Source organism: Arthrobacter sp. Soil_N43 (assembly GCF_057655195.1).
In genome coordinates, this window is sequence record NZ_JBDGML010000090.1 from 1 (window position 1) to 56,207 (window position 56,207).

The window sequence follows — 56,207 nt, forward strand, 5'->3', positions numbered from 1 at the left end:
GGAATGGAAAGCTATCTACAATCATGAACGGCCCCACGGATCCCTGGACGGCATGACGCCGAAACGCTACTGGGAAAACTGGACGCAAGAAAACCAATTAGCTATCGCATAGACGCTGGACTGCTAACGGGGGCCCAACCACTTACAGAATGAAGGTCTTGGTCATCATCTTGGAGATATTGGGCGGTTTAGCTGCGATTTTCGCCCTAATAGCTGGAATTCAGTGGGCAAAGCAGGATCACGCTGACACGACGCAACGTGAGAGCAGCATGGACTCGCTTCGGACGGACATCTCAAATCTGGAAACGCAGGCTAAAGAAGCGGAGGACTGGCTCCGCACGCCGACAACGGATGTGACCACGGTCAAGGACGAGAAGCGGGCCGAGATGTACTCACACAGAGAAAGCCTGGCAGCGGCTCGTACCAAGCTCAAAGCCATGGAGGGCAGCGTCCAGGGTGTTCCCGTGGCGCTAAGCCAGACGGCATTCGAGCGGGCAAAGAGGGCAGGCATCCTCGGCATGGCGGCAATTGTCTTTGGCGCGGCCGCCGGCGTCCTTGGCGTTTTCGTGTCTTAACTAAATAGACAAGGCCGTGGCAGCTCCGGCCGCTCAGCTGTCACGAAGGTGGCTTTCGTGCGGAGCGGGCAGCCCGAGTTCGTCTCGCTGACGCACCACAAGCGATCTCACCAATGGCAGGATCTCCTCCAGCTCCGCAGAGAGCGTGTTGCTTTCAAATATTTGGTTGACGCAAAGCAGGGCCTCAAGCAAATGAACGACGCAAAAGCCCGCCTGATCGACAGGTGAGCTCGGGGCGCCAAGTGGAACCGGTTTGCCCGAACTGACGTCGAGGTAGGGAGATGCGGATTGCCAGCACGGGTGGGATTGCGCTGTCTCAGCGAGGTAGAGAGCCATGTCGTCTGGCGTTCCGAACCTGTCGCACCTAGCTTTGAAAGCCAAGAGGTGGTCGTGCTGGCGGTCGATGCCCTCGCTGTCCTGGATCACAGCATCGAAAAGGTCTAAGTCCGCAGATGTCCAGTTTGCATTTTGCACTGCCTCCTTGCGCTTCTTGGCATCGTTGCTGGCGCCGCGACGCAATATCCCGGCGACCACGCTTCCCTGTACGGCGAGCCATTTGAGGGCCACGACATGCTCGAGAACTGAACGGCGGATGGGGGCTGCTTCCACCTGGAAGCCCTCTTCTTCCAGCATGAGGATAGCCTGGACGCCTCGTTGGCAGCGCTTGAACCATCCGTAGGCCACGTGTGCAACCTCCCGGTAGGGTTCGCGCACTCCTACTTCAGAATCGGCTCCACTGCTGACGGGGTAAAGCGACAGGAGCCTCGGAAGAAGAGCCCGGTACTCCTGTTCAACAGATAAGAAGCTCATGACCAGACTCTAGTCCGGTAGCCACCAGTGGTTGATGATAGAGATAGATTCCAGGAGTGAGTTGAGGCCGGGAGCCCGCTTTAGAGTGGCGGCTGTTTACCTGCTTAAGCTGGTGGGCTATTGCACCTCTCAAGGACTGGGCGAGGGCATTCACCTACGCCACCCCACCCATGCATCCTTGCCCTTGGTGCCCGTCCTTCACCGTCTTGGCTTCCCTTTTGCCAGATAGGTATCCATTATCTTCGCGGCTGTCTCATCCACCTGCGCGATACTTTCCTGTAGGGGTTGTGCCCGCTGGTCTCGGCGAACCGGCTCAGTGCTGGAAGGGCAGGTTTTGTGAGATAGCGCTTCACGCAGTGAACGGGAAGTAGTTGGGCTGCCCTAGATATAAACTGCCGAGTGTGGCGGACGGAGCAAGAAACTACAGTGCCGGGACGAAGGCAGCCCTTTTCGCCCTGTGTAGAGGGACGTGCTACTTCCGGGGCTGCACGAAGCCAGTCGTTGAAGAGACTGAGGGGGAGCAGTTGGTGGCCGTGCAAATTGCACACATAAGGGGCGCCAACGAAGGTTCAGCTCGATACGACCCGACGATGACGGATGCTGAGCGCGCAGCGTTCAGCAACCTGATGCTCATGTGCACGACCCATCACAAGCTCATCGATGGACCCAAAAGCGGGGACTACCCCGTTGACCTCCTGCAGGAGTGGAAAGCAGGCCACGAACCAGGGGTTGGCACACTTCCAGATGGTGAGCTCACAGCTGACAATTTGGAGCAACTACTTGAAAGCTTTGTATCGCGACTCACCCCAGTACGACACATCGCCGTAGATCTTGAGGCCTCGCTGTGGATCCCGGGCAACACGGCCAGAATGCCGTTTAAAGATCTGGAAACCATTTTGGAGGGGAACCCGCACCTTAGAGAGTGTGAGAGGGGCGTTGTTACGACTGTCAGAAACACTGGAACAGCTGACGTCACGGTCGACGACATTTCTCTGATGCACGTTCTTGGAGGGGCAGAATTGGAAACCGCGGCGGCAGAGTTCACCCTGATGGGGCGCAATGACTATTTGCACCTTCAGAATATGCCTCACAGGCTGTTAAGCGGGGCCTCTTTGCACTGGCTCACGAAGTCTGCGACGATCGCAGCGGTGGAAGCTGCTGCAGTAGCTCAGGGCAAGCAGTATTCCGCACTCTACGCGAGGGTACGTCTCGCTTCCGGAGAGCAGTTCGAGTCTCCACGGATTCCTTGGCCGGAGGTAACTGTTATTCTCGACGGCAGCCATTAACACTCCGACAGTGGCTGCCTAGCCGCAGAGACCCGTGGCCGGCAATTGAATCCGCCTGCTTCGGGGCACGCAGGCTTCGGGGTCGAGGCTGCCTTGGTTGCCCGGGCTCGATACTCCGTGGTCAGCTGCGGCGCAACGTCAGCCGGAATAATTATCGAGTTCTGCGGCCAAGACCATGGAGAGAAGACCAGTCCGGCCTGCATACGGGTACGTTTGAGACCATGCATGTCATTCTCGACTCCACTGCCCTGATCTCGGATTTCCACCTAATCACTGTGGCCACCCGTGGACTGCTTGAGGGCGGTAAGGCAGGAGTTATTCGCCTCGGGGTGCCGGAACTAGTGCTGCTGGAAGTAATCCACAAATGGGGCCAAAAAGTGGAGGAGCAGGTTACCAAAGCCAAATCCGCGGTTAAAGCTGCAAAGCGGTTGGGCCTAGATGGCTTGGAAGTGACGATCCCCGCGTTGGACGACGAAGTGCGCCGTTTTGGAGTCTCCCTGCGCCAGAAGCTCGAGGACGCTTCCGTCACCGTCTACGCCATCCCGGGCGTCTCGCACGAGTTTCTCGTAAACAAAGCGATTCAGCGAAAGCCACCGTTCGCTGACAAAGGCACTGGGTACAGAGATGCGCTCATCTGGGAGACGATAAAGGAAATTCTTCGTACAGGCGATGAAGCGGTCACGTTTGTCACCAATAACACTTCTGACTTCGGGAGCAGCTCAGGGACGATTCCAGAAAGCTTGCTGGGAGAACTCACTGTCGACGGCATCGAGCACGGCCGGCTGACTATCCTGACGTCGCTGGCCGAGGCGGCAGCGGCCACATTGGAGCATGCCAAATCAGTGCTTGACCTGTTCGAGCAGAAGCTGGAGCTGGACAAAACTTTCACTGATCGGTTTTTTCAGGAGCTACTCGAGTCCGCCGATCACGACCTTCGTTACGTGGAAAGACTCGGATACTCGTCGGATGGCAGAGCAAGATTCGTTTCCGCTGAGATGCTGTACGACATTGGTTACTTCAAGACAACGAAATCCTGGCTCCTTTCCAAAGGGAAGATTGGCATCGAATTCGAGGCTGAGGCGGAAGTTGACGTTGAACTTGAATTTGACGCCGAGAACGTTCTTCCTCATCACTTCGACCCCCAACGTGACCACTGGTACGACATGACGCTCGAACGTTTTGGCTCCGCCACAGTTACGGCGTCCCTGTCTGGCCAGTTTGAGTTCGATGAAATCAGCGGAAAAGCTTCGTCTCTGAGCATGTCGATTTGGGCTCTCTCCGATCCGCCCTCTCGTCGATAAGGCCCAGAGCGGATGTCCAGAAAGAACCGACACGACAGTATTTTTGCTGTCGTCGGCAGCTCCGAATCCGGCGATGTAGTGGTTGCTCCCAGCGACAAGGACGAAGCCAGGCGCATGAGATCCGAAGCCCAGGCAAGCGGCACACAATTCTTCTGCTCCCTGGCGGCTGGTGGATGCGGCAGCAATCTGAAGCTCGCGGCGGGGGACATTCGCGTCCCTTACTTCAGTCACGCACCCCAATCAGTTTGCGGCTTGAGTGACGCGGCCGCCCGGGACGGTTACACACATCTGGCCATTCAGGAGGCGCTGAAGCGATGGGTTGAGGGGACTACTTCACTCCTTTGTGATCTAGAGGTGACCACATCCGACAGAAAGGGACGCAGCGATCTCGTGATTCGGGACGCTGAAGGCAGCCACCGTCTCGGCCTGGAGATACAGCTATCGCCGCTTACGTACGACGAGATGCAGCGGCGAACGAACGTCTATCTCCAGGGTATGAATCACGTTCAGTGGCTTTACGGGCACCAGGAAAATCAGGCCTGCTGGGGCCAGGTCGAGCGAGGCGGGTACGCACTCCTGGTCCGCATCGACATGAGGACCAAAGAGTGCGACATCGGATACCACGGGTTTCGCGGGTTTCGTGACGCCCGCAGCATCCGCCCCCTCCAGACCAGGTGGCGTCCGCTGAAGGACTGGACCGTGCTCCGGAACGGGCTGTACTCGCCCAGCATCAAAACCGTTCTCGAGAATGCGAAGGCCAACGCTGAGAGCGAGCAGCCGTCCAAGCCCATACTGCCGCCAGAGACATATCAAACCATCTACACCGGGCTTTCTGAGGAGTATGCGAGCGTCCTTACCGCCGAGTACGCCGAGGTTCGGGAGCGGGTCATTTCCGCAATTTACCGCAGTGCACGAAAAGGCCAGCTTGACGAGTCCACAGCGGTAGACCTCCTCGTGTGGCTGAGGGATCTCGACAAACATTCAGCCTGGTGGCGACGACAGTTGCTGGGACCGGGCAGAAGGGGCCCGGCAATCGTGCTCCGTGTACTGGAGGTCTACCGCAGTCGCCGCTGATGCGTCACGAGCGCCTGCAGAGGCTCTGACAAACATTTTTGGCATCTGTAAAAGTGATGCCTCGGCTTTCCTGACTATCTTGGAGCCATCGAAGTGATGACCTCAGAGCACGGCGCCCGAACGCTAGTTTCTTGACCCAGGGGCTAGCTGGTCGTAGCCAAGCCCATCAGTTGTTTCGAGCGGGTCTTCTGGTGAGAGACAAGACTCGGATGAGTATCGGCGGCAAGGGGACCGAATCGAAACCGAGGAATGATAGCTCTAGGTTTATCTTGCTGCCCTCAATCCCGCGGTTTACTCATCTTCGAAGTCGTCCTCGATGAAGACAAGTGGTCAGTTCGGCCTTGGGCAAGGAGGCTTCCGATTGTGGGCATCAGGCGGGGTGAGGTGCCACGATGGGTGAGTCGCATCCCGTTACGCTGTGCAGACGTAGTGCTTGGTAACCTTCTGTCGTGCGCATCCATGCGCCAGATAAGGGGCAGTATGGACGCGTCTCAACCAGCAGGCTGGTATCCCGTTCCAGGGTACGAACAGCTGGTCAATCTTTTGCAGTGGTGGGACGGTAGCAATTGGGGGCGTCTCGGAAACGTGGTCGATGACAGCGAGCGGGACGCCCGAAAGGCTGAACTTGTCTTGCTGAAATCCGAGATCGACGCTGCCAAGGAGGTTTTACGGCACTTAGAGGAAGCGGCTTCGGCTGTGCCGACGGATAACCTTCCGGCGGCCCTCGGCTTCCGCGACTACAAGACGATTGCGGACAATTCTGCGTCTGTCATGAGTGAAATTGAATCGCTCCGGTCCGCCGCTAAGGCACTTATTCGCAGCAGGTCTGCCGTATCGGTGAACCAGCCTTTATGGATGACCTCCACCAACGGCTCGATGGTAGACATGCCCAAGAAATTTGCGGCGAGCATCGGGCCACTTCTTCTGAACATCTTGAATATTCAGATGGAAATTGAAGCAACCCGAAAGACTGGCAGCTTCTGGGAGGGCCAGCGGCGACTCAGCAAGACCTGGGACAAGCTAAACAAGATAGGCGTCGAGTTCGGAGCCTACGTGGACGCCAAATACTATCTGCTGCGCGAGGACGAACTCAGGCTCCTGGAGGTCCATCGCAATAGTGTGCTGAGGGAGAAAGAGGAAGAGCGTGAGCGCCGAGCAGAACTACGGGAAGAAGCCCAAGCTCAGCGGGAGCTCGAGGCAGAACGGGTAAAGCTGCAGAAAGAGCTAGACCATTACTACAACGTGATGGTGGCGCTTGAAGCCCAGGGTGACAAGACTGGAATTGCTCGGGTGGAGGAGCAGATACTGGCTCTCGAGGACGAGCTGAAGGAAATCGACTTTCGTGCTGCCAACATCAGGGCTGGCTACGTGTATGTGATCTCCAACGTCGGTGCTTTCGGACCGGACATCGTCAAGATCGGTCTCACCAGACGCTTGGATCCCCTCGACCGCATCCGGGAGCTGAGCAGCGCCTCAGTGCCGTATAGGTACGACGTGCACGCGTTGTTTTTCTCTGCCGACGCCGTGGGTATCGAGACCATGCTGCACAACCACTTCGATGACCGTCGAGTGAACAGGGTAAACCGCCGCAAGGAATTCTTCCGAGTCCGCCCCGACGAGGTTTTGACCGCGCTGCGTAAACATGACGTAGAACTTATCGACTGGGTCGACGAGGCAGAGGCCGAGGAATACCGACTTGGGCTCACATTAAATGCCGGTGCCTGACTTGACCGCCTTGCCTGGCCGACGTCTAGCGATTGACCGACTAGTGGCCGCGGATAATGAGCGGTTCGATACGCAGCGGTGCGGTTCCTGGCCAGAGGACCACGCCGTTCCCTGCGTGGCTGCCTTCCATGTTCAGCACATCGACCCGCGTGGGCGGGCGCCCATCGGCGTAGGGTATTTCATGTATGAGGCGTTGATGCCAATGCCCAGCAAAGACATTGGCCACGCCTGTCCTGTCCACAACTTCTCGCAATAGCGTCCTCGTACGCTCCGCCTCTTCGACAAGGTCCGCCGGTAGGTCGAACGAGCTGCGCACGGGTACTCCCTTGGGAACGTCATGACAGATGAGGATGTCCAGGTCACCGCCGGAGATCAGGTTCTCGGCCTGTGCGAGGGTTGGCTCTTCGTCAGACCACCAATCCTTCCCTTCGCGCCGTTGGGATTTGTCAACGGAAAGCGCCCCGCCCAGGCCACCGATCCGCAACCCTTCAATGACCGTCCGGCCGCCTTTTGGCAGCACCTTGATGTGGCTGCGCCAACTGATTAGCCCATCCTCATGAATGTCCAAGAGATTGATGTTTGAGAGGTTGTCATGGTTTCCGGGTGAGGCCACAAGGATGACTCCGTGCTCGGCTAGGGCGCGATTGAGCCGCTGTTCGAAACGGCCGCGCTTGGCGCCAGGCCAATCCAGTCCAAGATCCCCTACGTGAATGAGTGTTCTTACGCCTTCGCGTGCCGCTGACCTGACAGTATCGATCGCCCATCCGACGTCCCCGTGCCAGTCCCCGGCGACTGCCAGTTTCGGCTCACTCATGCGTCGGCACTGACAGGTTGCGGATCCGGACCTCAGACGAGGTCGTCCTTAGGGTGGGAATGCTGTCCTCGAGTATCTGCAGCCAGTAACAGGTGCAAGCACCGACCTGACAGGTCTCGAGCAGCAGCAGATCGACCGTCTCCCCGTCGCGGAGCAGCCGTGAGAACTCGGCTTCCAGAAAGTCGACCATCGGTGGGGCTGCCGCCATCGTCCGGCTTACTGTTCGGGCGCCCAGGTCGAGAACGTGTTGACTGCCCGTCGCAGTCGCCACCAGGTACTTGCAACAATCATCATTGCCCAGGTGATGCCTCATGCGGGGAGTCTATCCGTGCGGTCTGACTCCCGCCCCCAAACGGATGCCGTGGACCGGCACTCCACTTATTTCTCCCCGACAGACTGCTGGCAGGGCACAGACACCCCACAAGCGTCAAGCTAAAGTGCACCTGTGACCACACATGGAAGCCAGCGGAAGGCGTCGCATCGCGCCTCCTCGTACGATCGCGGAGTGCAGATCCTCGCCGCTCGTCTGCGCCTTGTCACGGACCGGCGTCTAGGGTTGGAGACGCCGCGCTGGGTCGTTGAGCTTGCCGCAGAAAATCAAGAAAATCCGACTGACAGCGCGAAGCAGGTTGCAGGCGAACACCGCTAGATCGGCAAGTGAACGAGGAGTCGCCGGACAGCAGATCTACCGATGAGGCCCGCGTTCGCGTGCCATGGAACAAAGCTGCAGTTCTTCCGAGCCAGCGGGATCTCCCGCTGTTTTGCGCTGCCTTCGTCGCCTGGAAGGAAATAGCGCTTCCGGGGCGACGGCCCGACCTCGCTGGATACGTCCTGACAATGGTCCCCCTGGCTCCGCGCCTGCCTAACAACTTCGGTTTCTGTGCAAGCGAGTTCATCACGGATCCGGCGGACGGCTGCTATCTATGACGCCCCAGGCTGCGAGGAAAGCTCGGCGATCAACCGATGCAATTTTCAGCAATGCTGCCGGGGCGTTCCGGGCTGTCTGACTCGGTTATGACTGTGCCGCTACCTTGAAGCCGGCAGTGACAACTGCCGATGCACTGGTGCCGGCTCGGCTGCTAAGGACCACGTCGATGAAGGTGCCAGGTGTGGTGAACCGAGCCAGTTCCTTGATGTCCTCGGGGGAGAGTTGGATCATGTGTGGCGCCATGTCAGCCCCGTCCTGCGCCGTGTAGGTGCATTCAGGTGCCGGGCCCGCGATGAAAATCGGTGAGATCGGCTGTCCGCGGTACGTAGCGGTGGTCTCGGACTGGGAGGTCAACTTGATGGGTGCGGGTCCGCAGTCGGAGACACTGATGCCTGGAGCGATGTAGGTCGGACCAAGAGGCACCTCTGCACCAGCGGTCGCGGGGAAGCTGGCAGTCACTTCATCACCCGTCAGCGTCATGACATCGAGCCGCTGCTCGACCTTGCTGAGTCGAAGCCGGACGTTGGCCTTCTCGATGGTCACGTCGGCCTCCTTGACCCAGCCGGCGCTGCCGTTCACGGTAGCGCGTATGGGTACTTCGCCAGGGAGTCCGCGCCTGGACGGGAGCATCACGCGGAACCAGCCTTCGGAGCGGCCGACGACGGGGACCGCCTCCGCGGATGTCATCTGTGCCATCCGCTTGCCCGACGCCCTGTCGAAAACGGTGATGGAAGCAGCCGAGGGGCGCGCAACCTCGCCGGCGGATACAGCATGGGCATCCATGAGTGGGGCTTCAACGACAGTGAAGTAGCTGGACAACGGGAGGTCTGCGGCGCCGGTGTCTTGTTTCGGCGCCGTGGATTCGCTCACAGCCGGAGTCGGCCCCTTGCCGTAAGTCATCTCGGCGGCCGGGGACTGTGTGCAGCCACCAAGGATAAAGACTGCGGCAATGGCCAGGATCGGTGTGCGGACGGCCGTGCGGCGGGGGAGTGGCATCAGTGCGTCTCTTTCCATGTTGGTCGGGCCTTCTGCATCTCTGTGCGGCCAACTGTCCGGTGGGAGTCCCTTGCTGGTGCGCGAATCAGGTTCCCTTTTCAACGGTCTTCACGGAGCCACCTGCAGCCGTATCGGAAAGGACGGTGTAGTTCGGTGCTCCTTCATTGGTTGCACTGATACTGAAGTCGCGGCTGTTGGAGTGCACGCGGACGTTCAGGACAGTTCCCCCGGAGACCACGCAGTCCGCCACAGCCGTCGAAGCTGAACTCTGCGTGTGGATGCCTCCGGTGAAGGCAGCGTCCGCGGTCAATTCCAGCTGGCAGTTCTGGATGTCCTGGGTCATGTTGATGGTGTGGGCGGCCTCGATGCCCCGGTCGGCTTCCTGCTGCGACATGGTGACTGTGTAGCCAGCCATCGCGGTGGCCAGGACTGCTCCCGCGACACCCACGGATATGAGTGTGGAAGACAAATTATTCCCCTTCCCGGGACACCTTGTGACCCTTCGACTTCGTGACTTGTCAACTCAAGCCGACATTATACGAATCGCGATCATAATGCAACACTTCTGTTGCATAGGCTGGCGCGGACCAGAAGGGATGGCGAAAGCACTCGCTCCGCCGTCTGACCTTCTCGGTCAAGCTGCTGCCTCTGCGGGTGGACGGCCCATCGACAGTGCCGAATGCCGGACTGTTTTCGCCTCCTCGAGCTTTTCCCGCGCCGTCTCCAGTCGGGCCTCCGCCGCGGTCAGGTCCGCCACAGCCTCACTGTGCTCAGGAGCCTTGTCCGCGACACCCTTCATGTAGGCCTCGATCCGGGTCGACGACTCGAGGTCCTTCTCCGCCGAGAGGTACGCGAGCTTCCTCCGGGTGGGCGTCCCGGTCTTCGGATCCAGCTTGTCGTCGATCGGCTTCAGCTTTGCCCATGCCTGGTCACGGGTATCCCTGGCGATTTCGAGGTCGATCACTGCCATCTGGAGCTCCCACCGGGCAAGCTCTGCCGGGCTCATGAAGCCATCCATGTGCCGCGTCCTGATCTCCATCGTGCGCGCGTCCCGGTGGGCGCCTTCCGCGGACTCGAACTCCAGCTGGGCGGCCTCGGCCTCTTTGATTGCTTCCTCTGCCGCGGCACGTTTCTCGGCGTTCGTCACCGCAGCCAGTTTCTTGGCGTAGTGCTCGGCGCGCACGGTTGCCAGCGCCGCACGCTTCGCAATCAACCGCTGCTTGGTCCGGTCCAAGGCCCGCATGAGGCTGTTCAGGAGCATCCAGAAGCGGGAGAGGATCGGCTCGGACTCTTCCTGGGTCTTCGCATTGCTGAGCTCTGTGTGGCGCTGCTCCGCCGCCTCGTACCAGGCAACGAAGTCGTGCTTCAGCTTGCCGCAGGCACGGCTTTCCGCGCGCCCCTCGGGGCTGTGGACCAGGCAGCGCCGCCCCGACTCGCTGATAGCTCTGCACATGCTGTTATCCAATCTCTTGCATTCACTCCGGTCGCGAGGATTCGTCAACCGGTTATTCTGTCTGGCTCGTTGCCCGGTTCCCCGGGACCCCCGGAACCGGCCGGATGGTTGATCAGTCGAAGCTGAAGTCGGCGACCTTGTCCACCGCCCGCAGCTTACTGACGGGTTCCCTCGCGAACGGGTCGTCAGCGGGGTCTAGGGTGAGGGCGGACGTCTTCTTCGGTGTGGGAGAGCCGAAGGGATCGTCGTCATCCGCCGCTTGCACACGCACTTTGTCCGGCGCGGTGTGGCCCGACTCGAACGGATCGCCATCCTCGGCGGGCACGGACGCCACCAGGGAAACGGTTGCCTCGGCCTCCTCTGATTCCGGTCCCTCCAGGTCTTCCCACAACAGTCCCAGGTCGTCCAAGCCCAGTTCGATCTCACCCAGATCCTTCACAACGGGAGCGGAGTGGCCGGGACGGCTAAATGCCGGCTTCATGTCGTCGTCCTCGTTTTCGAGTGCGGACTCGACAATCCATGGTTCCGGCAGCGGGACGCCCATCGCTTCGAGAAGCGCCGGGATTTCATCGGCTGCGGTAAACCCGACCCGGAAGCCGTCGACCTCGCCGCCATCTGCGCTCATGACCCCCAGACCGCGGGTCCTGCCATCATCAAGTTCGGACAGGGTTTCCGTGACGGACACCAGCTCGTCTCCGGCGAAGACCATGTTCAGCGCGTCACGTGAGGGCTGCTTTCCGGGTTTCACCAGCTGGATGGCGGAGGTCAGGTTGGACCGGAACTCGCCGCCGCCCATCAGTCCGGCGTCGGGACGTTGCATGGCCACGGCCAGATGGATCCCGACGAAGCGGGACTCGCGTGCGATTTTCCCGGAGTAGAGAAGGATGAGGGCCTTCAGTTCGTTAGTGCGGGTCGCCTCCTTGACGACCGGGTTCTCCTTAGGCACGGTCTTCGGGATGTTCTCCTGTAGGACCAGGGAGACAAATTCGTCCACGATCAGCAGCACTGGCTTGACGTTCTCGCGCCGCCGGACATCCTCGGGAAGGTCCTCCCAGAAGCCAACCTGGTGTTGCTTCAGGAGGGCCTTCCGTCGAACGCCCTCCTTGTAGGCAGACACGATGACGTCAGCCGCCTCTTGGATGGTTTCGCCCCAGGCGGAGCACCATGGCTTGACGGTCATGAAGTCGGCGCCTTCCTTGATGGCATCGACCAACAGGACTTCGTGCCCGCGGCTTAAGGCCGCTGCCGTCATTTGCAGCAGAGCCACCGTCTTTCCTGAGCCCGTGGGGCCAACCAACAAAGAGTGCGGTCCCAGACGCAGATCGATGTACGTGACCTCCCCCTCCGGGTTCAGGCCCAGCGGCAGTTCGGACCAGCCGCCTGTATTGAGGGAAGCCGGCAGCAGATCGGCCATGGGGACCCTCTGCGGTAGTGCACGGATGGCGCCGGCAATGAATGCAACCCGTCCCGTCTTGTCGTCCACGTCGACGTACCAGCCGCGGTGGCCGACCACGTTCTGTGCCTTGTCCAGCCAGAAGGCGATGCGCCTGTCACGATCGCCGTTGATCTTTGTGTCGTGGCGCAGGATCGTCACGGACTTCAGTTCCCCGCCGGCATAGCGCGGCGCCAGTTCCACCTGCCAGGGCTCTTTTCCCAGTTCGCGGGCTAGGCGCTCCCGCAGTTCGACCGTTGAAGGGAGGAGATTGGCGGCGATCGCCAGGTCCTCTTCCGGGTCCCAGGCAACCATGGTCAGGCCTTCGGTCTTCAAAATGTTCTTGGCCACGCGACCGCCGTCTGACAGCTTCAGGTCTGCGCCGAGGTAGAACTCCTTTGAAGACGGGCGTGGATCCGGTGTGCCGCGGACGACAACCGCTTCGGCACCGCGGATCTCCTGGATGCTCCAGCCCTTGCCCAGCTGTGCGTCCAGGGCCCCGGACAGGGCAGCATGGTTCTCGACGGTGTCCACGTAGCCGTCCGGCAGGTCCACCGTGTCCTGCTCGACGTCTGCTGCCTGGCTCATACCGGCGATCAGCCCGCCGGAGGCGGCCAGGGTTGCCCGGCTCTGTTCGATCTCGAAGGAGGCCGATGCAAGCACCACTTTCGCGTGGGTTGACTTAGCAACGACGTACTCCCACTCGGGAGCCACCTGGCGCAGTTTCGCTTCGATGTCACCCCGCTTGAAAGCGGCCTGGGGCGGGAGAGGAAATACAGTGAGCTCCCCGTCCTTCTTGTCGAACTGCAGCCCCGTGCCGTTGACGAGTGCCTCGGAGACGCCCAAGATGGCGGCCAGCTTGTTGTCGTATAGGAAGTGCAACCGGTCCTGGTTGAACCTGTAGCGGGTGAAGCCGATGCCGACCCAGAACGCCGCGCCCATGATGGCCATGTAGCTCAGGAGCCGGGTCAGATCCGCGAAGGGCGCGCGGAAACCGAGGCCGTCAGCCAGGAGCACCGCAGCGGCGAGCCCCACGAGCGCCATGCCGGGCTTGGCCAGACGCACCACCAACTGCTTCCACATGGCGGGAACCTGCCAGCCGTAGCCCCTGGAGGCCGCGATCCGACGCATCACCACGAAGTCGGCGAACAGGACCGCGGGCAGCCCCCAGAACGGGTTGCTGAGGACGAGCAGGAAGGACAGCACCAGCCAGAAACCGGCGCCGGCCCACTGTGACATCCGCTCCTGCAACGGCTCGGCTTTAGGGTTGGCATTGACCGCGATCGGCCGGTCCGAGTAGAAGCCGAAAGCCATGGTGACAGCCGTCGTGACGAGGAGCAGGGGGAGCTTGAGCAGCCTACGCATCACGTGCGCTCCGCCGCGCTTGGCGGCACGACCAACGAAACCCATAGTTAGACCTCATCGTCGTCGGTCGTGGGCAGCTCAAGCTTGATTCGCCCGGGAGCACCGGTGCTGACCAAGGTCCTAGTCTCCGTGGCCTCAGCCCCCAGAGTGCTCGCCGACTCCGACTCGGCATCGGCGTCCTGCTCGTCGCCGGCGTTTGGAACCCGTGAACTACGCGCTGCACCCCGGCTGCGTCCCAGGGCCGACAACGGCATGCCGGACATCAACGGGGCAGCGATTGCAGCTGCGAGGGCAACGGCGATGACAGCCAGCGCGCCCGATGCGGAGACCGGGCGGCCTGCGGTGGTGGCCGCGATGAACACCGCGGCGCCGGCGGCAGCCGCAACAGCAAGGGCCATCGGCTTTTGTAGAGCAGAGAACCCACGGCCCCGGCCGACAGCAATGAACACTGCCACGGCGGCGATTGCCGCTACGGCCAGGAGGGCCAGTTCCGCCCATTCTGGTGCGGAAGCAGGGACGACTAGAGCCGCTCCTACAGCAAGTGCCCCTGATGCGGCGCCCGCGATCTGTCCTACCAGGCGCTTGCCGGCACGGGAAGCGGCCAGCAGGGCGAAGAAGGCAAAGATCCCGGCACCAATGAGCTGGGGGAGTTCCAGAGCGGTTGTCACAGCCGACTTCTTGCCGGTGAAAAAGTCTTTCGCCTTCTGCCAGAATCCAGCAGTCTCAGCGGCATCTGCTACAGCGGGCTGGTCCGTGCCGGGCTCCGTGGGAGCTGCCGTCGAGTCACCGTTCCACAGCTCATTGATCTTGTCTTTCAGCCCTGCTTTAGGGGACGCCGAGATAGACGCGGATGCGACCACCTCGATGTCAGCGTCCTTGACGTAATAGGTCGTGGAATCAAAGTCCACCACTCGCCACTGCGTTCCGTCTGCACCGAACGCAGCCGTGGCCGGGACCTCCACAGTCGTTAGGTTGTCCGTGAACCTACCATCTGAGGCGGGCCGGTCCATCAGCTTGACGTCCTTTTTGATGGACACTGTCTCCGTGAAATCAGTCGGAACATCTTCCGCCGCCGAGGCAGATGAAGACGCGGATGCGGCAGGCTGCTCGCCCGGCTTCAGCGGCTGGGCAACCTTGGCCCGGACGTAGCCGATCGTCCCGTCTTTCATCTTGATACCCCGCCAGGGGGATTCGGTGAACATGACGTCCGGACCATTGACCGTTGCATCGGCAGCGTCAAAAACCTCGCCGACGAGGGAGTCGCGAATCGTGTCTGCCGTGCTGGCCGGTGCCTTCTTGATGCCGTGCATGTTGACGGTGCCGATTCCGCCGATCATGCCGCCGCTGGCCTTCAGCTCAATGATCTGGATCAGTGAGCTGTACGTGGTCGCGTCTTTCGGTAGCAGTACGACGGTCCCTGCGGACGTCAGAACTCCTTCTGTACCGTCGGCGCCCCGCACGGCCCTCCACCCGGTGTATTCGGGATTCTGGATGGGCGAAACAGTGACTACATCGCCTATGTACATCTGGCCCAGGGACTTGGAAATTCCCGAATTCCCGTCCTTGATGGGCACATTGGCGACCGAGATGGCCGGGAGGGTCACCTGGTCCTTGAGGATGTCGAACTCGGGCGAGTCCGCGTAAGCTCCCGTGGCGGGGGCCAGGACGAGCATCGTGGTGGCGAGCATCATGGCGGCAATCCGCTTGGTGTGCTGGAGCGTCATTAGTGCTTTCCCTTCTTCTTCATCTGGATGGCGACGATGGCGACTACGGCCAGCGCTAGGACGATGACGGCCAGCCAGAGTATGGGTGGGAACGATTGGGACTTGTCGTGGCCGGCGGTGGGCGCGGGCGCCGCTGACTCGCCGGACGGTGTGGCTTGGGAGCCGGGCGACTCGATAGAGCTGGCTGCAGGTGAGGAGATGGCAGCGGCCTTGTCGCCACTCGCCTTCCTGGACTGTGAGGCGGACGCTGAAGCGGACGCTGTCTGGGCAGTCCCGCGGGCCGATTCAGCAAGCATGTAGGCGTTTGGGTTTCCCTCCGCCGGCACGACCTCCGCAACAGATGAGTTGAGGATGAAGAAGAACCCCGGCGAACTGTCGCGGGGGTCCTTCCGGACGGCGCGCCACTCGACACCGCTGGCGGTGAACGGCTTGCTGGCGGGCTGCGCACCGATCGTTCGCTTGCCATCGGGGTAGGTAACCCAGTTGGAAGTAAGGACCTCCGCAATTCCTTGGGCGTACTTACTTGAGGTGTCCGGTTGGGCGTAGGCAGGGTGGAATCCGTCTGTCAGGGTGATGAGCTCAGTCAGGTGGTCCTGGGTCACGTGCCGGTAATCACGGGGAACTTCCGGGTCCGCAGCCGACGCCGGCACAGCCGAGAAGAGAACAATGCCCGTGCCCATGAGGGCTGCGAGGGCTGTCGCGAGAAGCTTGATGGCCGTGCCTTTCAGTGGTCTTGAACATGGGCAGAATTGGATTCCAACTATCAGAATGCAGCGGAAGGGTTGCACTGATATTCTGTTAGTACATGTACATTCGGGATACTAAACCGACTTTAACAGATGTTTGGCATAAGTGGTACCCCCTCTGTGGCGTAGTGATCCGAATCCTGCCCATCGGATCCGCTTGCAGCCACAAGCAGCGGGACGTGCCCCTTGGGCGCTTAAGGGATGAGCGAATGCCAAGCCGCCAACGGCGGCTCTGAGGGCGGGCGAAAGTCGCCGTTGGCGGCCCGAAAGACGACGTGGCCTTGAAGCTGTTGATGCCTCGTCGCAGCTCGCCGAGCAGTCCGAGCCGCTACATCACGTCGATGAAACCCAAGGCCTTACTCGGCGGCGCGCGGGCCCGGTTTCGGGGCGTCTGCTGACCCGGGCTCATCCGGGACCAGATAACGCACGATCTGGTTGCCGTTGGCGGTGGTGAAGGTGACCGTTTCGATCTCGCCCCGTACCGCACGCTGCTTCACCGTGCGCCGGTCGATTCCGAGCCTCCGGCCGGCTTCCATTGCAGACAGCCCGGGCATCGGCTCTTTTGGGGCGGCAGTCCTTAGATTTGCGATCCTCTGTCGCTGTGCGGCCAACTTCACCCCCCGGCTCTCCGGTACGTTCATGCCGGCGCGACGGCCGTACAAGTAATGCGCCGAGCTGGCGTTCTTCAAACCGAGTGCGTGTGCGACCTCTGTCCAGGTTGCACCCTGGGCAATAGCTCGTTCCACGAGGGCCACAATGATGTCCTTGGTTTCGGAAACCACCTCCGCCGCAACTTGGAGGGCACTCGTAGCCGTCCGATGCGGACTGGGGGACAGGTCAGAAGGGTCCGAGAAGCGGTCATTCTCAATCGACTCGATTAGCTCGACTACTCGCTTACCGACACTGTCCTTATTGTGTACCATACGCAAAGTGTACGGGAGTGAGCACGACGAAAACCTGAAGTGATACCTCCTCCGGCCGCGGTGCACTCTACTTCGGGAGGCATCTCCATCACACATCACGCAACTGCACATACGATGAGGGAATGACTGATGAACCCCGCCGGCCCCTGCGGTTCCTGACCATTGAGCAGGCCGCCGAGGAACTGAACGTGGGTGAACCGCTCATTCGTGCAATGCTGAAATCCGGGGAGCTCCGGGGCATCCAGGTCGGCGGCCGCGGCGCCTGGCGAATCGGAATCGCGGACCTCGACGCCTACGTCGAGGAGGCGTACCGCCGGACTGCCGAGAAGATCGCCCGCGGTGACTTCGGCGAAGCCGATACCGAGGCGCCGGAGACCTGATGGCCCGGGACACCCGCTCCGCCGAGTGGGTCATGTTTCGCCCGGGACTGCCCCTGGCCACGATCGCGGCGCTCTGCGAGGCAAGGAGGTAGTAAGTGAACCGGGCCATCGCCGAGCGAAGGGCAGCGCGCCGTATGTCGGGCCGGAGCACCCAGGGAACGTCCCGTTCCTGGCGGTAGCTTCGCTGGACTGAGGGAAATCAGAACTGTCGTCGGCTGAACTCCTCAAGCAATTGCAGTAGCTCGTCTTTGCGCTCCAGCACTTCAGCGGGATGCGATCGGTTCAGCTGCCACAAGGGAGTGATCATCCAGGCAGCGAACACATTGTGCGGCACCCTAAGCTCCAAGGCCCGGTCGAACAAGGCCAGGACACGTTCGTCAAGCATTCCGTCAGGAAGCTGGAACCCGGGGCAATAGACCTCATCGTCGATGAAGACCCGTACCACCCGTTGCATGTAGGGCTCAAAATCATCGAAGAGAGTCTCGAAGTGTCGCTCCATGTCGTCTTCAGGGAGCAGCCCGTATAGTTTCCGCATGCGATCCCAGACGTGGTCCGGGACGGCAGGCCAGAACTTGGGTTCAGCCTTCACAGTCGGTGCAGTAGGCGTGGCCGTTCTTCTGCCGTGCGATTTGGGACTTATGCCGGACCAGGAAGCAAGACCAGCAGGTGAATTCGTCGTCGGCTTGTGGGATCACTTGGACGATCAGCTCTTCTGCGACGAATTCTCCTCCGGGCACGACCCCCTCATCCATGACGTCAGCCTCGTCCAGTTCGCGGACGACGCTGCGTGCGTCCGCGGCGTTGGCTGACTGGAGGGCTTCCAGAGAGCTGTCCTGCGATTCCTTGACGTCGGAGCGGACTTCGTCGTAATCGGTTGCCACTGGGGTGCTTCTCTTTTCTCGCGTTCTTGAATACCGGGACTGAAACATATATCAAGTCGCCGCTATTCCACAGTCACCGGGCAGAATGAATCTATGTGCGGACGATACGTGATGTCTCGGGCTCCCGGGGACCTGCTGAGTTTCTTCGACGCGGAGAAAGCGGAGGGCCATATGCCGCCGCCGAGCTGACCGGCATCGAGAACCTGAAGCTCATCGCCCTGGCAGGGGGGAGCAGTACCGGTACGCGGTTTACAGAGGCCCGTGGGAGTACGAGGTGCCCATGCAGGGCATGGGAATCGGACAGCAGCTGGCTGGCTGACCGGGAAACTCGCCGCGGCTTGATGGTGAGTCCGGGATATGAGAGCTGACATACTGCTTGGTGAATCAATCCAGGGGACTTTTTGAAGATCGTGCTGTAAATGCCGGCACCTGCACACCGCTGAGGGTGCCACGCTTCGGCTCTGATGCCGAGAGTGCGGTCTCTTCCCGGTTATGGCCCTGCTGAGTACCATCGCGACTAGGGTTCTTGCGCTCTTCTTGGAGAGAAGACACGGATGTATAGGGTCCATTCGGGACTTGGCTGGCTCGGCATCATCGGCGCTGTAGCCTGGATTTCACTTATGGTCGTGATGGCGGCAGGCTGGGGGCCGCCCGGATCAGCGGAATATGAACGGTACGAGACCAACTCGCAGCTTTGGGTGTTCGCTTTCGCCCTCATGGCCTGCGGGTTCATCGGCCTGTTCCTGCGTTACAGAACCGGAGCAGAACCGGCTCTGGGATTCACCACGGCCTTAATAGTTCTCGGGTTTGCGCTCATGATGGCTGGCAACGTGGCCGAGTTCAGATTCTTCAGCCATCTGCCCTATGAGGCGGACAATGCCCGCATGTGGTCCTGGGTGATATTCCTGCTCGGCTTTCTGACAGTCCTAGTGGGATCGCTGCTCCTGGGAGTGTGGACCCGGAGCCAGGAGCATCTTCCCCGATGGGCCGGGTGGTTGTTCCTGCTGGCATTTCCCGCCACATTTGTGGCTGGCGCTGCGGCACTGTACCCCGTTCCGTTATGCCTGGCGACAATCACCGCCGGCATACTGACGGTGCGGCCGAGATCCAGGCCGCACGATGTCTCTGACCCCGCTATAGTGACCGGGCGACCATGACGGCATTCAACGTGCTGGCATCCGCGTTGCCATTTTGCCGGCTCGGCCTGGGTGTGGCCGTCAACCTGGTGTGCCGGCTCGGAGCCTGAGAGAATCCCAGCCGTGACGTATCTCGTCGGCGCAAAGGCTCTGCGGCCAGCCCAAAGTTCAACCAGCCGGAATTCGGTCCAGAGCGGGTAGTGGTCGGAGATGCGCCAGGAGACTTCGTTCCTGGTCAGCCCGGTCATGATGTGCGGGAAAGTCGAAGGAACCGGCGCGCAAGTTGTAGGTCATGCCATCCAGCAGCGGGCTGCCGTCGGGTTCGGAGAACCAGGCGATCTGGTCATAGAAGTTGTTGGCGCCGCTGTCGTCAAAGATGGTCCGCGGCACGGTGTTCAGCTCGGTTGGCGGCCACAAGCCGGTGGCGACGAAGGCTTCGTAGAGCGGGTCACCGATGCGGTCAAGGTTGAAGTCGCCCAGGACCATCAGATTGTGGTTCCAGTCGTTGGGGCGGTCCGCCCACGCCCTCATCCACTGGGCGAAGGCGGTGACCTCGGGGAGGCGCTCGGCGGCGTTCTTGCCCCAGAGGACGTGCACCGAGGCCAAGGTGAATTCTGTGCCGGCTCTGCTGAACCCGGCGAAGTAGGGTGTACGGGCAAACTGCCGGGTCGGGTCGTCCCCGATTGGCGGCAGCACGATCTCTCCGACCAAGCCCGAGGGCTGGACTCGATCCGAGTCGTAGAGGAAGGCGAGCCGTTCCCCGTTGCCGGCGGAACCCTCGGCGACGTCGGAGGCGATCACCCGCCAGTTCGGCCCGAGCCGCTCGAGCAGGAACCGCAGCGCCTTGGTGCTGCGCCGGGCCTCCTGGAGGGCGATGACGTCGAAGCGGGAGATGACCTCGGCGATGCACGCCACCGCATGCCAGTCCCGTTTGGGCGAATCCCTTGGCCCAGACGCCCACTTGGCCGTCAGGTCCCCAAAGGCCCGTACGTTCCAGGTGGCCACCAGCAGATTAGTGTCGCTCCTGGCCGGAATGGTCGTATTAAGGGCGTTGGAGATTCTGTCCAGATCCTGGGTGACGGCAGCTGGCGGAGCGGTAGTCATGGCTCCATCGAATCACCCTGGCTCGCGCCAGCTCCGGTAGGCAGGCCGAAAGCCCCCTTATCTTCGCTTCGAGGTCGCCGAAAGCTATATCCCCGTTCATGGTCCCATCATCCATCGCCGGACCAGAAAGACTAGCCAGACGGTGCAGGCTATCGGTAGCAGCGGGAAGACGAGTTGGCCCGTGCTTATCGCGATGCCAAATGTGATCCAGAGAACGCCCGCAATGACCGCCGCGGAGATCAGCGATTTGCGGGTGACCGGACATGAGGGCAGTTCAATCCCTTCGGCGCGCAGCTGGCGTGTTTCGAGGACGGCCGCCCGGATAAGAGGCACGAAGACGGCGGCCAGCACAGCGGCCACGAGCAGTGAGCGCCACGGCTGTGCAACGCCCACTGCCTCAAAGGCAGGCCCGAGCAGCCCGCCAAGGAGAAGGAACCAGAAGATCACCGCCCAGCCCGCCAGGCGTCTGCGTTTCGGCGGCATGCCCTCGAGCGAATCCGGCGGCCAGGACTGCCACTCGTACTTGTTGGCGTCTTTGCCTGCCCCCGTGGCCATAGCCATAGAGTAGCTCTGTTCCGACTGCTACAGTCTGGCCATGGTCAGGTGGTTTAGACGCAAGGCCCTCAGCAAGGAAGACTTCAGCTTCGCCCGCACCTGGCTGATCGTCTTTGCCATCCTCTACCTCGGCAACGCGGCTCTGACCATCTCCGAGCATCAGTCCGAAAACCGCGTCCCGCTCAGCGCCTGGGGATCCATGGCTATTTCTGTCTTCAGCATCCTGGCCGCGACCTACTACCAGAGGCGTCTGGACCAGGTCCGGGCCATAACAGGGGTCATGCGCGACCCATAGCCTCGGAATACAGCTACGCTACTTCTCATGATCCCGAACCATCAGCAGCTGATCGGACTCCTCGCCCACGCCGATCCGGGATTTGTCGCCGGGGACTTTGCCACCAGGTTCAGGAGCGACTCGGGAGTGGAGGGCGAGACGGGCTCGTTCCGTCACTTCCCTGGGGGATTCTGGGAGATCACCCTCGACGGTGGAGGCCGGTTCCTTCAGGCGCCGTGGGGAATGCGGTTTGAGGAGGACTCCGGTTATTTCGAGGAAGCCCCTGACAGGGGTGGCCTGCCGCCCCGTCGTCCTCCATGGTCACTGGTGTTGCCGCGGTACTCGACCTTCCTGGGCCGGGAGCATGATGACTGGCAGATAGACGCCAGCCGGCCACTGGTGGAGGAGCCCGGATCGCTGATCGCGGCGCTCACAAACTTGGAAGATCCCCGGTTCACGGGAACACTAACGGTCAGCGTTTACACGAACACGATCACGTCGGTCGATCTGGGGCACATGGTGCAGTCGCTCGCCATTGTCCGCAGCGAACCGAACACTGACGACCTGGAAGCTCTGGAGTACATCAAGGCCAGCATCAAAGGCGGCGGAGAATCACCATGGGCTCAGGGATAACCGCAGTCAGACCATAGGGCACAAGGATTGGAGGAGCGCCGTGCCATCAATTGACTTCGAGGCTTTCGAAGTGGACCTGAAGAACGGGCTAGCCGATGTAGGCTCAGTTTCCGTCGAAAAGGATGGCACCGTGGCCATCATCAGTCCTGCCGATAGCGAGGACCAAGAACCTCGATCGTTCACCTTTGCCGACTCCCTGGACCAGATACGGGTCCGTATCATCATCGATGACGCGGCGTGGCGCTCGATGTGGCCCGGTTGGAACCTGGAAAAGGCGTCCATCGCTATGTTTTCGGTCCACGTTGAAGAAGCCATCAACACCGCCCCAAGTTCGGCTACCAGTCTCCGGCTGGTCGAAGGTGGCGTCATCGCCGAATAGCGGCGAGCACGGGCATGAAGGACCATGCAGGTAGATCGGAGTCGTATAGGGTCGGAGCTGATGGCGGAGATAGAGGTGCGTGATGCGTACGCGGGCCGGGCTTCCGAATACAGCTCTCTGTTCGGATCGGTGGACAATGCACACGAGGAGGACCAACGGTTTGTTGCAGGCTGGGCGCGGTCGCTAGTCGGTCCGGTCGTTGATGCAGGCTGCGGCCCCGGTCACTGGAGCGCGTTCCTGAGAAGCCACGGCGCCGACGTCGAAGGCGTCGATCTCGTTCCCTCGTTCATTGAGCAGGCCAGGCTGCGTTTCCCGGAGACGACGTTCCGTGTCGGATCGTTCTCTGAATTGGGTGCCGATGACGGACAGCTCGGCGGGATCCTGGCCTGGTACTCCCTCATCCACCTCCGTCCTGGAGAGGTCCAGCCCGCTTTGGGCGAGTTCGGGCGCTGCATCAGCTTGGGTGGAAGCGTCCTCGTGGGGTTCTTTGAGGGGGCCGACGGTGAGGCGTTCCCCCATGCAGTGACCAAAGCCTACTCTTGGTCCGTTGACGGCATGGCAGCCATGCTTGGCCGCGCCGGATTCGACGTCCTGGAGGTGCACACGCGCACAGATCCTGGCCGTCGTCCTCATGCGGCTATGATCGCCCGCCGAACCAGTGGCGCCGGGAGGTTCGATGACGATTGAGGTTATTGGGCCTCCGGCCGTCGGCAAGACTACGTTTCTTGCCGCACTGGATTCTTCAGTCGCTACAGTTTCAGAACCGCTCCTGGAGCTAAACGAAACGGGCAGGCTCCCTGCTCCAGGCCTGCGACGGCAGAAGGCCGTCCTGCATCACGTCCTTGCACAGCTTCCTCCGCGAGGCCACGGGAGGGTTCTCGTCGATTCCGGTGTCATCTACCTTCTGGCATTTGCCCGGCTGCGCTTCCTTGCTGATCCTGGAATCGTTGACCTTTTTGACGACGCAGCGGCATCGGCCCGTTCGCGTGATCTCGGGTTCTTTGGCGTCGTGGAGCTGAATGCCCCGATGAATGTGTTGGAGAAACACAAAGACTCGGACCAAAGTCGCGCACGAGGTCATTTTCACGAGAATGTGCTTGCCCACGCAGAAATTTCGACCTTGGTAAGGAAGGTCGTCGACGCCATCGATCCGGCATTATTCTTCGCCGTCTCGAACACTAGCGTGCCTGACGAGATGCACGCGGCCTGCTCGTGGGTGCTAAGCCGCTCACGCCAGATTCGCCTCGACGAGGTAATCGCCGCCGCCAAACAGCTGTGGATAGAAGACCCCAAGACAAGAATTGACCGGTCATCCCCCCTCTGTCATGGCTGAGACTAACCGCCCGGCGTCCGGCCGCGCTGCCTGCCTGTTCGCCACCCGGGGACGGCGGTGTCCAGGGCTTCAGCCTTTTGGGTGTCGAGCTCCCCGCGGCGGGCCTTGTACCGCTGGGTGTGCAGCCAGACGCCCAGCTCATGCTCTTCGCCGGTGATGAATGCCTTATGCCGTGGCCAGTCATTGCCTGCTGCCCGGTATGTGGTCAATGCCGTAAGCCGCCCCTGCCACCTGTCCTCGTCGGCCTCTGCACGCGGCTTGCTTTCCCAGCCCGGCAGGACTGCCAGACCATCGCGGAAGGCTGGCGCCAGTGTTCCTGCCCGCGCATCCCCCCGCCTTCGCTGAAGCCAGTCCGCCAGGGTGCGTTCAGAGGTGCTCTCAGCGTTCCGGGACGGGTATCGCCCCGTCTCCTGCACCAGGGCCACCAGCTGCTGCATGCGCTCCAGGCCCTGGGCCGTCACCATGGTTTTCCTGGCGACAGCCGCTTCATGCTCCTGGCGCAGTCCGGGATCCGCAGCGGCCGCGACCCGAAGGTGGTAGCCCACCGTCGAGGCAGGGGCTCGCACGAGTTCTGCGATCCGTGCCTTCGTGAGGCCAGCCCGATACATCAGCACCCACTCCGCATTCGGAGCCGCGTCCCGCCTCGTCTTCGCCACGGGACCCATCCTGCCATCCGTCCCAGCATCCCCTTAGGATGCGCAGGGGCCAGGGTTTAGAGTGGCGCCATATACAGGAAGGTCAGGCATTATCCGTGATCGAACAGAACCTGGAGCCGACGCCCAGAGGCTGGATTGAGAAGGCCTACGACGCAAATGTTTTCACCATGCTGACCGTGGGCCTGCTCGTACTGGTGTTATATCCCTTGAACGACAGAGTGGGGTACTGGCTCTCACTGGTCATTATCGCTTTGGCCGTCGCTGCCATTTCGGTCTTGGTCGCACTGCCTCTCATCCCCATCAAGAAGCGGCGTGCGGCACGGGACGCACAACTCGGGCTGTTTGCATGCGCCCATCGTGAGCTCGGGTCTTCGCTCAAGGGAAGATGGGCGCTTGGATATGCGAAAGCAGAACCACAACGTCTCATGTTCCAAGCGAAGACTGGTGTGATTGGTAATTTGGCCGGCCCTGTCGAAATCTACTCAGAGCCGCGGCCGGTGGGTGAGCTTGTGAAGGCCCCGTGGTCAGCTTTTCCCCGAGGGAAAGTCATCACGCTTGCTACCGATAGGGGGATTGTGGAGTTGGCGGCTTCTCCCGCGAGCCTGGACCTGCTCGCCGAGCGGTGCCTGCGCGATGGCTAGAGCCGGCGAGCAGCTTGAAGGAGATGCACCCCGCGAGTTTCCTCGGCCGGCAGCTCCTGTCACCTTGCGCTCAAGAAGAAGGAGCTGATCTCTCCCCAGACAGCCGGTTCGGAACCGTCCTCCCGCTGGCCAACCTCGGGCGCAACCGTCGACGGCGCGGGCTCGGGGCCCTCAAATGCCGGCCTGGGCCCGACGGACGGCACCCGCTTTCGACTGATCGACGCCGCCTGCCGACACATCTCCAGAGTCTCGTCCGGCGCAGGTGCCGCCCAGGAAGGAGCGCCCTGAAGTGACGATTCCAAGTCGAGCTGAGCCGTCTTGGGATCTTTCAAGTCGCTCCAGATCAGGAGGCCACAGTGCTGCCCTGTCCTCGGGCCCTGCCAGCCAAATGCGAAGCCCCAGATCCAGGGAGTGCACGGCGGTCTTTGGCTGCTTGTGCAGGATGGCCGAGGCCGCATACAGGAGCCACGTGTCGGGAAGCGACCCGCCACCGCCCCAGCCGACCCAACTCCTGGTCCAGTCGTAAATCTCCCGCCAATCCTGATTGCCGACGCCACGAAGTGATTGACGCGGCATTCCTCACCCCAACGGCCTACGTCGCCCCCGGGCACTTTCGCTGCGTCAAACGTCATGGAGAGCAGTCTGCCAGACGACAGACAGGCATCGGTGGGGCATGGCGGACGTGTGGTGCAGAGACCCAGGAATTTCACTGCAGATCATGGCGCTGGCGCTTGAGGCTTGTCCTCGAGCTCGGCAATGAGTCCATTGATCCCGGCGCGCCGGCGCCGTACCCAGATCGGGTACCAGACGGCTGCTCCCAAGAAGCCGGCCGAGATAAACACGCCGAACCACGGATGTGCCGGATCATCGAAGATGAGGAAGATCCCCATGGCAGTGAACAGGCCGAAGAAGAGCGGTCCGCCCCAGGCCCAGTGCCTCTCCTGCCGGACGATCTTCTGCAACTCGGGGACCCACTGTTCGGCAGTGGCATGTTCCGGGAGCTGGCCACTGGAAATGGCCTGCTGAATCCGGGGCGTGCTGACCGTCCCTTCGGGCTTCCTACTATCTCTGGCCTGCCGCCAGCGGTTGATCCAGATGGCGAAGCAGCCGAGGCCCACTCCGATGATGGCCGTGAGGGCGGCCTTCTCGGGCACGATCTCCTCGCCCTTGAGGAGATCCATGCCCAGAATCAGGGCGGTGTACACGACGGCGATCGCAACGACGATCAGCCAGTTAGGCGAACGCCGCACCAGCGCCCGCCAGCCATCTTCCTTATTGACGCTCATGATCCTGGTCCCCAGGGGAGAGTGCTGAACATCAGGGCAGCCCCAGCCAGGCTGAACACCGCCGCGGACAGCATCGCGAACCGGAACCTGGCCGCGGCCAACGGGGCTTCCCCCGTGGACTGGCCGCCTTGCGTCCGCCGTATGGCCACCCCGACAAAGGAGCACGCAGCAGCCAGGACGAAGCAGGCAACGGCCGCCAGATAGACATTGGGTCCCATATTGCCAGCCCGCCCGTCCCCAAATAGTCCCAGTCTCTTGTTGTACCTGAGGATCCAGCAATCAGCCGTCGCTGTCCATCCTCGCCCTGAGGGCCGGTAGAGTCGGCATCAACGACTGGGGACCAGGGGAGTAGATGCCGAAGCGCTTCAGCGGCTGGTTCGTTTTGACCCGAAGCGAACGAGAGTTCTCGTGAACGGCACGACTGATTTGTCCCAGGCCGCTATCTGCATGAGACTCGGTGCGGTTCCGCTGCCTCCAGGCGAGAAGATGAAGGTCGGGATCTCCCGCAACGCACACGGGGGGGGGCGCTTCCCGTGCACGGACTCCGCCACACGCCTGTCGGCGACACGACGGGCTGGTACATCTGGGCACTTTGTTAAACGCAGGCACGGGTATCTAGGCATACCCGTCCGACCGATTTTCCTCATCGGCGTCCCAAGTAAGGTCTGCCCCCTCGCGGATCCGGAAGGCTTCGATTCTTGCGTCGGCTACGAGCAACGCGAAATGCTCGATCGGTTTCCGCCGTATCCGCTACTGTTCACACATGAACCCGACGCCGAAGAATAGGGTGCGGACCGTTTGGATCGTCATCCTTCTGACGGTCTCAGTAGCGGCCGTCGGACTTGCCGCAATCGTCATCGCGCAACCGGCCTGGAAGGGAACTGACCCAAGAGCCCCCGCACCGACGGCGACAGCCTTCGCTTCCACGCCCAGTCCAACAATCACACCATCGACGACGTTGCCGGTTGCGACTGTCACCGTCACCGCCCCCGCGCCGCCTCCGGTATCGGTGGCTCCCGTCGCTGCACCTGGACTCTTGGCGGACATCCAAGCGGCCCAAAGGGTCACAGACAAATTCTGGGCCAGGCACTGGAGCGAATACTTTCCCGGCCGTTACACGCCGCCCCACGTTATCGGCACATACGACGGGACGTCGCCGGATGCCCCTTACTGCGACGCGGAGCAACTGCCGGCTGAAAACGCCTCCTACTGCCGCCCTGACGATTCCATTGCATGGGATGTAAGCCTGATGAGCGACGGCTACGCAAAGGGGGACTCGTGGCCCTATCTCGTGATTGCGCATGAATGGGGCCACGCGGTACAAGCCCGACTTGGCAGATTCGTTACTGCAGTCGCTGAGGAATTGCAGGCCGATTGCTTGGCTGGAGCCGTGCTCTTCGGCGCAGCCGCAGACGGAGACCTCATTCTTGAAACCGGAGATCAGAAGGAACTCGCCAGCGCACTAAGCACGTTGGCAGACGAAACCTCGTGGACACGAAGCGCCGATCATGGTGACCCCTTTGAGCGGATTGGTGCTTTTGATCTGGGCAGGCTTCACGGTGTCCTCGCCTGCTTTCCCGACCTCAAGCCAGCACAGTTCGGTGGTTCCACGCGCTACCAAAGCGGGGTTTCCGTGTCAGTTACCAGGGCAGGATTTAGGGAGCTCACGCCCAATCCTGAGACAACGGGCCAAGGTGCGGTTTTTCAAATCACGGTGTACAACGGGAGCCCAGCCCCACTGAATGCTTCACATATGTCCAAGCCCGTAATCAAGTTCGGCGAAACTGGGATCGTGGGGCAGCTCGTTCCCGACCCAGATGGCCTCCTGGGGCCTAGTAACTTGGGCACGATTGGTCCAAGTGAGACGCGAAGCATTTATGTAGGGGCTGCTGTCCCGAAGGGTCAGGACGGTCAACAAGTCCGGATCACTATTCCTGGCCCGAACCCGGAAACGGATTTTTCTGCGGCGTTCGAGGGCCAATGGTAGATCCCTGCACTTGTGCGAAACCGAGGAAGGCTTGGACTCCGCACTCGATCAACGGGAAGACTGGGTGCTGGTGCCGATGGATCAGGACTCGCTGGACGGCTTGTTCGCAGGCCGTCGAGCGGTGCCGTTGCAGCTCGACGCAATTGTGCCAGCCCAAGGCAGGCACCACTAGTAGCAGCCGGTGCGACATCAGTGGGCCCAGTAATATAGCTCGCTGACCGTCGTAGGGATGGGCGTGCTGACACTTCGAGTCGGGAAAAGAGACTGCTCCGGATAAGTCAAACTGCTTCCAGCAACGAAAAGAGAAGTGCTTATCTCTATCGATTCACGAAGCGGCGCGGTCGGAGCCATGGCATGAAAGACGCAGGCAGGCTGCCGCGGGAGACCGTGGCAAGGCTGGCATCCGCCGTTGATGCCGGGATGCCAGGGACGGTGAACGTCCTGGCAGGGCTGGTCGCGGTGCCCGGCATCGCCTGGCCCGACTTCGACCCGAGTGCCCTGGAGCAAAGTGCGGGAAACGTCCGGAAGCTGCTCCAAGAGTCAGGTTTTGCTGACGCGGAAATCATCCGCGCCACCGACCCGGCAGGTGTACCGGGGGCACCCGGGGTCTTCGCCGCCAGGCCTGCCGCACCCGGCATGCCCACGGTGCTGCTCTACGCCCACCACGACGTCCAGCCGCCTGGCCCGGCCGGGGAATGGGAGAGAGACCCGTTTGTGGCTGTGGTGAGGGATGGACGCCTGTGGGGGCGGGGCTCGGCCGATGACAAAGCCGGAATCCTCATGCATGTTGCTGCTGTACGGGCCTTGGACGCAGTCCTGGGACCGGGCCACGGCATGGGCCTTACCTTCTTCATCGGAGGAGAGGAGGAATCGGGGTCGCCCACGCTGCCTGCCCTCCTTGCACAGCACAAGCCGCGCTTCCAGACAGAGGCAGCCATCGTTGCTGACGCGGGCAGCTGGAAAATCGGAACTCCTGCGCTCACTACCAGCCTGAGAGGACTGGTCGACGGGACCATCGAGGTGCGAACCCTGGATCATGCGCTGCATTCCGGGAGCTTCGGCGGCCCCGCCCTCGATGCCCCCACCGTCCTTGCCCGCCTGATGGCCACGTTCCACCACGAAGACGGTTCGGTCGCGGTGGAAGGCCTCGTCACGGCAAGCACCGAAGGTCCGGATTTCTCCGAGGAGGATTTCCGGCGTGATGCCGGTGTCCCGGATCACATTCAGCTGGCCGGCACAGGAAAGATCAGCTCCCGGCTGTGGAGCAAGCCCGCGTTGTCCTTCGTCGGAGTCGATGCCCCGCCCATAGCAACAGCCCCGAACACCCTGATTCCAACGGCTGCCGCTAAATTCAGCCTCCGGATTCCGCCAGGTAATGACCCGGACGAGGCCATGGAAGCGGTCCGCCGGCACACCCTGAAGCACGCCCCCTTTGGCGCCGAAGTGACATTTACTCCGGGCACAAAGACCAAGCCCTTCGCGGTGGCGCCGCGCGACCGAATGGCGCAGACAGCCCTGTGGGCACTCGGGGCGGCCTGGGGAGCAGAGGCGGTGACCAGAGGCACTGGCGGGTCGGTCCCGTTCGTGGCCGAACTGAGCCGGCACCATCCCCGCTCCTCCATCCTGCTGACGGGACCCAGAGACCCCGATTCGCGTGCGCATGGAGCCAACGAATCCGTTCACTTGGGCGAACTGCGAAACGCGATCCTTGCCGAAGCCCTGTTTCTCGCCGCCCTCTGCCAGAGTCCCCGGATGGCGCAGGCTCACCGTCCCGTCCACACCTACGGGCAGACTTGAAGCAACCTTCTCCATTTCCTTGCGAGCTCGATCGATGATCCGACCCGCGGCGTGCTTCGGGACAAGTCCCGCTCCTAGGTGCTCGGCTTACGACAGCTTCCCTAAAGCCGTCCACCCTCGGCCTGTACGATGGCTGACGGGGTTGCCCTTCGGAGTGGTGTGCTGGACAGTGCACTGCTGGAAAGAAGGGTGGCCCTTCCTGTTGGGCAGCAGTTGGACGACCTGGAGAGTGGATGATGACCGACGACGGCTTGAACGGGATCCTGCCGGCTGTGAAGTACCGGGTGCCGACCAAGCACATCAGCACCATCGGCTCGACCGCCGTGTTCGTCCTGCCGTCACAGTTCGCCGGCTACATGAAGCTGGCCGGTGTCGGCCAGCGCTCGGCGCTTCGTGATGCAGGCTTGAATGAGGTAGGTAAGGCCACCAGTCTCCAAGTCATCCAGGATGTAACGACCATCTACGTGGACCTCGCACCGGGATGCTCGGTTCCCGATGGGCATCTTCAGACCAGCTTCAAGATCAGTAGGGGGCGGTCCGCGTCCGCCTACTACGTGCTCAGAGCATCTACCCGGAAATGCGACAGCGCCGATAGCAGTCAGCCCGAGCCGGGGGCCCGTGACGGTGTTCCTCGGAGGCAGGGTACTCCCACGGCCGTAAGCTTGACGGGATCCGGGAGGCAAATGACTGAAACGAAGGCAGGGCATGAATAACGGCAACTCGGGCGAACTGAGCCTCGGAGACCTCTTCCGGGCTTCTGGGCTGGCGCCAGATGACCTGCAGGTCATCCGGCACACGCTCAAACCTGATGGGTTGAAAACGCGGGCGGATGCGATGGGACGTAACCTGCTGCCGTACGTGCGGGAACAGGGCATCCGCAACAGTAAGCTACCTGCGACTCCTCCGAGGATCTGGCTGAACTTCCTCGCCACGACCGGCCGGCGCGCACGGTTCATCACCGCGCACGAGAACCACGGCGAAGTCCTGGCAGAGCGCACCGACATTCGACGCTTCTTCGATCTGCGGCCCACCCTCGTGTTCGCAGCTCTGGCGGACCGGCTGGTGATCGAGTGGACGAAGGACACGGTGAACTGGGCCAAGACGGGTGACCAGGCAACCGCCATGACGGTTGTCGAGATCTCCGACCCGTCCAGCGTTCCGTTCCCGGGATTCGACTCGCTCCTTGTCAGCTTCGACGAACTCCAGGCCGTCATCACCGACGACCGCTACGGGCAGTGGCGGACGGCCCTCAGCTCCGTACAGGGCATCTACCTCATCGCCGACATCAGCAACGGCAGGCTGTACGTGGGAAAGGCCGATGGCGCCGAGCGCTTCCTGGGCCGCTGGAGCGAGTACGCCAGGAATGGCCACGGCGGCAACGTCGCGCTCCGGGAACTGGCTGCCGCCGACGCCCGGCACCGGCAGCATTTCCAGTTCAGTATCCTGCAGGTCTTCTCGCCGAGCGCACCGACCGCGCAGGTCGATGCAGCCGAGGCCCATTTCAAGAGGGCACTCCTCACCCGGCAGTTCGGCATGAACCTGAACTAGCGGCTCAGCCCGTCACCCGAAGACGCTGTCCCCATGCCGGTGGGCCACGTCCTAGTCGCCGTCTTCGCGGATTGTCTCGGGTTGGGGGTGTTGATTCTGCAGAAGTGTGGCCGGTGCCGGTCCCAACAATCCCAGCTCATATGCCCTTTGGACGGCCATTAGACGGTCGCAGACGTCCAGCTTGCGGTATATGTGTTCCAAGTGCTTTTCTACGGTGCGAGGGGATATGCTGAGCCGCCTCGCCAGGCTCTCTGCGGTTAGCCCCTTGCTAAGCAGAGCCAAAATTGCCGTCTCCCGAAGCGTCAAACGGTATTCAGAAGTTTGCACGGAAGCTTCCGCACTGGTCGGGGCAAGCTCAAGGTGCAGTGCGAGGCCGGTCAGGATTGGTTGCAGCAGTCTGGCCACGTCAAGCTCTTGCTCGGTGAAGTCACGGTCAGGGCGGGAGATTACGTATGCGTGTTGGCCGCTTCCGCCTATCTGTATCGGTATGGACAACTCGTTAGTCGCGCCCCAGGGCCGGACGACCTCATCCCATGCCCCCTTTAGCCTGCTGTTGGCTACTGCATTAGGAATACGTCCAAGGGACTGCGGTTCTGTCTGCCCTGTCACTGCATACCAGCGCAGTAGCGGTTGCCGCGTCGCATCGGGGGTAAAGTCCCCGGGCGGTACATCGGGAAGATAATCCCGGGGCCAACTAGACACCATGTGATCCACCCATTCAGTGCTCACATAGTTGCGCGTAGAGCACGCGCCGTTGAATGATTGCAGAAGGAGATCCAGGAGCTGCCCGTCGCACGGTCTGCACATACCAGGCGCTTGTTGAAGGATTTCTCCAACCAGCTCCAGCCACATGCGGTACTGCGCGTCATTACCGGCCACGCCTGAATTTTAGATCTGGATGGGCTAGGGCGACACAAGAAAATGCTTTCCTGCGGCTGACAACCACTCCGTGTACGTATAAGTACGTATGGGGCCTGCTGCCCTTCTTAAATAATCTGGTTATAGCAGGGGTAGGCCACAAGAGAAGGTCGTACGGATCCTGCAAACATGTTCAATAGGAGCCGACTCTCCAAGCAGAGCGTGCTCCTTCGGCTGCCCCGCTCTAGCAGAGTGGGGCACGAATCGCTCAACTAGCCGAACTCTCCCGACTTCAGGAGGCACTCCATCATGAAGACCACCAAACGCGTCCTTCTCGCCGCCCTGGCAGCAGTCGGACTCGCGGCCGCCGCCGCAGCACCCGCCTTGGCGGGGATCCAGGCAAACCACGCTGAACCAGCCAGCTGAATGGCCACAAACAGATCCAGTCACGGTAATCCACCATGACTAGCGCCATAGTATTCCCCGTTAGAAGACAGACCATGAAAAGCATCAAACGCACAGTTCTCGCCGCCCTGGCAGCACTCGGAGTCGCAGCGTCCGTCGCAGGACCCGCTGTGTCTGGAATACCTATGAACCATGCAGAGCCACTCAGCCGCTAGTGTTTTGGGAGTCAATACAGTTAGGGCCAAGCGGTTGAACCGCCTGGCCCTTCGCGCTCTTGCGGCAGGAGATCTGGCCACCGCATCCAGAACCGCCGAGCGTTCGTTGGTACTGCTGCCGGAACAGCCCAAGAGCTTCCGTGGCTCTGCCGACCGGGCTAACACACTGATGACCCTCGCCTCCATCGCAGGCGAGGCAAGCGGTCACAACCAGTCCGCCGAGTACCTGCAGGGCGCTGTGGACCTCATGCAGCGGGGTCCCGTGTCGTCGGCAAGGGACACTTGGTTGGCTGAACTGCTTACCAGACTCGGGACGAGCCTTCGGCTGGCCGGAAGGTTCGCTGAGGCGTCGTCGGCTCTGAAGTCTGCACGTGCCCTAGACCATTGGGACAGGATGGAGCCTCTAAGACAAGCGGGAACGCTCAACGCCTTGGGCATTCTCGCCAAGGACACCGGTCGGTATAGCGATGCCGCTGACTTTTACGGCCAGGCGCAAGGGCTTCTTGAGGCCGATCCGGAAACCGATCCCCGGCAGTTGGCGGCGCTCCACCACAACATTGCTGGCCTTTTCCACGCCCAAGGCCTTTATGTTGAGGCGGAGCCAGAAATACGAGAGGCCTTGACCATCCGTGGGCGCACAGAGCCGGCGAGCTCACTCGCCGTCGCGGCGGACATGTCTGTTCTGGGTGCAGTGCTGAACGGGCAGGGCCGTCTCGACGAAGCAGAAGAAGCCCTTATGGCAGCACGTGCAATCTGGGAGGCCCGTTACGGTCCGGAGCACTATGAGGTGGCCGTGCAGCTGAACAACCTGGGGTCCGTCCTGCAAAAGCGAAGCGACTTCGACGCCGCAGCAGCCAGCTATCATCAGGCGCTGCAGATTAAGGAGCGGGTACTGGGCGGGCAACACCCGGAGATTGCCGCGCTGCTAAACAACATCGCCTCTCTCGAGTCGGATCAGGGCCGGGTGAGCGAAGCAGGTGCCCACTATGCCCATGCGCTTGCGATCTTTTATCAGACCCTCGGGCCGAACCACCCGAACTCGAGAACCTGCGCCGCCAGTTTGAGCCGCCTAGACCAACGCAGTGTCGTCAGAGCGACCATCGCAGCCGCAGCTGCACAAACTGGAACGCTATTAAGCCATACCCCTCCACTGGAAATTCTGTAGGCGCTGGCCTACACGCACCGAAGGAAACTCAAAATGACTACCATGACACGCAAGTTCTTGACGACAGCGGCAGTCCTAGGACTAACAGCCTTTTCTGTAGTACCGGCCGTGGCTTCCACGGAGCAGACGCAGGAACTAAAGCTGAGCGGTGATCCTCATGTATCTGGGACCAACTCGCTCACGTTGAAGGGCAAGAAGATAGACCGCGGCACGCTTGAACGTGTCTGTTGGACTTTCACCTTCACGGACGATCTATTGGACCCCGGCGAGGGGCTAACTATCACTCCGGGCAGCGATACAGACTCGGGGCCCGGCTTCCAGAACGGGGGCACCAAACCAACCTCGTCACGCACCCTGTGTATGGACGACCCGACCTTCCTAGGGGAAATCGCGGACGGCAACCGATCAGAGAAATTCTTTGTGAGGGCCAACCCTGGCAGCAGCAGCTTCACGGTGTCGTCAGTGACCATGACGCTGACGTACGCCTAGGCAGCGCATAGGTGCGGACTTCTGTTGGCCCCAGTTTGCGGGATCGGCGGTGGTCACGGGGCCACCGCCGATTACTTCGTTCCGAGATGGCATCTCGCTAGCTATCTTTCAGGGCTTGTCTGGCTTCCTGGAACGCCTCGTACCGGCGCGCCTCCCGTGCTTTGCGTACTTCCGGATCGGGATGGCGCAACGCCGTGCGGCCCGGGTGGTAGGTTTCCACGACCGCATACCTGCCAGCCAGCCGGGGCTCCTTCCTGGCGAAGCGTTTCCAGAGGGTCTGGGCTTCGCCACCCTGGAGCAGGACGACTTCAAGGGCAGGCATAAGGTCCACGATGCGCCGCAGCGGGGACAGACCCTCGGTGATCTGTGGACTGCTCAACCCCGAGCTCTGGTCATAGCGGAACCAGGGGTAGGCGTTCCAGGGTGTCAGGTCCCTTGGGGTGAGGTCCGCGGAGGCGAGCAGGTCGCACTGCAGGGCGGCGGAGTCGTCATCATTCTCTACGCACAGCATCCCGGAGCCGGTGTCCTTGTGGGTTTTGGGACCCGGGTCGCGCAGGATGCTAAGGATCCGCGCCTCGGTTCCGCCATGGATTGGGGCTACATACGGGGCCCACCCGCGTCCGGCCGGGGGTTCGGCTTCCCGCAGCTCGTCCACCAGCCTGTTCACCGGTTCGACGTGCGGCTGGTACTTGCCGGACAGTTGCTCTGCTTTGAACCGGGGGTCCTTCATTCTCCGCACCATGCCAACCAGCCTACGGGTGCACGACATCCAGCGCGCCGGGCTACTTGTACCAGGCCTCGAACGAGACGCTGTCCGATGACTTGTTTCGGCAGATGACGTCGGCCTGACCTTCCCGGCTTTCCCCATAGCTTGCGTAGAAGCAAAGATAGTCACTGGTTTCGAGGTTCCTCGCGCCCTGCCCTGTGCCTGTCTTTTGCACTCGGTCCAGTACGGCTATCGCCTCATCACAGCTGAGCCCGGCAAGTTTCTCGTACCGGAATCTAGCCCCGAGGCACTCTGTCTGGGGGACTTCCGTCATATCGGACGGTGCCTGGGGGACTTCTTCAGCCGTATTTGGGCCTTCAGGCGGGGTGAGCCCCTGGAGGCGAAGCAGACCGGTTTGAACTTTGTCCAACTCAGAGGAGCCGGCTGTGGCAAATTGTATGGATTGGGACAGGGCTCCCTGGTCGTTCTTTTCGAAAAACTTGGCGCACTTGTCAGCGGCAATGTGGGTGCCGGTTCTGCCGTCATCGAAGGCCTGGACAAGATCGGAACCGACGGCGGGATCCGGGTCAGGAAGAGTCATGAGGCTCTGCGGCGACCATGTGGATGCGTAGGCCTGCAACCGCGAGCAGTACAACTGCGCGCCTGCCAAATCGCCAGCCTGGGCTGCTGCTACAAATCGATCCAGCACGCTGATTGTGGAATTTATCTGGTTCCCGCCCCGATCGAACCACCAGTCGTTGGAAGCTTCGCTGGCGTTCATTGTGGGGGTAGGAGTAGGTGTGGGCGGCGTGGTGGCCGTTGAGGTCGCTATGCGCCGCGTCGGTGTGAGGGTGGGCCGGTCCTGCGCCAGCGGTGTTGTCGTCGGAGCCGCAGTCACGGGTGTCGGCAGAGTTGTTGGGGAAGCCGTTCCTGTCGGATCGGGGCGGTCCGGTAGCAGGCTGCCGATGACGGCGAGTATGACCACAGCGCCAGCAACGATGAGCCATGCTTTACGGTTGAGCCGGCGCTTAGGCTCTCGGGGCGGTCGTTGGGGCATCGGCGGCAGATGGCCGCCTTGTTTCGGACCGTTAGCCTGACCCCACTCGGAAGGACCCGGATTTTTGCCCATTTTCTCCCCCTCTGTGCCGCGCCCGGTATCGAACGCTTCCACCTCATAAGAGACCAAGCCCAGCCTACAACCGGTGTGAGCCTGGTTTGGAGAGCGAGTGTCGTCAGGTGGGGACGCTCCATTGAGCGGTAAGGCGAGTCCCGAATCATAGAGGACGGGTTCACGCTTTATGCTGATCGAGCGAACCGCGAACTGCGCGGTGGGAACCATTGGTGCGAGTCCCATTAGACGTAGGCACTTTAGATAAGGGTTGGGGAGCCGCATGTCGGACGACATCAAGTACGAATACAAATCTGTTCAGGCTGCGCGGGGTTTGGAGAACCGCTCTATTGCTAAGGCACAGCAGGAAGGCGGCTGGGAACTTTACGACCAGACCCAAGGCACGCTACGGACCACACTGAAGTTCCGGCGCGTGAAGCCCGAGACATTCCTATCGAAAGCGTGGGGCGCGTTCCGGGGACTCGAACCCGCGAGGCAACGAATTGTCGCGGCAGGTCTGGCGATTCTCCTCCTACTCGCTGCTGTCGGCATCGGAACCGCCGCAGCACTGGACAAGGGCTCCACTAATGAGGAGAACAGCGCCACCAAGCCGACCCAGGCGGTGGCCGTGAACGAGAAGCCGACCCCGTCGCCTACTCCAACCGCGTCTGAAACTGATCGGGTGACCAGTAGGGAGAACAGTGCCCCTGCTTCGGACGAGGGGGCGGCCGTCAACGAGAAACCGGCCCCAACCTCGTCTAAAGACACCGATCAGGTGATCAACGTCAAGAACAACGAAGACTTCGCGGCGCTCTTGCTGGCCACCGACTACTGTGCCCCCTCGATGGCGCAGTTCGCGGACAAGTACCAGGGCAGGAAAATTGAGTTCGACGGCTCCATCGTCAACATGAAGCATCATGAGAACTACAAGACCCGATACGACATCCTCATCGGGCCCGGCAACGCAGGACCGAAGACCACAGCGGGCCCTGCGTTCAAGTACGAAGACGTGAACATGTTCGACCTCAAATTCGCCGGAACGAGCGTCCCGTCCTATGTGGCCGAAGGCGACAACTTCCGGTTCACTGCCGAGATCGGCGAGTACAACGCCAACCAGGGCTGCCTGTTCTTCCTCACCCCGGTCTCCACCACAGTTCGGTAGAGGCGCGAGCACCCAGCTGGAGACCTCTCTGGAGGACCCGGACCGCTTCGACGCGATGACCCCTGCGGACGACCACCCGGACGAGGTACGTAACCGCGCCTCTAACTGCTCGGCCACAGCTTCTCTTCAGGCGGGGAACCGCCTCCCCAGCGGCGGTTCCGGCCTTTCTGGCACCAGTCGCACCAGTCCCTCGGCGTCGCGTGGAGGCCGCACTGCAAGGGCCGGACAGGACCCGAAGCGATAACGGCACGGATGGGTGGGGTCGGAGCCGGAACAGGGGCCGTGGTTCGAACTGGTGTCGAGGTTGGCGTCAGTACCGGGGCCGGCGCCGTTGACTTTCCGCCGGGGTTGCTAAGGATGGACCATTTCTCGGTGCGGATTTTCGAGACGAAGAACTGCCCCATCGTGCTGTCGCAGGAGGGCAGGCGAAGGCGCTGTAGAGCCGGCCGCTGGCTTTGGTGCGCCGTGGTTTGATGCCTGCCTTGCGGATGTCAGGCCGGGCAGCCTTGATCCAGCTGTCGACTGCGCGGAGCACTTCGGGGTGGTTCTCGAACCGCTTTACGCCGACCGCGGCCATGCTTCTCGCCGCTTATGTCCTAAAGTAGCAGGCATGGACGTGGCCGAGTGGGCGCCCGAGCTGGCTTATTCCCTTGCCGTTGGGCCAGGGACACCGTCCTTGCTGACCGTCGCTACGTGCTCCGGACCTGCTGCTTGCAGGGCAGTCATAGAAACGGCTAAACGAGTAGTCGGCGAAGCGGGTTGGCCCGTCTATGAGCTTGTCGCCCGCGAGGTGGCCCCTGATCCGTCCCTTCTGCGTGAGAGCGGCTTCCTGATTCTTCGGGACGTTCGCCAACCGTTGTCCCCGTCGGTGCCAGTTCTCATCGGCGCCCACCAACTGCATATCACCCGGAACCTCCCAGTCGGTCTGCTCATCGTTGGGTCTCCCGCCGGAATCAAAGCCCTGCGTAGACATCCCGGCCTAGGCTTTCTAAGCCGCGCTGAGTGGGTCGTGCAGAACTAGCTGGAACTGGCCTCCGGTTCAGCCGAGCCACCTGTCCTCGCATTATGGACCACCCGGCATCAGATCCAGGCACGGTATCCGCGTCGCCGGTGAGGCCCCGGATCCTCGTGACGACCGCCACCGGTAGCCACCATATACTCCGATCTGATGGTCAGAACCGTAACGCGGCGGATGGCCACCAGAGCGCCAGTCGTCGACAATTTGGACGCGGGGTTTTCGTGGAGATCCCTTAACGCCTCCGCCAGTAGCGATTGAATCCCGCGAAGATCTTGATCCAAACCTGCGTTCAATATCGGCTCTACTGCGGCATCGTCGCTGTACTCTATTGGAACCTGCGGGTCTGCCTGTCACGCCTTTACTGGCACTCTCCCGCTCGAATGATTTGGGGGGAAAATGCAAGAGGGTTGGTACACGCACATTCAGGACACGACGTCAGTCGCCTACTTCGACGGCACCGCCTGGGAGCCTTTGACGGACCGTTCGGCACTTCCGCAGAGTATACAGCGAACCATTACCCCATTAGATCCGGGGCACCCGGGACCGCGCGCTCCGTTCGAGACCGTAGCGGCTGCCGGGCACCGTACACCCGTTGAGACAATGACGGTTACCGGGCCTCGCAAGAACACTGCGGGACTGGGATGGCTCGTGGGCATAATCGCCGGCGTACTCATGATCTTATGGGGGATCATGCACGGATTCGTAGATGCAGGGCGCAACTGCGGCGCGCCGTTCAAGGAGAACAGCGTCGCCGAATACATGGACGCCCTCGCCCAGGACAACGGGCTCGGAAGGACCACCTTCGCCGCCGACTGTAAGGAAAGCATTGCCTCCGCGACCGTATGGGTGTGGGTCCTCATCCTTATCGGCGTCCTCGTGATCCTTAGCAGTGCCATCATTATGGCAATACTCAGGTCAGCGCATGCTTCCCGTGCCGCCATCCCTGCGGCTAATACGGCGCCGACGGTCGCCAGCCAAATCGTAGAGCTAGCCGGTCTGAGGGAAAGTGGCCTGATCACGCCCGACGAGTTCGAATGGAAGAAGCAGGACCTGCTGCGGCGTTCCATGTAGACCCAAGGTTACTTGAGGCCCCGGCTTGCGAAGCGGTGGATGGGTGACATGGGGCAGAAGAAGGACCAACGGTCAGTAACAGTTCGGAACAGAAGCAAGAGCATAAGTTTTCTGGCCCTGCCCTGCCTCCGCTGCGCGAGGAGTTCTCGTTATGGTGTCTTCCCACGTGCTCATGCACTACCGTGAGCATCATCAGTTCAACGGGGGAGGAAAGCATGACCGAGGCTAGGACTCATAAACACTGGTGCTCTGACCACAAGAGCGACTACGAGGACTCCTGCTTTACCCAGGTTGTCCTATATGACAACGGCGAAGAGGAAGCGGCTCAACCGGCAGAAGGATCACTTGCCGCTCAGTTCCAGGCATTGGGTGGCCCGAAGGACATCGCTTGGGTCAGTTTGTCGCAAGCCAGGACGTAGAGGAAGACGAACAACCTTTGATGGACCTTCAATTCTTCAAGGCTGGAGATTACGAAGCTGTGGGCAATCTCCACTTGGACATTGACGGGTTGAGGGAGCTTCATTCGAACCTCGGTGATGTGCTGAAACGGATCTCCTAGCTCCTCCTGGCCCTGACGAGATAAGCGGTTTGGATCCTCCGAGACCTGTTGTCGGTGGTGGTTTTCCCGGATCCGTTGCTGCCTAGGAACCCGAAGGTCTCCCCTGCGTGAACATCCGCTCAATCATCTTCGCGAATATAGGTGACTCCGAAAGCGCGAACCTGGCGGAACTCCTGGCGACTCGTGCCGAAGTCGAACCAGCCGCCATCTGACTTCTGGAAGATGTCGAGGCCGCGGCCGAGGTTGATGCGCCAGCCGGTGTCGGTTCGGATCCAGCGGTCGTGGCCGCCGGGATCCTTCGCCACGTTGACCTTGATGCCTTGCTGAGCGGCTCCCTGAACGATGTCGTTGAGCATGTGGAGTTGCTTCGTCTGATGCTCGGGGTCTTGGTCGAGCACTGTGAAGAGGTTGACGGTGACCTCGTCTGCCGGGTCCTTTGCCGCGGCGATGAGTGCGAGCAGCTCGACGAGATTGCGGCCTTGGTGTCCCATGCGGATGTACGGGTCGTGCAGCTCGATCTCTGTTGCGTCTCGCATGTACGGCATGAGCAGCTTCTCGTAGGAGACACCCCGCTGGTTGTCTAGGAAGTCCCGTTGTCCTCGGAACAGTTCCGCCTGAACTGAGGCGGCCGCGGGTGCGGGAACCGATGATGATGCCCCGGTGGAGACTACCGGCACGTCCGACTCGGCCAATGCCCCACCAGCCGGATGGGTCGAGTGGCGTCGATGGTAGTGCGTCGGGTATTCGTCTTCCTCAAGCGTCGTTACCGCTGACCAGTCACCGCCGAGTGACTCATAGCCGAAGTTCACTTCCGTCATGGTGGCGTCGATCCGGAGGATCTGGTCCTTGACGCGCTTGCGCCCTTCGATTGCGAAGCGCAGTACCTCTTCGACCTCTGCGGTGGTCGCCTGGTCATGCGGGTATAGCAGCTTCATCAGCCCAGAGAAGGTCTTGTGGATGCCGTCGCGATCACGTGTCGAGATGTCGGATCCGAGCGTGAAGTGCTTGTGGTAGCGGTCGGAGTAGTCGAGATTGCGCATCGACCTGAGGACCTCGGCGATGTAGTCAACGACGAACCCATATCCAGTCGAGAACATCTCGCTCCGGATCGTGTCGACTTCCCACCCGGGGATGTAGAAGTGCAGCCGGTCGAGGTACGCGGGGTCGTGGTAGCTCTCGGGCAGCTCGTCAAACAGGTCGGAGTGCTTGAGCATGTACGGCACGGTGTGCGAGGTGTTGCCGACGAAAACCATCGATGCCTCGGCGCCAAGCGTCTCCACACCGCGGGAAAACGACTTGTTCGCCATGTAGTTCTTCATGATGTCGACCAGCGCCTTATCCGTACGCTTCTTCTTGCCCGCAAACTCATCGAAAGCGACGACGTCCCAGTACCCGACGAGGCCGAGGCGACCGTTTGCGTTGTTCACGAACAGCTTCGGCACGGTCACCTCTCCACCCGAGATGAGCATGCCGTGCGGCGAGAACTCCGAGTAGATGTGCGACTTGCCGGTGCCCTTGGGGCCCAGCTCAACGAGGTTGTAGTTGCGCTCCACGAATGGGATCAGGCGCACCAACTGCAGCAGTTTGCCGCGGCGCCCGAACTTGTCAGGGTCAAATCCGATCGACTGAATCAGCAGGTCGATCCACTCATCGGTGGTGAACTTCGCGCGTGCATCGAGATACCCGTCGTAATCGAAGTTCGACATCTGAATCGGTTTGAGGGACCCAAGAATCCAGGGCGACACACGGTTGTCTTCGGTGTGGAAGTACTCGACGTCGCATAGGCACCACACGCCTCCAACAAGCAGCTTCTGGTGGGCATTGACGGTAGCGGAATCCACGATCACGCTGCTGATCCCAAGGTTCGCGAACGAGGCGTGGTAGACGTCGTCCTTTTCGTTGAGAGTGACGCTGACCTTGTCGATGATCCGGTACCGCCCGCGCTCTTTGATCTTCGACTTCACCAGCTCGGACTCGTTGCGGTGCACGTAATGCTGGGCGAGGATGTCACGCACCTTGTCGATACCCGCCTGGATAGTGGCCTCGTCGTCGGATGCCGCGTACTGGCCGAGCAGATACTCCAGCACGTATGAGGGCACGATCGCATTGCCCTTAACCGCCTTGACGAGGTCTTTCCGGACCACGGCCCCTGCGAAGTGTTCGTTAATCTTGCGATCCAACTCGCTCGGCCCGCCTCCCTCGGAGGGCTCGGCGTCATAGGCATCCGCGATGGGCGCTACCAGGGTTAGGTCGATGTTCTCGCTCAAGAGTGCTCCTAGAAGTCGAAGTCCGTTGTGAAGGAGCGCTTGAGCATGTACGGAACGCTCTTGTACTTCTTCCACTCGCCGGTTTCACCGATCGGCTCGGAGAGCCGGAACTCCACGCGCTGGTTGTTCGCCCCATCAGCGTCCTTGCTCAGCAGCAGACGGACAGTCTGGAACCGATCACGCCCCTCGGCGCTCTCGGCATCGAAGAGCAACTCGGGCTCGTTGGAAATCAGCTGATCACCGAAGTAGAGGCCTGCACGCAGCTTTCTCGCAGTGCGCTGATCGGTGACAGCGCTCTGCTGGAAGAGCTTCACCACGATCTGACCGGTCGTGATCTTGTCCGACTCCGGGTGGATGTCGACGTTCACAGGCTCGACGGTGTCGGAGCGTCCCTTGTTGATCGAGATGACCGGCACCACGATTTCCTGCAACGACGCACCCCCGTGGACGAACTGGAACCCGGCACCAGGCTTGACGATCCGGCAGATCGAGTTCGGGATTTGAACTTCCAGATCACTCGACAGCCCGAGCTGCTCGGGCAAGAAACGGCGGAACGCGTTATCTTCCTTCAACCCTCGGCCAAGAACGTAACGGCGGTTCGCGACCACGACCTTGTCGCCCTGCGGCTTCACGGTCAGATTGAACTGTGGTGCCAGCTTCGACTCCTGGTATAGGAAGCCGTGGTCTGCGGTGACGAAGATGTTCGTCGCGTTCGCGTTTGCAAGTTTCTTGACGATGTCGACAAGGTCATCGATCGCATCAGCCGCGGCCTTGAACGTCCGGTGCTCCGACGCCGCCTTGTCACCGGTTGCGTCGATGGTGTCGTGAAAGACGTACAGCACCTGGTGCGCTGCGTAGAGATCGCGCCGCTCCGCGGGCTTCATCTTCAGGAAATCGGTGGCCTGGATTGCCGTGCCGCCGACGGAGCTAAGGATCTTCGAGCGGTTCGCCGTGCCGTATGAGGGCTGACCGTCGACGAGCACAGGGTCGCCGTTCTCGGAGTGCGCGAGTGTCTTGTGTGGGAGCAGCGACGCCATCCCAAGCTGGGTGTAGCTGGGCAATACCCCGAGAACGGCCTCGATCTTGGCGTCGTACTTGTTCTCGCCGCGGATCTTGGAAGTCAGTTCGTCGGCGACCTCGTAGCGCAGCGCGTCGGAGATGACGACGACGGCCTTCTTGCGTCCACCTCGCACCTGCGGGGCGATGTAGTGCTGGTAGAAAGAACTCTGCGAGGTAATCGCGAGCGACTTCCACGTCTCGACCTGGTCGACCTGTTGTTGCCAGCTGATCCCGAGCTTGGAGAGGAAATCGGTGACGTAGGCGTTCTCCACCTGCTCGTTCAGCGCTTCCAACGGCTGCGAGAACTCCGCGGTCTGCGATGCGAGCGTGTACTGCCGGTAGAGCTGGTCGATGCGGAAGAGATCATCGCGGTAACGGCAGAAGCCATCATCGAAACTCGACACGTCGATCCGTGCAGAACGGATCGCCGGGATCAGCTCGGCCGCCGCGCCGAGCGCCGCATAAAGCGTCGCGTAGTCGTCAAACCAAATGCTGTCACGGCGACGGGTGCGGATCATGTCCGCAATGTCACTCGGCTGGATCGTCTGGGCGGCAATGCCGTCGATCAAGCGGCGGATGATCTCTCTCTCACCCGCGTCGAAAATGTCGGTGGCCACGAGTTCAGCAAGCAACGCGTCCTTAGCATGCTCGACGTAGTCCAAGTCACTTTCAGCCTGAAGCGCGAGCTTCTTTAGAGCGACCAGGCTCTGACGGTCATTCCGGAAGCTACGAAAGTCGATCTCAATGTTGCGCGCGGCGTTCGAGGTCGTGGCCGCGAACCCGCCCAGGGCTTGCTTGAACATCCATAGCACGAAACCGGCCATGGTCGGCGTCTCAGAGTGGTAACCGTAGATGTTCGCGGCCCCTGCCCAATGAAAGTCGGCAAGCCCCTGTTTGACGAGCGCCTCGTAGCCGGCGCTGTCGCCCGCAGCGTGCTGCACCAGCAGCGTACGGATCAGCTCGGAGAAGCTGTGTTCCTTCTGGTCGAGCACGGCCGCACACATCTTCGCCCGGACCTTGGCGAGATCATCGTTGGTGCTCAGCAACGGCCTAAGCTTCGCAACCAGCTTCGCGTCACCAAAAAACGTCCCGTGCTCAGCAATAAGTTCTTCGGATCCGGGCGTCATGAGGCCGAGGTCTGCCCGCATGAGCGCGCGGTGATCTGCGGTGAACACACCGTACGCGAGTTCGAGATCTAGCAGCCAGTTGTCCGGCCCTTCAGCAACAGGACCGCTGCGATAGATCAGAAACTTTGTGCTGGGCTCGTCGCGTAGCACGCGGTGTTTGATTGAGAACTCGTCGTTCTGGACACGCAGCACCGTTACACCGGGCGGCGCTTGGGCGTCGACGTCGGTGGCGTAACTGCCTTCGGGGTCGTGCCACACCACCAGGCGGTGCTGATCGAAGCGTGCCGCGAGGTGGTCTAAGATCGAAGACGCTTTCGTCACTCTGCCGCCTCCAACCCTTTGATCTTCCTCAGCGCCGGATAAAACTTGGGGTAGTTCGCTTTCACGCCGCCGTCGAGATCAATGGTGAGCTGCTGAGTTGCCAAGGGGTAGAGCACGTCGTGCTCGTAGTCACGAAGTTCCGCGAGCACCTTGCGCAACCGGTCGGCTTCCTTTTGGTCCCTGGTAGAGCCCGCGGCAGCCGCCTGCTCCGCGTTGGTGCGTGCGACCTCCAACTTGGCACGGTACTCGCGCAGGTACTCATTGAGGACCGTGGACACCGTCGAGGGGTTATAGCGGTGCACGTAAATAAGCGCGTTGAACGAACCCTTGGGGCTGGAGAACATCCAGTAGATTGGGCGCTGCTGGTACCGCTGCACGTGTTCGTCGTAGAACTTCGACTTGCCCGCCTTCGTAATGAAGTAGTCGCGCAGTGTCTTCACCCCCAGCGACTCTTCCACGAAGCGCAGGTTCTCCTCGAAATACTCCGCCCCGAACGCGGTGCGCAGGAACTGCCGGAACCGCTCGACGATGTCATCCTCAAACCAGCCGTCGTCGACGAGGGGGATTACGTTGTCGGCGTCAGGCCGGAAAGTCGGCTCCGGTACCTTCACAAGGTAATCCTGAAGGGTTGCGCCTTGGTCGGCGAGGATAAGGCCCTTCTCGTCCGGGCTGTAGCGACCGAACATGCAGCCGACTGCAAACGAAACGATGTCTCGCGCGATAGACGTTTCAGAGGCCTGCGTCTCCGGCGTCTCCAACGTACCCGCTTGCGAGTCATCGGCGACAGCGAGAAGTGCATTTTGAAATAGCGCTTCATTCTCTCGCTCGAGCTGCTTCAGTTCGGCTTGAATCCGTGCCTCGTTCTCGTGCGCGAACTTCACGCCGCGTCGAAGATCCAAGACACTCTCTTTGCCCAGCAGGATCGATTCCAGGCCAATGAACCCCCGAGACGTCTCGGATCGATCAAAGGTATATCGCGTAAGTTCAATCGCTCGTTGCGCGATCTCTTCGATTCGCGGAGCATTCAACGCGCCCAGCGGAATGGGGAGTTTTGCGAGCGTACCAACCCCGAACCCTTTGGGCGATATGAGACGTGCAAGGGTCTCGAAGGCCGCGCTGTTCATAAGGGCAAGAAGCTGGGCTGTAGTCGTCTGCCCGACGGGAAACACCATCGAATTCTTTTGATCGAAAACTGCACCCGCAGACACGAGGCGCGCCTTCAAATTGCCTGCAAGCCCGCCGTAGGAGACGCCAGGCAGGAAGTAGTAGGAAGAATTGCGCACCACCGAACTTTGATGCGCTCGGATGTGGGCGCCGTCGTCCTGCCAATCAACAACTAGATCTTCTCGTGCGAACCATCGGGTCGGCGAACTTGACTTGACGTAGGGAACCCAACGCTCCGATACGGATGCATCATCCGAGCGAATTTTGCCGAGCGAGACCTCGAACCAATAACGCAGGAACCGATTGTTGTCGCCTGTCTGTAGGCCTGTACGGACTTCCGCGACCGACGTCATGGCCGGCGCAGAAGCGAAAGTGTTATGGGCGCTTTCGGAGGCTGTATAGGGGGTGAAGACGCGGCCGGGAAAGACATCAAACCAGTCGAGTCGGTGAGTGAATCGCCGCGTAGAGTCCCGAAACTGCGCGATCTTGGCGTCTTCGGTGGCCCCTTTGGTCGCTGCGATGAACATGCACTTCGCCGAACCCGGGGCAATGTTCTGGAACAGTGTGGCCGATACCTGCACGACCTCACCCTTTATCTCAGGAAAGGCTCGGGCACCTAGATGCAGGACAATTCTTGGCGCCAACCTTTGGCGCACGACATCCCGAAAGCCAGCACACTCAAAGTTGCCTAGCCAGCTGTCCATGCTCAGCAACCCAAGGTTGCCCCTATGTCGCACTAGTGCCTGTGCGCGAAGGACAAAGGCAAGGTCGACACCCGTGAACCCAGTCGGGAAGTGCTCGACCAAGTAGTCGTACAGCACCTGGCCCATGTTTCGAGCATCCATGTAAGGGGGATTTGCTACGAGCACAGAGTAGCCAGTAGCGAGATACTCAGCCTGCGTCAACACCTGCTGGGCTCGTTCGAGAGTGTCGGTCAGGAGCAATTCCCCACCATCGTCGAGCGTCGCGAGGTGGCCCGAGAACAGAGTGGTCAAACCACGATTGGGCTGAATCAACGAACCGAGCGTGTCGGCATGCGCGAATTGGTTCCAGAACCGTTCTTCCTCGCGTCGATCGCCATTCTCGGTAGCGAGAAAGTCGATCTCGTTCTGCCCGAACGAGATCGGCTCAATCACGCAGATCTTCGGTTCGACTTGCTTGCTGAAGAACGTGCGCTGTTTTGCCCGGGCCTTCATCGTGAGCGCAAACGCAGCGAGGGACCCCGGCACGCGGGTCAATCTCCGTACCGTGGAGGTTGTAGGTGAGGATCAGGCTTGGGATGTCTGAGGGCGAGTAGCCCTCCTCCTCGTAGATGGCGTGGAGCAGGTCGAAGGCGTAGGTGAGCATGTGCCCTGAGCCGCACGCGGGGTCGATCACGGTCAGTTCTTCTGGACCAGTGATCTTCAGGAAGTCGGTCTGGTCGTCAACCGGGGCGACGTAGTAGTCCATCTGATCGACGAGGCGTGAGGCCGGCCGGTTGAGCATCCACAAACGCCCGAGGGAGTTTTCGACGAGGTAGCGGACTATCCAATGCGGAGTGAAGAGCTGAGTTGCAGCGGGGATTTCATCGGCCCCGGCCTTCTTATTCTTCTTGAATCCGGCGAAGACCTCGCCTTTCCGCTCCAAGATGTAAAACTGGTAGAGCCAACCGATCACCTCGACGTCGTCGCAGACGCCTTCAGTGAGTACCTCACGCGCCTGGGATAGGATCGCTCCGTCCGCGAGCAGCCCCGTGGGCACGAGCAGCTCCGTGTAGTCGCCTTCGCGCTCAAACATGGACGGCATCGATTTGTGCCAGTAGTGGCAGTACTCGGTCAGAAGTAGCGCATAGGCTTCGCCTTCAGCATCGGTGCTGCGGCGTGTACCGTCAAGCAGCCCAATGATCGCTTCTGCCGTGTTCTTGTTGCTCACAACGTCGGTATTGAGGTTGCCGCGCTTGGCATCCGCGAGGATCTCTGGCTGGCCATGCGCCTGGCCTCGAGCGGGCGAAACGACACCAGCGTCGGTGTAGCTGCAGGCGTCCATGAAGCGCAGCGCGATGATGCGGTTGAACCAGATGTAGGCAACCTTGTCGATCACGTGGCCGCGGCCATGTGCAGCGATCTCGGCTTCGAGCTTCTTCACCACTTCGCCGCGCTCGGTGCGGGTAACGGATGCTGGGGCGAGCACGGCGGTGGCCTGCGCGTCGACGGCTGCTAGGAGTTCGCGGCGTGCCTGCGTGGCGAAGCGCTCCAGAGGTTTTGTGTCCATATCGTTGCCGTCCTAGAGCGTGATGCGCTTGTTGTCACGGATGGTCGCGAGCAGCGTCGTGCGGAGCTGATTGAGGTAGCCGTCGACGTCGGCCTCTGTTTCGAGCACCTGACCAGCGCCGGGCAGCACCAGTTTCGTGATCGAGACGCTCTGCTTGACCGGGGCGGGCACCGGTGTCGGCTCTGAACTCGCGTCGGTTCCGGGGATCGGTGGCTCCGACACCGGGGAAACTCGTGCCGCGTCCAGCTCATCGAGAATCTGCGGGTAGATCGAGTCTGCGAACTGCGAGGCCAGATTCTTGATCGCGGGGATCTGCGTCTCGTGCTGGACTCGGTCGAGCACGCCCTGGGCCGTACGTGTCACCGCTTGCTGGGCGGCCTCGGTCGCATCACTGTATGACCGGCTGGCGGGCACCTGATCCCAACGTGCCTTGATGTCCGCCGTGGCGGCAGCGCGCTGCTTCTCAATCACGTCGCCGAGCTGGTCCTGCAAGGCCTTGACCGCAACGCCCAACTGAGTAGTTTTGCTGCCCCGGAAGATCTGCGGGTCCTCTAGAGCGAACGCAACCGCGTCAGTAGTGCTGGCAGGCAAGTAGGCGATGTTGGACTGATTCGCTTGCATAAACGCTGCGGCGGAGTCATAGATACCACGCTGAGCGCCATGCAAGAACGCCTTGATCGGGTCAATCACGCTGTCTTTCGCGTCGAGCAGGTCATCTGCGCCGGCAAAGTCGGTGACGAACCACTCCGCCCTGTTGCTGCACAGTTCGTCGAGTATCCGGATCGGCTCGTCGAGCTGGTCAATGAACGGGTACCGGGACCCGGTGCGCAGGGCTTTCAATTCAGCAAGTTTCGCCTCAAGATGCTCCTTGCCCGCCCGTGCAAGCTCCAGCGGATCCTTGGTGATCGCCCCGTCGTCGGTGAACTCGATCACGAACTTCCGGAATGCACCCACCACCTTCGAATCGAACACCCGCTGGAGGGCGATGACGATGTTCGGGTAGTTCTGCGTGTTGCGCAGCGCTGGGGTTATCTCGGTGCGCGCGAGCACCTTGCCGTTGAGCTGGATCTCGATCTTTGATCCACCGGCGAGGTAGCCCACCACGGCGGCGATCGACCACTGGTCCCAGCCGTAAGGTTTGGTCGTGTACTTCCCGAGAAGGTGCTTCATCGTCACCTGCACGTGGCGCTTACCGCTCATCTCCAGGTGCGCGAGGACATCGTCACCGGGCACTGCCAGGATGCTGGCGGTCTCCCCGAACAGGCCACCCTCAGGCGGGTTCACGAAAGTGGACAGCTGCTGCTCAGTGAAGCTCATGCCACCCAGCAGAGTGAGATTCGTGTACGTCGCAGCGATGACCTTCTGGAAGCCGTCGTTTATCCGAGTCACGGCATCAGCCGAGGTGACATCAAGGATGCCGGCGTTGTGAATCAGGGTCGAGCGGCCGACAGCGGTGCGGAGGCGTTCGACGATCTCATTCTCCCGCTCGGCGTTCTGGGTGCCCTTGATTTGCAGGATCGTCTGCTCGATCGGGGTACGGCTGGCTCCTTGGGCGCGCTTGACGTACTTCGCGGTCTTCAGCAGGAGCCGCAGGTCGGCGAGGATCCGGTCGGTCTCGGGCGGGAGCACAACGCGAAGTTCATCCAGACCGGCACTGTGGGCTTTGATCTGCTCCAGGCTGAATTCGGTCTCGGGACTGGTGAAGTGCAGGGCGAGCTCGTGCTGCTTGCTCATCGCCTGCCCGTCGAGTTTGAACCCGATCGGGAAGTTCTGGCCGTTCTTGCCGTAGACGACCTTGGTCGCCTTGATGACCGAGCCAGTGAGCAGGTCGGAGAGCTTCTTGGAGACCTCGTAATTGTCGATGTCGACGTTCTTGATCTCCTGCTCGATTTTCTGCTCTTCGTTGGTGAGGTAGTCGTAGACGTCGCCGTTGCGCTGGATGTAGGTCTGCGCTTCCAGCGCGGCAAGGGCCTCGTTGACGTCCTTGCCCAGCTGCGTGAGGTCGGTACCGAAACGGTCGTAGACCAGCACGGTGAGGTTGCGCGGCGTCGCCTTGAAGGTATCCACGTACTTGACCAGGAAGAGGGCCTTGAGGAGGCGAATCGCAAGCGGCGGCAGCGACGGGCTGCGTTCCGCGTCGTTGATCGCGCGCTGGTTCGCTGACTTCAGCGAGGCACGGATGCCTTCAAACATCTGGTCGAATGAGGCGAGCTGGCCGAGAGGCCTGTCGGCCAGCTCGCGGGCAACTTCCTGCACGACACCGAGCATTGAACGCTCACCGACCGAGCTGTTGCGCCCCTCGAAGATGTTGTGGTCGCTAATGCCCTCGATCGCGGACTGGAACAGCGGAAACTGATAGCTCACGAACGGATATGTGCCAACGAAATGAGTCTCGTCACGGTAGTTCGGATAGTGGCGGCCCTCGACGAAGTCGAAGAGGGTCTTGAAGTTCGCGCGCTCAGTCGCGTAGATCGCCGTCAAATCGGTTTTAGCAACATCCGTCTTGTCGAGCAGGCGCTTACGGATGACCTCTTCAACGTCCTGGCTGGTGAGCTTGAGCCGGTTTGTGAATCGGGCCTGAATCTTGGAAAAGTCGTTGGCCTGCGACTTCGTGCGGTCACCGCCGACCTTCTCCATGTCTTCCTGCGAGGTGACGAAGATCCACGCCCTCCCCTTGCACTTGGTGGCTAGGGATTCGGCGATGGTCTGGAGATTCAGCATCAGCTGGCTGTTCGTGCCGATGAACTGGCCGACCTCATCAACGAAAAAGTTCAGGCGGAACCCATCGGGTTGCTGGTCCAGCCAGGCTGCGATCTCGTCGGCGAAGTCCTCGATCGAGACTGAATAGCTGGTGCTGTATTGACGGATGATGCCGGGACTCTCGGTGCCGTTGACCTCGGCGAAGGCCTGATCGATGTGCCCGGCTTCGAGCGCAGCCTGCTCGCGTCCCTGGGTCCACGGAATACTAGCGATGCGCTCGAATGCGGACTTGAAATCGTTGTACTGCCCTCGGCTGTCGAGGTCGCGTTCAAAGCGGGCAATGTGGCCCTGGTTGCCGTAGTACCCGCGGGACTCGTCGAAGATCTTCACGAACACCTTGAGGAGGGCGTCATTCTGATCCTTCGAGATCAGCGTGGCCTTCTGGTCGATGTTGAACAGCAGACTCTTCGCGGCGATGCGGTCAGCCTTTTCGATCAGCGCGGGCAGGAACGCGTCGTCTGCCTTCCCGCGGAAGTACCCGGAGACCTTGGCACGCGGGTAGTCGTGGCCGTCGATGTCACCGAGCAGGTGCGCGAGCATCTTCAACAAGTGTGACTTACCGGAGCCGAAGAAGCCCGAGATCCACACGCCGTTGTTCCAGACGCGGTTGGCGTTCGTGTAGTTCGTGTAGGCCTCCAGCACGTGTTCGAGGCCCTTGGCTGCCTCGTTCGTGAGGACATACTCCTCGACCTCGGTAGCGAGGTGCGAGGTGTCATCGGCCTTGATGACTCCCTCGATGGGCCGGCTGATCGGCTTGGCGAAGATTTCGTTAATCGTGGTCATCGCTTATGCTTCCTGTTCCAAAATGTCCTTGGCCCGGTAGTAGCTGTCGCTTGCGCTGAGGTTCAGCGCCCGCAGCTGGTGACCACTGGTCTGCGTGAATTCGTACGTCCCCGGGAACCACGCCAGCATCGGACGACCTGTCACGACGCTCTGCAGGTTCTCCAACACCGTGTGGGTGCGAATGAAGGGGAACACCTCGCCGATGCCTGCGAGGAAGACCATGTCGCTCGGCTCTAGTTCGAGACGGTCACGTATCGCGGGTGCGAGGTGATCGTGCGGGTCGAGCATGCCCTGCAGCGTCTCGCGGAACTCGGCCTTGTCCATGTCCGGTTCCAGTGCCAAGAGGCGATGCCACACGCCACGTTCTCTGAGGAGCTGCACGGCAAGGTCGTAGAGGTTGATCTCCAGGACAATCAATCCGTCGTCGCTGCGGAGCTTCGTGATGATGCGGTCGCGGAGGTCGTCGACTTCACGCGCCCACGCGGGCGGGTAGTGATAGATGAAGAACGGCACCTCCTTGGAGAGGCCCTCCATCTTCAAGAACCGCGTACTGCGCAGCACCTCGTAGACGTGCTTCTCATCGGTCATGAGGCTTCGCTTGGTCGTGCTCATCGCGTCGCCTCCATAGGCAGAGTGGTGGGGAAGAATCGGATGTCGCTCGGGCGGCGTGCCGCAAGGGCTTCGTGGACTCGCTCTGAGAGCACCGCCGGAACGATGGCGCCTTCTTCGCTGCGGAGGCCCGCTTCGTGCAGCATGCGGAAGATGCTCTGCCGGAGTTTGGCGCGCGTTGAGGCCTTCAACTCGTCAAGCTCGGGGTGCCACAAGCTTTTGCCCGTCATGAACCGCTCAAAGTCCTCGGTGGAGAGCGTTGGGATCATCACGAGGAACCGTTCGCGAACGACCTCTTCCGCGAAGTCACCAATCAGCTCGTAACGACGGCATGCAGCGGCCCACATCAAGTGACAGCGTTCGGTGAGACTCGACTTTGCGAGGAGTTCAAGTTCCGAATCATCGAAGACGCCCAGCCGCTGGATCGTTTCCCGCGTCACGCGGACACTCGACGAAGTCGTACGCGCCTGCAACAGGTTCTGCTCAGTGACCGCATGACGTACCGCCACCCAATCGCGCGAGCGGAGATATTCGGCGACGATCACGTCTGCCTCGCGCACCAGGAGCCCACCGCTGGTGAATGACAGTGCATAGCGCTCATGTGAGTGGAGGCTTGCGGTCAACGGGGCCTCTTTTCGCGAGTTGGGCAGTGGATCAGGATATACGGGCTGACCGATGTTAACGTCTAGGCAGTTTGAAGGGGACAGTCAATCAGTCGGGACCGAGTCCGGATGCATCGGCGCCACCACCTCGGACCCAGTCGTCGATCTCGCTGGCTTGGAATTTCCAAAGGCGCCCGATCTTGTGCGCGGGCATGCCTTTGTCGGCGATCCAGGAATAGACAGTGTCCTTCGTGATGCCGAGATGCACAGCGATGTCGTCAGCAGAGAGCCAAGGCTCGGGCATGTCGGTCCTCTCAGTACTTTTGCGGCCTCTGGGGCCGCCCCCTGATACTACCTGAGAGCCCTCTTTTGACCCGGTTTGACCGTGCATGTCCGGTTAACGCCTATTCTCAGGGAGGCGTAAGGCTTAAGGTGTTCTCTTTCGAAACGAGATCAGAGGGTGAGCCGTGTCCCAGACGCTTAGGTGGGCGAACTGATGCTCTGCATCGGGGCGGCTTACGCTCACCCCGTTATACGCGAAGCGGCCGATGGTGGTGTGTACCTGGCGGACGCGCATGGGACCACGCTGGTCCGTGACTGGATGCATGTCAGGTGACAGGAGGCGGTACCTGTCCACGGCCGATAGAGCAGCTGCAAAGTCGCGCGCGCTCTGTCCGGTGGTGTGCCGGATAAGGTGGCGTTCCTCCAAGCGGAGGGAGTCGGCGATCTGTTTCCAGTGCCGTGCGAATAGTGTGGACGTACCGAACAGTTCGAGCATGAGCGCCCTGCCTAGGAGGCCAACAACAACACCGCGCTGCCCTTCAAGCGGAGCCGGCTGCTCTAGGTCGGCGGCGCTGTGAGCACGGATACCGCCGTCGGTTCTTTCGGCGAGGCACCCCAGCCCGGCTAGCCCTGCACGGACGTGCAGGGGAGCATGCCGGGTCCGGCGTGTGTGCTCGGTACTTGCGCCCCAGCTTCCATTCTCGACACGAGCCGCTCGGAGCTCGGCCTGCTCGCCCGGGCCGAGGACGAGACTCTCAACGATGACGCGGTGCTGGTGGTCGTCTTCGAGGAGTTCGCCCTCGACCAGCAGCGCCGCTTTTGATGTGGTATTCCGGACCCTGAGGCGATTGACTTCAGGGCCTCCCGCTACCTCGCTGACGTCCAGCGGGGCGTGAGCCCCAGTTGTCAGACCGAGGTTCCCCGGGTTGTCGGACCAGACCGGAAAGATGGTGAATGGGCCGAACTGTCGACTAATGCCAACGTGGAGCTGAGGGAAGTCCATGGAGCCTCTCGGGTCAGGTTAATTTCAACAGCGTTTGCTGAGTCACCAAGCTTCAAATCGCACCGGTGCCCCAAGGCCAACCGGGTCCCCGGTTGTTGCCTGTGGGTGATCTCATGCTAGCCAAGCGCGCAGTTCCTGCCGGAAGTGATCTACCGCTTCCTTACGCGTGTATGCACAAGGATGGCTCTAACTGCGTGCGTGACATCCTTGATACCCGAAAAGTCACTGGCTCTTAGAGGCTCAGGCGCGCGCCATTTCCGGCACCGTGTACAGCAGGACGGAGCGCGGCTCCAGCACTGAGGTTAGCCGGAAGTGTCCTGCAAATCAGGTCTCCGGATAGAAGCTAAACTTCGCCTTATCTCTTTTGACCGTATCCCTGGGGGGACTTTGAAAAGCTTGACCGTAGCTCGACCTATTGCCGTAACGGTAGCTGCTGCCCTGGTGCTTGGGTCGCTTCTGTCAGGGGCACTGTCGGCGCAAGCATTTACGCCCGCTTATGATTCAAAAATTACGGGTCGGATCGTAGGACCCGACAGTGAGCCGGCGGCAGGTATGGACGTAATCGTCTATACGGAAGCGGACAAGCCTTACGGTTCAGGCTCCCAGGACATGAGCGCGCGCACAATTACGGATGCCAATGGACGCTTCAACTTCCGTGCCGACAGCCGAACGGTCTACAAAGTGCGGCTTATGGACAGCTACGGGTGGGGCAGCCGCAAACCATTCTTCTTCGCCGACAAGTGGATTGGCGGCAAAAGTACCTTCGACGACGCTGAGGGATACGCGTCCGCGCGGGAAATTGTCTTTGATGCTCCGGGAATCACCGACCTCGGTACCGAGGTCGCCGCCCTCAGCGATCTTCCTGCCTTCACCGTCTCCTCCAAGCCGACCATCATCGGAGACCCGACCTTCGGTGAGGAACTCTTCGCAACTCCCGGTTCATGGTCTCCGACCCCTCTCTACGGCTGGCAGTACACCTGGTATCGCGGGGAAGAACAAGTCACCGGTGCCCGGACAGATCCGACATATCGGCCCGGGTTACCGGATGTCGGCCAAGGCCAGATTCATGTCGTTGTAAGTGCCGCACAATGGGGAATAGCTCGTTACACAGAGGCCAGATCAGCCGGCGTTTCAGTCCCGCCTATCACGCTTCCCGATCCGGGCATCACCATCAAAGGCCAGACCCAGGTGGGCCAGCGACTAACCGCGGTATTTGCCGTTCCCGCGGGGTGGCACGCAGAGTATCTCGAATGGATTCGATCGCCTCAGTGGTACCGCGATGGAATCAAGATCAGCGGAGCGGAGTCGATCGACTATGACATCGTGGAGGCCGATCTAGGCGCTGTTCTAAGTTTCACGGCCGGTAATCGCATCAGCCATGCCCCTGTCGAGACACCAGCAATCGCTCCGGGGTCGCTTGGCCCGGCTCCGGTCCCGACGATTACGGGTGATCTGAAGGTCGGCTCTGTTCTTACGGTCAAC

At 61.1% G+C, this 56,207-nt stretch carries 52 protein-coding genes and 1 pseudogene; 24 read left to right on the forward strand and 29 right to left on the reverse strand.

What is annotated here, in order from left to right; translation table 11 throughout:
* Nucleotides 1-112, forward strand: a 112-nt coding sequence (locus tag AC3A3W_RS10370; RefSeq protein WP_487442609.1) for an integrase core domain-containing protein, incomplete at its 5' end; no start/stop codon positions are given.
* 46 nt (nucleotides 113-158) lie between these two features.
* Nucleotides 159-575: a hypothetical protein gene (locus tag AC3A3W_RS10375; protein WP_487442518.1), complete on the forward strand. Its 417-nt coding sequence runs from the start codon at nucleotides 159-161 to the stop codon at nucleotides 573-575.
* 33 nt (nucleotides 576-608) lie between these two features.
* Here AC3A3W_RS10375 and AC3A3W_RS10380 read toward each other — a convergent pair whose 3' ends face one another.
* Nucleotides 609-1,385: a DUF5677 domain-containing protein gene (locus tag AC3A3W_RS10380; protein WP_487442520.1), complete on the reverse strand. Its 777-nt coding sequence runs from the start codon at nucleotides 1,383-1,385 to the stop codon at nucleotides 609-611.
* A 401-nt stretch (nucleotides 1,386-1,786) separates the two neighbouring features.
* On the opposite strand from AC3A3W_RS10380, the gene AC3A3W_RS10385 reads away from it, so the two are divergent.
* The 4 genes from AC3A3W_RS10385 (at nucleotide 1,787) to AC3A3W_RS10400 (ending at nucleotide 6,771) form a co-directional block, all read left to right on the forward strand.
* Nucleotides 1,787-2,671 carry a hypothetical protein gene (locus tag AC3A3W_RS10385; protein ID WP_487442522.1) on the forward strand — a complete coding sequence of 295 codons (885 nt, stop codon included), beginning with the start codon at nucleotides 1,787-1,789 and terminating at the stop codon, nucleotides 2,669-2,671.
* A gap of 221 nt (nucleotides 2,672-2,892) precedes the next feature.
* The gene (locus AC3A3W_RS10390; RefSeq protein WP_487442524.1) at nucleotides 2,893-3,972 is read left to right on the forward strand and encodes a PIN domain-containing protein; all 1,080 of its coding nucleotides are present in this window, start codon (nucleotides 2,893-2,895) and stop codon (nucleotides 3,970-3,972) included.
* Between the two features lie 12 nt (nucleotides 3,973-3,984).
* On the forward strand, nucleotides 3,985-5,046 hold the full coding sequence (locus tag AC3A3W_RS10395) for a competence protein CoiA family protein (RefSeq protein ID WP_487442526.1): 1,062 nt from the start codon (nucleotides 3,985-3,987) through the stop codon (nucleotides 5,044-5,046).
* 480 nt (nucleotides 5,047-5,526) lie between these two features.
* On the forward strand, nucleotides 5,527-6,771 hold the full coding sequence (locus AC3A3W_RS10400) for a GIY-YIG nuclease family protein (protein ID WP_487442527.1): 1,245 nt from the start codon (nucleotides 5,527-5,529) through the stop codon (nucleotides 6,769-6,771).
* Between the two features lie 40 nt (nucleotides 6,772-6,811).
* Here AC3A3W_RS10400 and AC3A3W_RS10405 read toward each other — a convergent pair whose 3' ends face one another.
* From AC3A3W_RS10405 to AC3A3W_RS10445, 9 genes are all read right to left on the reverse strand, one after another.
* Nucleotides 6,812-7,585, reverse strand: coding sequence for a metallophosphoesterase family protein (locus tag AC3A3W_RS10405; RefSeq protein ID WP_487442528.1), 774 nt, complete (start codon nucleotides 7,583-7,585; stop codon nucleotides 6,812-6,814).
* Nucleotides 7,578-7,898, reverse strand: coding sequence for a hypothetical protein (locus tag AC3A3W_RS10410; RefSeq protein WP_487442530.1), 321 nt, complete (start codon nucleotides 7,896-7,898; stop codon nucleotides 7,578-7,580). The genes AC3A3W_RS10405 and AC3A3W_RS10410 overlap by 8 nt, the downstream gene beginning before the upstream one ends.
* A 699-nt stretch (nucleotides 7,899-8,597) precedes the next feature.
* Nucleotides 8,598-9,509 carry a hypothetical protein gene (locus tag AC3A3W_RS10415; RefSeq protein ID WP_487442532.1) on the reverse strand — a complete coding sequence of 304 codons (912 nt, stop codon included), beginning with the start codon at nucleotides 9,507-9,509 and terminating at the stop codon, nucleotides 8,598-8,600.
* Nucleotides 9,510-9,594: 85 nt separating this feature from the next.
* Nucleotides 9,595-9,978 carry a hypothetical protein gene (locus AC3A3W_RS10420; protein WP_487442534.1) on the reverse strand — a complete coding sequence of 128 codons (384 nt, stop codon included), beginning with the start codon at nucleotides 9,976-9,978 and terminating at the stop codon, nucleotides 9,595-9,597.
* A gap of 165 nt (nucleotides 9,979-10,143) precedes the next feature.
* Nucleotides 10,144-10,962 (reverse strand): hypothetical protein, encoded by an 819-nt coding sequence (locus AC3A3W_RS10425; protein ID WP_487442536.1) that lies wholly within the window; start codon nucleotides 10,960-10,962, stop codon nucleotides 10,144-10,146.
* Between the two features lie 112 nt (nucleotides 10,963-11,074).
* A complete protein-coding gene (locus AC3A3W_RS10430; protein WP_487442537.1) occupies nucleotides 11,075-13,804 on the reverse strand; it encodes an FtsK/SpoIIIE domain-containing protein in 2,730 nt (909 codons plus the stop codon).
* 2 nt (nucleotides 13,805-13,806) lie between these two features.
* On the reverse strand, nucleotides 13,807-15,483 hold the full coding sequence (locus AC3A3W_RS10435) for a hypothetical protein (RefSeq protein ID WP_487442539.1): 1,677 nt from the start codon (nucleotides 15,481-15,483) through the stop codon (nucleotides 13,807-13,809).
* The gene (locus tag AC3A3W_RS10440) at nucleotides 15,483-16,163 is read right to left on the reverse strand and encodes a hypothetical protein (RefSeq protein ID WP_487442541.1); all 681 of its coding nucleotides are present in this window, start codon (nucleotides 16,161-16,163) and stop codon (nucleotides 15,483-15,485) included. The genes AC3A3W_RS10435 and AC3A3W_RS10440 overlap by 1 nt, the downstream gene beginning before the upstream one ends.
* Nucleotides 16,164-16,585: 422 nt before the next feature.
* Nucleotides 16,586-16,783, reverse strand: coding sequence for a hypothetical protein (locus AC3A3W_RS10445; protein ID WP_487442543.1), 198 nt, complete (start codon nucleotides 16,781-16,783; stop codon nucleotides 16,586-16,588).
* Nucleotides 16,784-17,274: 491 nt separating this feature from the next.
* Here AC3A3W_RS10445 and AC3A3W_RS10450 point away from each other — a divergent pair, with 491 nt between their 5' ends.
* Nucleotides 17,275-17,532, forward strand: coding sequence for a helix-turn-helix domain-containing protein (locus AC3A3W_RS10450; RefSeq protein WP_487442545.1), 258 nt, complete (start codon nucleotides 17,275-17,277; stop codon nucleotides 17,530-17,532).
* Between the two features lie 199 nt (nucleotides 17,533-17,731).
* Here the strand turns inward: AC3A3W_RS10450 and AC3A3W_RS10455 are convergent, their stop codons facing one another.
* Together AC3A3W_RS10455 and AC3A3W_RS10460 are read right to left on the reverse strand one after the other, a co-directional pair.
* A complete protein-coding gene (locus AC3A3W_RS10455) occupies nucleotides 17,732-18,121 on the reverse strand; it encodes a hypothetical protein (RefSeq protein ID WP_487442547.1) in 390 nt (129 codons plus the stop codon).
* Nucleotides 18,111-18,413: a DUF4193 domain-containing protein gene (locus AC3A3W_RS10460; protein WP_487442550.1), complete on the reverse strand. Its 303-nt coding sequence runs from the start codon at nucleotides 18,411-18,413 to the stop codon at nucleotides 18,111-18,113. The genes AC3A3W_RS10455 and AC3A3W_RS10460 overlap by 11 nt, the downstream gene beginning before the upstream one ends.
* 554 nt (nucleotides 18,414-18,967) lie before the next feature.
* Here AC3A3W_RS10460 and AC3A3W_RS10465 point away from each other — a divergent pair.
* Nucleotides 18,968-19,570, forward strand: a complete 603-nt coding sequence (locus AC3A3W_RS10465; RefSeq protein ID WP_487442552.1) for a hypothetical protein — start codon at nucleotides 18,968-18,970, stop codon at nucleotides 19,568-19,570.
* Between the two features lie 147 nt (nucleotides 19,571-19,717).
* Here the strand turns inward: AC3A3W_RS10465 and AC3A3W_RS10470 are convergent, their stop codons facing one another.
* Complete coding sequence (locus AC3A3W_RS10470; RefSeq protein WP_487442554.1) at nucleotides 19,718-20,653, reverse strand: endonuclease/exonuclease/phosphatase family protein; 936 nt, start codon at nucleotides 20,651-20,653, stop codon at nucleotides 19,718-19,720.
* Nucleotides 20,654-20,749: 96 nt separating this feature from the next.
* Nucleotides 20,750-21,214 (reverse strand): hypothetical protein, encoded by a 465-nt coding sequence (locus AC3A3W_RS10475; RefSeq protein WP_487442556.1) that lies wholly within the window; start codon nucleotides 21,212-21,214, stop codon nucleotides 20,750-20,752.
* A gap of 34 nt (nucleotides 21,215-21,248) precedes the next feature.
* Between AC3A3W_RS10475 and AC3A3W_RS10480 the strand changes: the two genes are divergently transcribed.
* The 5 genes from AC3A3W_RS10480 to AC3A3W_RS10500 are packed head-to-tail and all read left to right on the forward strand — an operon-like array spanning nucleotide 21,249 to nucleotide 23,827.
* Entirely contained in the window at nucleotides 21,249-21,503 is a 255-nt protein-coding gene (locus tag AC3A3W_RS10480; RefSeq protein ID WP_487442558.1) for a hypothetical protein, read from the forward strand.
* A 27-nt stretch (nucleotides 21,504-21,530) separates the two neighbouring features.
* Complete coding sequence (locus AC3A3W_RS10485) at nucleotides 21,531-22,115, forward strand: hypothetical protein (protein WP_487442560.1); 585 nt, start codon at nucleotides 21,531-21,533, stop codon at nucleotides 22,113-22,115.
* Between the two features lie 40 nt (nucleotides 22,116-22,155).
* On the forward strand, nucleotides 22,156-22,494 hold the full coding sequence (locus AC3A3W_RS10490; RefSeq protein WP_487442562.1) for a hypothetical protein: 339 nt from the start codon (nucleotides 22,156-22,158) through the stop codon (nucleotides 22,492-22,494).
* Nucleotides 22,495-22,554: 60 nt separating this feature from the next.
* Nucleotides 22,555-23,181, forward strand: coding sequence for a class I SAM-dependent DNA methyltransferase (locus AC3A3W_RS10495; RefSeq protein WP_487442564.1), 627 nt, complete (start codon nucleotides 22,555-22,557; stop codon nucleotides 23,179-23,181).
* Entirely contained in the window at nucleotides 23,171-23,827 is a 657-nt protein-coding gene (locus AC3A3W_RS10500; protein WP_487442565.1) for a hypothetical protein, read from the forward strand. The genes AC3A3W_RS10495 and AC3A3W_RS10500 overlap by 11 nt, the downstream gene beginning before the upstream one ends.
* Nucleotides 23,828-23,829: 2 nt before the next feature.
* On the opposite strand, the gene AC3A3W_RS10505 is transcribed toward AC3A3W_RS10500, so the two are convergent.
* Complete coding sequence (locus AC3A3W_RS10505) at nucleotides 23,830-24,483, reverse strand: helicase associated domain-containing protein (RefSeq protein ID WP_487442566.1); 654 nt, start codon at nucleotides 24,481-24,483, stop codon at nucleotides 23,830-23,832.
* Nucleotides 24,484-24,578: 95 nt separating this feature from the next.
* Between AC3A3W_RS10505 and AC3A3W_RS10510 the strand changes: the two genes are divergently transcribed.
* Entirely contained in the window at nucleotides 24,579-25,124 is a 546-nt protein-coding gene (locus AC3A3W_RS10510) for a hypothetical protein (RefSeq protein WP_487442568.1), read from the forward strand.
* Between the two features lie 716 nt (nucleotides 25,125-25,840).
* Here AC3A3W_RS10510 and AC3A3W_RS10515 read toward each other — a convergent pair.
* The gene (locus tag AC3A3W_RS10515) at nucleotides 25,841-26,410 is read right to left on the reverse strand and encodes a hypothetical protein (RefSeq protein ID WP_487442570.1); all 570 of its coding nucleotides are present in this window, start codon (nucleotides 26,408-26,410) and stop codon (nucleotides 25,841-25,843) included.
* Nucleotides 26,411-26,853: 443 nt separating this feature from the next.
* Here AC3A3W_RS10515 and AC3A3W_RS10520 point away from each other — a divergent pair, with 443 nt between their 5' ends.
* Nucleotides 26,854-27,009 (forward strand): immunity protein Imm33 domain-containing protein, encoded by a 156-nt coding sequence (locus AC3A3W_RS10520; RefSeq protein ID WP_487442611.1) that lies wholly within the window; start codon nucleotides 26,854-26,856, stop codon nucleotides 27,007-27,009.
* A gap of 151 nt (nucleotides 27,010-27,160) precedes the next feature.
* Here the strand turns inward: AC3A3W_RS10520 and AC3A3W_RS10525 are convergent, their stop codons facing one another.
* Entirely contained in the window at nucleotides 27,161-27,478 is a 318-nt protein-coding gene (locus AC3A3W_RS10525; RefSeq protein WP_487442571.1) for a hypothetical protein, read from the reverse strand.
* 181 nt (nucleotides 27,479-27,659) lie between these two features.
* Here AC3A3W_RS10525 and AC3A3W_RS10530 point away from each other — a divergent pair, with 181 nt between their 5' ends.
* From AC3A3W_RS10530 to AC3A3W_RS10545, 4 genes are all read left to right on the forward strand, one after another.
* A complete protein-coding gene (locus tag AC3A3W_RS10530) occupies nucleotides 27,660-28,397 on the forward strand; it encodes a hypothetical protein (RefSeq protein ID WP_487442573.1) in 738 nt (245 codons plus the stop codon).
* A 354-nt stretch (nucleotides 28,398-28,751) separates the two neighbouring features.
* Nucleotides 28,752-30,194 (forward strand): M20/M25/M40 family metallo-hydrolase, encoded by a 1,443-nt coding sequence (locus AC3A3W_RS10535; RefSeq protein WP_487442575.1) that lies wholly within the window; start codon nucleotides 28,752-28,754, stop codon nucleotides 30,192-30,194.
* A gap of 233 nt (nucleotides 30,195-30,427) precedes the next feature.
* Nucleotides 30,428-30,907, forward strand: a complete 480-nt coding sequence (locus AC3A3W_RS10540) for a hypothetical protein (protein WP_487442576.1) — start codon at nucleotides 30,428-30,430, stop codon at nucleotides 30,905-30,907.
* On the forward strand, nucleotides 30,900-31,742 hold the full coding sequence (locus AC3A3W_RS10545; protein ID WP_487442578.1) for a GIY-YIG nuclease family protein: 843 nt from the start codon (nucleotides 30,900-30,902) through the stop codon (nucleotides 31,740-31,742). Before AC3A3W_RS10540 ends, AC3A3W_RS10545 begins: the two co-directional genes overlap by 8 nt.
* Before the next feature lie 51 nt (nucleotides 31,743-31,793).
* On the opposite strand, the gene AC3A3W_RS10550 is transcribed toward AC3A3W_RS10545, so the two are convergent.
* On the reverse strand, nucleotides 31,794-32,594 hold the full coding sequence (locus tag AC3A3W_RS10550; protein WP_487442613.1) for a response regulator transcription factor: 801 nt from the start codon (nucleotides 32,592-32,594) through the stop codon (nucleotides 31,794-31,796).
* 1,056 nt (nucleotides 32,595-33,650) lie between these two features.
* Here AC3A3W_RS10550 and AC3A3W_RS10555 point away from each other — a divergent pair.
* Together AC3A3W_RS10555 and AC3A3W_RS10560 are read left to right on the forward strand one after the other, a co-directional pair.
* The gene (locus AC3A3W_RS10555) at nucleotides 33,651-34,385 is read left to right on the forward strand and encodes a tetratricopeptide repeat protein (RefSeq protein ID WP_487442580.1); all 735 of its coding nucleotides are present in this window, start codon (nucleotides 33,651-33,653) and stop codon (nucleotides 34,383-34,385) included.
* 33 nt (nucleotides 34,386-34,418) lie between these two features.
* Nucleotides 34,419-34,874 carry a hypothetical protein gene (locus AC3A3W_RS10560; RefSeq protein WP_487442582.1) on the forward strand — a complete coding sequence of 152 codons (456 nt, stop codon included), beginning with the start codon at nucleotides 34,419-34,421 and terminating at the stop codon, nucleotides 34,872-34,874.
* Between the two features lie 97 nt (nucleotides 34,875-34,971).
* Here AC3A3W_RS10560 and AC3A3W_RS10565 read toward each other — a convergent pair whose 3' ends face one another.
* Together AC3A3W_RS10565 and AC3A3W_RS10570 are read right to left on the reverse strand one after the other, a co-directional pair.
* The gene (locus AC3A3W_RS10565; protein WP_487442584.1) at nucleotides 34,972-35,604 is read right to left on the reverse strand and encodes a uracil-DNA glycosylase; all 633 of its coding nucleotides are present in this window, start codon (nucleotides 35,602-35,604) and stop codon (nucleotides 34,972-34,974) included.
* Nucleotides 35,605-35,656: 52 nt separating this feature from the next.
* Entirely contained in the window at nucleotides 35,657-36,766 is a 1,110-nt protein-coding gene (locus AC3A3W_RS10570) for a hypothetical protein (protein WP_487442586.1), read from the reverse strand.
* Between the two features lie 205 nt (nucleotides 36,767-36,971).
* On the opposite strand from AC3A3W_RS10570, the gene AC3A3W_RS10575 reads away from it, so the two are divergent.
* Nucleotides 36,972-37,850 carry a DUF4839 domain-containing protein gene (locus AC3A3W_RS10575; RefSeq protein ID WP_487442588.1) on the forward strand — a complete coding sequence of 293 codons (879 nt, stop codon included), beginning with the start codon at nucleotides 36,972-36,974 and terminating at the stop codon, nucleotides 37,848-37,850.
* Between the two features lie 1,708 nt (nucleotides 37,851-39,558).
* On the forward strand, nucleotides 39,559-39,939 hold the full coding sequence (locus AC3A3W_RS10580) for an SHOCT domain-containing protein (RefSeq protein ID WP_487442590.1): 381 nt from the start codon (nucleotides 39,559-39,561) through the stop codon (nucleotides 39,937-39,939).
* 678 nt (nucleotides 39,940-40,617) lie between these two features.
* Here the strand turns inward: AC3A3W_RS10580 and brxL are convergent.
* From brxL to AC3A3W_RS10625, 9 genes are all read right to left on the reverse strand, one after another.
* On the reverse strand, nucleotides 40,618-42,678 hold the full coding sequence (gene brxL / locus AC3A3W_RS10585; RefSeq protein WP_487442592.1) for a BREX system Lon protease-like protein BrxL: 2,061 nt from the start codon (nucleotides 42,676-42,678) through the stop codon (nucleotides 40,618-40,620).
* A gap of 95 nt (nucleotides 42,679-42,773) precedes the next feature.
* Nucleotides 42,774-45,272 (reverse strand): BREX-1 system phosphatase PglZ type A, encoded by a 2,499-nt coding sequence (gene pglZ, locus AC3A3W_RS10590; RefSeq protein ID WP_487442594.1) that lies wholly within the window; start codon nucleotides 45,270-45,272, stop codon nucleotides 42,774-42,776.
* A complete protein-coding gene (gene pglX / locus AC3A3W_RS10595) occupies nucleotides 45,269-47,665 on the reverse strand; it encodes a BREX-1 system adenine-specific DNA-methyltransferase PglX (protein WP_487442596.1) in 2,397 nt (798 codons plus the stop codon). The genes pglZ and pglX overlap by 4 nt, the downstream gene beginning before the upstream one ends.
* A complete protein-coding gene (locus AC3A3W_RS10600) occupies nucleotides 47,565-48,686 on the reverse strand; it encodes a hypothetical protein (RefSeq protein WP_487442597.1) in 1,122 nt (373 codons plus the stop codon). Before AC3A3W_RS10600 ends, pglX begins: the two co-directional genes overlap by 101 nt.
* Before the next feature lie 12 nt (nucleotides 48,687-48,698).
* Entirely contained in the window at nucleotides 48,699-52,229 is a 3,531-nt protein-coding gene (gene brxC / locus AC3A3W_RS10605) for a BREX system P-loop protein BrxC (RefSeq protein WP_487442599.1), read from the reverse strand.
* A 3-nt stretch (nucleotides 52,230-52,232) separates the two neighbouring features.
* Nucleotides 52,233-52,841 carry a DUF1788 domain-containing protein gene (locus tag AC3A3W_RS10610; RefSeq protein WP_487442601.1) on the reverse strand — a complete coding sequence of 203 codons (609 nt, stop codon included), beginning with the start codon at nucleotides 52,839-52,841 and terminating at the stop codon, nucleotides 52,233-52,235.
* The gene (locus AC3A3W_RS10615) at nucleotides 52,838-53,461 is read right to left on the reverse strand and encodes a DUF1819 family protein (RefSeq protein ID WP_487442603.1); all 624 of its coding nucleotides are present in this window, start codon (nucleotides 53,459-53,461) and stop codon (nucleotides 52,838-52,840) included. Before AC3A3W_RS10615 ends, AC3A3W_RS10610 begins: the two co-directional genes overlap by 4 nt.
* 88 nt (nucleotides 53,462-53,549) lie before the next feature.
* On the reverse strand, nucleotides 53,550-53,744 hold the full coding sequence (locus AC3A3W_RS10620; RefSeq protein WP_487442605.1) for a helix-turn-helix domain-containing protein: 195 nt from the start codon (nucleotides 53,742-53,744) through the stop codon (nucleotides 53,550-53,552).
* Nucleotides 53,745-53,867: 123 nt separating this feature from the next.
* Nucleotides 53,868-54,725, reverse strand: a complete 858-nt coding sequence (locus AC3A3W_RS10625; RefSeq protein ID WP_487442607.1) for an ARPP-1 family domain-containing protein — start codon at nucleotides 54,723-54,725, stop codon at nucleotides 53,868-53,870.
* Between the two features lie 552 nt (nucleotides 54,726-55,277).
* On the opposite strand from AC3A3W_RS10625, the pseudogene AC3A3W_RS10630 reads away from it, so the two are divergent.
* A pseudogene (locus AC3A3W_RS10630) lies at nucleotides 55,278-56,207 on the forward strand (hypothetical protein); the annotation flags it as partial.

Bases quoted from the DNA above. Each gene is read 5' to 3' on its own strand.
- AC3A3W_RS10380 (WP_487442520.1), bottom strand. From the start codon at position 1,385: ATGAGCTTCTTATCTGTTGAACAGGAGTACCGGGCTCTTCTTCCGAGG.
- AC3A3W_RS10390 (WP_487442524.1), top strand. From the start codon at position 2,893: ATGCATGTCATTCTCGACTCCACTGCCCTGATCTCGGATTTCCACCTA.
- AC3A3W_RS10395 (WP_487442526.1), top strand. From the start codon at position 3,985: ATGTCCAGAAAGAACCGACACGACAGTATTTTTGCTGTCGTCGGCAGC.
- AC3A3W_RS10400 (WP_487442527.1), top strand. From the start codon at position 5,527: ATGGACGCGTCTCAACCAGCAGGCTGGTATCCCGTTCCAGGGTACGAA.
- AC3A3W_RS10405 (WP_487442528.1), bottom strand. From the start codon at position 7,585: ATGAGTGAGCCGAAACTGGCAGTCGCCGGGGACTGGCACGGGGACGTC.
- AC3A3W_RS10410 (WP_487442530.1), bottom strand. From the start codon at position 7,898: ATGAGGCATCACCTGGGCAATGATGATTGTTGCAAGTACCTGGTGGCG.
- AC3A3W_RS10415 (WP_487442532.1), bottom strand. From the start codon at position 9,509: ATGCCACTCCCCCGCCGCACGGCCGTCCGCACACCGATCCTGGCCATT.
- AC3A3W_RS10425 (WP_487442536.1), bottom strand. From the start codon at position 10,962: ATGTGCAGAGCTATCAGCGAGTCGGGGCGGCGCTGCCTGGTCCACAGC.
- AC3A3W_RS10430 (WP_487442537.1), bottom strand. From the start codon at position 13,804: ATGGGTTTCGTTGGTCGTGCCGCCAAGCGCGGCGGAGCGCACGTGATG.
- AC3A3W_RS10435 (WP_487442539.1), bottom strand. From the start codon at position 15,483: ATGACGCTCCAGCACACCAAGCGGATTGCCGCCATGATGCTCGCCACC.
- AC3A3W_RS10440 (WP_487442541.1), bottom strand. From the start codon at position 16,163: ATGGGCACGGGCATTGTTCTCTTCTCGGCTGTGCCGGCGTCGGCTGCG.
- AC3A3W_RS10445 (WP_487442543.1), bottom strand. From the start codon at position 16,783: ATGCCCGGGCTGTCTGCAATGGAAGCCGGCCGGAGGCTCGGAATCGAC.
- AC3A3W_RS10450 (WP_487442545.1), top strand. From the start codon at position 17,275: ATGACTGATGAACCCCGCCGGCCCCTGCGGTTCCTGACCATTGAGCAG.
- AC3A3W_RS10465 (WP_487442552.1), top strand. From the start codon at position 18,968: ATGTATAGGGTCCATTCGGGACTTGGCTGGCTCGGCATCATCGGCGCT.
- AC3A3W_RS10470 (WP_487442554.1), bottom strand. From the start codon at position 20,653: ATGACTACCGCTCCGCCAGCTGCCGTCACCCAGGATCTGGACAGAATC.
- AC3A3W_RS10475 (WP_487442556.1), bottom strand. From the start codon at position 21,214: ATGGCTATGGCCACGGGGGCAGGCAAAGACGCCAACAAGTACGAGTGG.
- AC3A3W_RS10480 (WP_487442558.1), top strand. From the start codon at position 21,249: ATGGTCAGGTGGTTTAGACGCAAGGCCCTCAGCAAGGAAGACTTCAGC.
- AC3A3W_RS10485 (WP_487442560.1), top strand. From the start codon at position 21,531: ATGATCCCGAACCATCAGCAGCTGATCGGACTCCTCGCCCACGCCGAT.
- AC3A3W_RS10495 (WP_487442564.1), top strand. From the start codon at position 22,555: ATGGCGGAGATAGAGGTGCGTGATGCGTACGCGGGCCGGGCTTCCGAA.
- AC3A3W_RS10500 (WP_487442565.1), top strand. From the start codon at position 23,171: ATGACGATTGAGGTTATTGGGCCTCCGGCCGTCGGCAAGACTACGTTT.
- AC3A3W_RS10515 (WP_487442570.1), bottom strand. From the start codon at position 26,410: ATGAGCGTCAATAAGGAAGATGGCTGGCGGGCGCTGGTGCGGCGTTCG.
- AC3A3W_RS10530 (WP_487442573.1), top strand. From the start codon at position 27,660: ATGAGCGACGGCTACGCAAAGGGGGACTCGTGGCCCTATCTCGTGATT.
- AC3A3W_RS10535 (WP_487442575.1), top strand. From the start codon at position 28,752: ATGAAAGACGCAGGCAGGCTGCCGCGGGAGACCGTGGCAAGGCTGGCA.
- AC3A3W_RS10540 (WP_487442576.1), top strand. From the start codon at position 30,428: ATGATGACCGACGACGGCTTGAACGGGATCCTGCCGGCTGTGAAGTAC.
- AC3A3W_RS10545 (WP_487442578.1), top strand. From the start codon at position 30,900: ATGAATAACGGCAACTCGGGCGAACTGAGCCTCGGAGACCTCTTCCGG.
- AC3A3W_RS10550 (WP_487442613.1), bottom strand. From the start codon at position 32,594: ATGTGGCTGGAGCTGGTTGGAGAAATCCTTCAACAAGCGCCTGGTATG.
- AC3A3W_RS10560 (WP_487442582.1), top strand. From the start codon at position 34,419: ATGACTACCATGACACGCAAGTTCTTGACGACAGCGGCAGTCCTAGGA.
- AC3A3W_RS10565 (WP_487442584.1), bottom strand. From the start codon at position 35,604: ATGAAGGACCCCCGGTTCAAAGCAGAGCAACTGTCCGGCAAGTACCAG.
- AC3A3W_RS10575 (WP_487442588.1), top strand. From the start codon at position 36,972: ATGTCGGACGACATCAAGTACGAATACAAATCTGTTCAGGCTGCGCGG.
- AC3A3W_RS10580 (WP_487442590.1), top strand. From the start codon at position 39,559: ATGCACGGATTCGTAGATGCAGGGCGCAACTGCGGCGCGCCGTTCAAG.
- AC3A3W_RS10600 (WP_487442597.1), bottom strand. From the start codon at position 48,686: ATGGACACAAAACCTCTGGAGCGCTTCGCCACGCAGGCACGCCGCGAA.
- brxC (WP_487442599.1), bottom strand. From the start codon at position 52,229: ATGACCACGATTAACGAAATCTTCGCCAAGCCGATCAGCCGGCCCATC.
- AC3A3W_RS10610 (WP_487442601.1), bottom strand. From the start codon at position 52,841: ATGAGCACGACCAAGCGAAGCCTCATGACCGATGAGAAGCACGTCTAC.
- AC3A3W_RS10620 (WP_487442605.1), bottom strand. From the start codon at position 53,744: ATGCCCGAGCCTTGGCTCTCTGCTGACGACATCGCTGTGCATCTCGGC.
- AC3A3W_RS10625 (WP_487442607.1), bottom strand. From the start codon at position 54,725: ATGGACTTCCCTCAGCTCCACGTTGGCATTAGTCGACAGTTCGGCCCA.